This is a genomic window from Streptomyces sp. NPDC086080, from assembly GCF_044540255.1.
GTDB lineage: Bacteria > Actinomycetota > Actinomycetes > Streptomycetales > Streptomycetaceae > Streptomyces.
In genome coordinates this window covers 112,284-154,506 of sequence record NZ_JBITRU010000020.1, presented here as the reverse complement: position 1 = coordinate 154,506, position 42,223 = coordinate 112,284, and the positions used below count along the sequence as shown (strand labels likewise).

Here is a 42,223-nt window from a genome sequence, read left to right as displayed (position 1 = left end):
CCCGCGAGGTCTACCGCGCCCTGACCACCACACCAACGGAACGAATCACCCAAACCGACCTTGCTCCAGTGGCTTGACAAGCATAGGAGCATCCCGGCCCATTGACTCGTCTTTACGCACGGGTAAGTTGACTCCGGAGTAAGTAGGCACGGCAGCCTGCACGAGAGCATCAGCCGCGACCGGGAGCCGCCATGGGTGTACGCAAGGATCTGAAACGGGCGAAACGACGCACCGATCTCGCGGGGCGGGCCGGGGTCGAGACCGTCAGGGACGAGCGGGGCGTCGTGCGTGAGGCCCGCACGGCGGCTCTCGCCGCACGGCAGACCACCGGCAGCACCGCCGACATCCCGTTCACCAACGCGGCCGAGGCACCCGACGCGGTGGTGCTGCGCCGCGAGGAGGCCGGCGTCTGGCGCCCGGTCACGGCGGCGGCCTTCGCCCATGAGGTCACCGCCGTGGCCAAGGGGCTGATCGCCGCCGGGCTGGAACCGGGCGACCGGGTCGCCGTGATGTCCCGCACCCGCTACGAGTGGGCGGTCCTGGACTTCGCGATCTGGTCCGCGGGGGGCCAGAGCGTGCCGGTCTACGCGACCTCCTCGGCACAGCAGGTGGACTGGATCGTCCGTGACTCCGGCGCCCGGCACGTCGTCACGGAGACCGCGGAGAACACCGCCACCGTCAGGACGGGCACCGAGGCCCATCCCGCGCCGCCACGGCTGTGGGAACTGGACGCGGGCGCCCTCACCGAACTCACCGCGCTCGGCGAGGACGTACCGGACGAGGAGGTCACCGAGCGGCGTACCGGCCTGACCCCCGGCACCGTCGCGACCGTCTGCTACACCTCCGGCACCACCGGCCGCCCCAAGGGCTGCGTCCTCACCCACGCCAACCTGTACGCGGAAGCCGCCAACACGGTGGAACTGCTGCACCCCGTCTTCAAGGAGGTCACGGACCAGGCCGCCGCCACCCTGCTGTTCCTCCCGCTCGCCCACATCCTCGGCCGCACCCTGCAGATCTCGTGCCTGATGGCCCGTATCGAGATCGGCCACTGTCCGAGCATCAAGCCGGACGAACTGCGTCCCAGGTTCAGGTCGTTCCGCCCGACGTTCCTGGTGGGCGTCCCCTACCTGTTCGAGAAGATCCACGACACCGGCCGGGCCACCGCCGAGAAGCTGGGCCGCGGTGCCTCCTTCGAGCGGGCCCATCGCGTCGCGGTCCGCTTCGGCGAAGCCCATCTCAACCGTTTCCTCGGCCGCGGCAAGCGTCCCGGCCCCGGCCTGTACGCCGCCTGGGCGCTGTACGACCTGCTGGTCTACCGCCGGGTGCGCAAGGAACTCGGCGGGCGCCTGCGGTACGCCATCAGCGGCGGCTCCCCACTGGAGCGCGACCTCAACCTGTTCTTCTACGCGGCCGGCATCATGATCTACGAGGGCTACGGCCTGACCGAGACCACGGCGGCCGCCACCATCGTCCCGCCGCTCGGCCCCCGCCCCGGCACGGTCGGCCTCCCGGTCCCCGGCACCGCGGTCCGGATCGCCGACGACGGCGAGGTGTGCGTCAGGGGCGGCATCGTCTTCGGGTCGTACCACGACAATCCGGCGGCCACCGGCGAGGTGCTCGACGACGGCTGGTTCAGCACCGGAGACCTCGGCTCCCTCGACGAGGACGGCTATCTGACCATCACCGGGCGCAAGAAGGACATCCTCGTCACCTCCGGCGGGAAGAACGTCTCCCCCGCCGTCCTGGAGGACCGGCTGCGCAGCCGCCCGCCCGTCGGCCAGTGCCTCGTCGTCGGCGACAACCGGCCCTTCGTGGGCGCGCTGATCACCCTCGACCCCGAGACGATCGCCCACTGGCTGTCGGTGCGCAAGCTGCCCGCCGACACCCCGATGTCCGAGGTGATCCGCGATCCACGGATGCGCGCCGATGTGCAAAGGGCCGTGGACTACGCCAACGAGGCCGTCTCCCGCGCGGAGTCGATTCGCGCCTTCACCCTGGTCGAGGGCGAGTTCACCGAGGAGAACGGACTGCTGACCCCCTCCCTCAAGGTCAGACGGCAGGCCGCCCAGCGGGCGTACGAGGCGGAGATCGCGGCGTTGTACTCCTGACGCCGTCGCCCCCTTTGCGTCCCGTCAGCGCAGGTCGAGGCGCATCAGGACGCGGGGGTGGCCGGACAGGACCGATGTCGTGTCGGCGGCGTGGGTGAAGCCGGCCCGCTCGAAGTTCTTCCGGATCCCGGCGTACGCCATGGTCAGGTCGACGCGGGCGTCGCCGTTGTCGAGGGGGTACGCCTCGATCGCGGGGGCGCCGTGGGCGCGGGCGAACTCGACCGCGCCGGTGATGAGGGCGTGCGAGATGCCCTGCTTGCGGTGGCCAGGACGCACCCGGACGCACCACAGGGACCAGACGGGCAGGTCGTCGACGTGCGGGATCTTGCGGTTGCGTGCGAAGGAGGTGTCCGCGCGCGGTGCGACGGCGGCCCAGCCGACCGGCTCCGCACCGTCGTACGCGAGCACGCCGATGGGTGTGCCGGTCCGGCACAGTCCGGCGACGTAGTCGCCCCGGGCCGGACCGCGCAGCTCCTTGTTGAGCCCGGAGGGGACGCGGTGGCTCAGGCACCAGCACACGTTCGCCCCGGGCGACTTGGGACCGAGCACGGCACGGACGTCCTCGAAGACGGAGGCGGGGCGGACTTCGATGGTCATCCGCCCACGATGCCACGCCGCACCGTGCGGCGCCGCCCCGCACGGCGTTCACCGCACGGCGTTCACCGCAGTGACCTGAGGTAGCGGGCCCGTACGCCGAGTTGGACGAGGAGCAGGGCGGGGAAGAGGAACCGCCAGGGGCCCGCGGGCGCCGCCCGGGTCAGTGAGCGGAGGGTCAGCAGGACCCGGCCGTCGCCGTCCCGGTGCACGATGAAGGCCTCCTCCCCGCTCACCGGATGTCCCCAGCAGGTGCCGTAGGCGAAGCCGCACCGGTCCCCGGTCTCCACCACGGCGACCACCTCCACCGGCTCGCGGACGGCGAACCGGCCGAGGCCGGCCGTGATGGTGTACCGCCCGCCCTCCCGCACCCGGACGCCGCCTCCGTCGGCCGGGGCGACGCGGAAGCCGCTGCGGCGTTTGATCCCCCAGGTCAGCACGGCGTCCCTGGCCGCCGCCCAGGTGTCCGCTCCGCGCCCGATCGGCACCGTTGCCTCGTACCGGCGGAACCCGGACGGGGACGGGGGCCAGAGCGGCGTGTCCGGGGAGGTGGCACCGCGGGCGGGGTAGCTCAGGCCGGTGCCGTCACCCATGCGCCGGGCGCTCCAGGAAGGCCGCCAGACCGGCCAGGAGCCGGTCGACGTCCTCGACGTCGGTGTACGGGGCCAGGCCGATCCGAAGCCCGCCGGTGTCCCCGAGGCCGAGGTGGCGCGATGCCTCCAGGGCGTAGAAACTGCCGGACGGCGCGTGGACGCCGCGCTCCGCGAGGAAGCGGTAGGCGTCCTCGGTGCGGTGGCCGTCGAGGGTGACCAGCAGGGTCGGGGTGCGCCGGGCGGCCCGGGAGCGCACGGTGACTCCCCCGAGGGCCGCCAGACCCTTCTCGAGCCGGTCCCGGAGCACGGCCTCGTGTTCCTCGAGCAGTTCGTAGGTCCGGGCGAGCCGTTCCCTGCGGTCGCCACCCGGCTGCCCGGAGAGGCCGGCCAGGAAGTCGACGGCCGCACGGGTGCCCGCGAGGAACTCGTAGGGCAGTGTGCCGAGTTCGAAGCGCTCGGGAACGGCGTCCGTGGAGGGCAGCAGCTTGTCCGGGTGGAGGGTCTCCAGCAGCTCCGGACGGGCGGCCAGGACCCCGTGGTGCGGGCCGAGGAACTTGTAGGGGGAGCAGACGAAGAAGTCCGCGCCGAGCGCCCCGATGTCGACCAGGTCGTGCGCGGTGTAGTGCACGCCGTCGACGTACAGCAGGGCGCCCGCCTCGTGGACGATCCGGGCGATCTCGGCGATCGGGGGGATCGTGCCGATGAGGTTCGAGGCCGCGGTGACGGCGACCAGCCGGGTGCGCCCGGAGAGCTGGTCCCGGATGTCGTCGGCGGTGAGCTCACCGGTGTCCGGGTCGAAGCCGGCGTGGCGGACGGTGGCACCGGCCCGTTCCGCCGCCCGGACCCAGGGGCGGATGTTGGCATCGTGGTCCAGCCGCGTGACGACCACCTCGTCGCCGGGCGACCAGCCGGCGGCGAGGGTGCGGGAGAAGTCGTAGGTGAGCTGGGTGGCGCTGCGGCCGAAGACGATGCCCGCCGGATCGGCGCCGAGCAGGTCGGCCATGGCGCGGCGGGCCTCGGTGACCACGGTGTCGGCGTTGCGCTCGCCGGGCAGGAGTCCTCCGCGGTTCGAGAGGGGTGCGCGGAGCGCGGCGCCGATGGCGTCGATGACGGGCTGCGGCGTCTGCGTACCGCCGGGGCCGTCGAAGTGCGCGGTGCCGGCGGCCAGCGCGGGCACCTGGGCGCGCAGGGCGGTGAGGTCGTAGGTCACGGGGGCTTCCTCTCGATGCGGCCGGTGTGCCGGGGGCGGGTAGGCCGGGTGCCGGTGTGCCGGTGCCGGTCAGGTGGGCGAGCCGTCGGCCGCCGGTTCCCTCGGTGGGTCGGTGAGCTGCTCGCGCAGATAGTTCCAGATGACCGCGATCAGGGCGGCGACGGGTACCGCGAGCAGGCTGCCGACGATGCCGGCCAGGCTGCCGCCCAGGGTGACCGCCAGCAGCACGACGGCCGCGTGCAGTCCGAGACCGCGGCTCTGGATGAGGGGCTGGAACACATTGCCCTCGAGTTGCTGCACCACGATGATGAGGGCCAGTACCAGCAGCGCATTCATCAGCCCGTTGGACACCAGCGCGATCAGCACCGCGACCAGACCGGCGAACAGGGCGCCGATGATGGGCACGAACGCGGACACGAACGTCAGCACCGCCAGCGGGAGCACCAGCGGTACGTCGAGGATCCACAGGCCCAGGCCGATGAGGATCGCGTCGAACAGGCCGACGAGGGCCTGGGACAGCACGAACGAGCCCAGGGTGAGCCAGCACCGCTCGGCCACGACCGGGATGTCGGTGGCGAGCCGGCCGGGGAGCTGGCGGCGCAGCCACGGCAGGAAGCGCGGGCCGTCCTTGAGGAAGAAGAACATCAGGAAGAGCGCCAGTACGGCGGTGACCACTCCGCTGACGACCGTGCTCACGCCGGTGACGGCGGTGGTGGCGATGGCCCCGGCGCTGTCCTGGAGACGGGTGGTCGCGGTGTCGAAGGCCTCCGAGATCTGCGCGTCGTCGATGTTCAACGGCGGCCCGGCGGCCCATTCACGCAGCTTTTCGACGCCTTCGACGACGCCCTCGCCCAGCTTGCCGGACTCCGACGCCACGGGCACCGCGATCAGCGCCACGGTCCCCGCGGCCACCAGCAGGAACAGCACGGTCACCACGGACGCGGCGAGCGCGGGGGCCACCCCGCGCCGGCGCAGGTAGCGGGCCGGCGGCCAGGTCAGCGTGGTGAGGAGCAGGCCGACCACGAGGGGCCAGACCACCGACCACATGCGGCCCAGCGTCCACAGCACCACCGCGGCGGCCACCAGGACCAGCAGCAGCTCACCGGAGATGCGCGCCGAGGTGCGCAGCGCGGCACGGGTCTTCCCCGCGTTCAACGTCGCAGACATGGGGGCACCCTACGGTGCCCCCATGTCGCTGTGATCACCCGGGATCCTGCCCGGGTACCCGCCCGCGTCTCCGTCCGGCCGGCGGCGGGGTCCGGGTCTGCTGGGCCCGGCCGGCGGCCGGTGGGCCGGTGGCCGGTGGGCCGCCCGCCGGGGGTCTCGGGTCTCCGCCGGCACGGGAGGGTCAGTTGAACGGATCGAGGGTGAAGGACGCCTGGCGCGGGTTGCCGTCGTGGACGAGCGATTCGTGGTTGCCCACGTCGTCGAAGGCGAAGCCGTAGGCCTTTCCGTCGGTCATGTGCGCGTGAATGATCCGGGAGTAGTGGTTGGTGACGGGCTCCCGGTAGAAGCCGGCCGCGCTGGAGTCGGGCTGGTGGGGGTTGTCGAGCAGGGTGGTGCGGTGGAATCCCGCACACAGGGTGCGCGAGATCGGTCCGCGCACCTGGTCGTTCGGTGCGTCGAGATGGCGGTGACAGCCGAACACGGACGAGGCGTCGGGCTTCTGGAAGCTGGTGACGACGGCGCCCGAGCCGTTGGTGAAGTGCATGACACCGCCGGAGACCCGGCCGGAGTACCTGATGTCGGGCCGGTCACCGAAGGGCGTGACCGTCAGGGTCGAGCCCGAGTACTTCTGCCAGACCCGGTTGATGTAGTCGTCCATGATCGATGCCGGCAGGGCACCCGTCTCCACTCCGTACAGCGGGGACAGTGCGCGCAGCACCGTGCCGTCGGGCCGGGTCTGGATCAGGTTCGCCCAGCCTCCGGACTGTCCCCTGAGGGCGTTGAAGACTCCGTTGTAGCCGCCGGGCCTGAGTCGGCCGGCGGTCACCGTGCTGCCGTCCGCGCGCTGCACTCCCACCGTGTAGGGCGCGGAGAACATGTCGACCTGGGTGCTGTTGAGCCAGAGGCCGTCATCGTTGAGGGTGTACTCCGACCAGTTGAACAGGATGTTCTGGTTGGGGTCCGTGGGGTTCTGGACGGCCGGCTGCACCAGACCGCCGGTGGTCAGTTTGAAGACCATCTTCTGCCCGTAGGAGAAGTAGATGCGGCCGGAGAACTTCGGAACGCGGATGGTCTTGGTCTGCCCTGCCGCCGGGCCCGGGATCGAGGCGTCGGGTGCGGGTGTGGGCGGGTTGCCGCCGGCGGGCCAGGGGTGGAAGGTGCCGTCGGCGTCGGCCCAGCCCTGCCGGCCGGTCGACAGCTGGGTGCCGAGGTTGTAGAGGTACACCTGCTCGCCGCGACCCGAGTTGTTGGTGATCGTCATGGGGACGGTGTCGGGAACCGCGGCATGAGCGGGGGACGACACTCCGGTGGCGAGCAATGATCCGCCGAGCACCGTGGCAATGCTCAATCCCACGGCCATGACCTGGCGTTTGAGTGTGCGCAGCATGCTCCTTCTCCGTTCAACCGTGGCCGGAACCGTTCTGAGAGCGCTCTCAGCAGAGTCCCGCTTTGGTGTGAACCTGTCAACGGCTGGGTCGGCGGCTGCCGCCCTTCCGACCACAGGACTCTGGTGAAGCGCTTCGACTGGAAGTCGAAGCGATCGAGGTGTTGCCTGATGCCACACCGGGTGTAATTTGTTTGCCCTGATTACTAATACGCCCCCGGAAGCCGGTCACGCCGGTCCCCCCGCGGGAGGATCTGCGCGCGCAAGGGCGTGACAGGCCCTGGAGCTCCTGTCATAGTTGCTGGTCAGAGCCTGACGCTCGTCCCCATGCCGGCCTCTCCCTCCGAGGAAGACCATGAAATTCACCGACGGCTTCTGGCGCGTCCGCGACGGCGTCCAGATCTCGTACGCCACCGAAGTGCGTGACGTGCGCTCCGAATCGAAGCGCTTCACCGGGTACACCTCTGTGAAGAAGGTGACCGACAGGGGCGACACCCTCAACGCACCCCTGATCACGGTCGAGTGCTTCTCCCCCGCCGAGGGCGTCATCGGTGTCCGGGTCACCCATCACGCGGGCAGACACCACCCCGGCCCTGACTTCGCGCTCACCGGCGAGGCGGACGGCGCGGGGACCGTACGCCGGGACGGCACGGTCACGGAGCTGACCAGCGGCCCCCTGACGGTCCGTCTCGGCGGCGCCGGCCCCTTCGGCCTGACGTTCCACGACGCGGAGGGGCGGGAGCTGACCCGCGCCGGCGCCAAGAGCACCGCCTTCGCCACCACCGGCGAGGGAGCACACCATGTGCTGAGCCGGCTGTCGCTCGGCGTCGGCGAGCAGATCTACGGCCTGGGCGAGCGCTTCACCCCGTTCGTCAAGAACGGCCAGACCGTCGACGTCTGGCAGGCCGACGGCGGCACGAGCAGTGAACAGGCCTACAAGAACGTCCCGTTCTATCTGTCCTCGCGCGGCTACGGCCTCTTCGTCAACCATCCCGGCGCCGTCTCCTTCGAGGTCGGCTCCGAGTCCGTCGGGCAGGTCCAGTTCAGCGTCGAGGACCAGTCACTGGAGTACTACGTCGTCGCCGGCCCGACTCCCAAGGAGGTCCTCGGCCGCTACACCGCGCTGACCGGACGTCCGGCCCTGCCCCCCGCCTGGTCCTTCGGCCTGTGGCTCAGCACCTCCTTCACCACGTCCTACGACGAGCGGACGGTGACGTCGTTCGTCGACGGCATGGCCGAGCGGGGCATCCCCCTGTCCGTGTTCCACTTCGACTGCTTCTGGATGCGCGAGTACCAGTGGTGCGACTTCCAGTGGGACCCGGACGTCTTCCCCGACCCTGACGGCATGCTGGCCCGGCTCAAGGAGAAGGGCCTGCGCGTCAGCGCCTGGATCAACCCGTACATCGCCCAGAAGTCCCCGCTGTTCGACGAGGCCGCCGCCCTCGGGCACCTGGTGCGCCGGGCGGGCGGCGACGTGTGGCAGTGGGACCTGTGGCAGGCCGGCATGGGGCTGGTCGACTTCACCAGCCCGGACGCACGCGCCTGGTTCCAGTCGAAGCTCAGACCGCTGCTCGACCAGGGCGTGGACTGTTTCAAGACCGACTTCGGCGAGCGCATCCCCACCGATGTCGTCTGGCACGACGGATCCGACCCGGAGCGCATGCACAACTACTACACGCACTTGTACAACCGGACCGTGTTCGAACTCCTGGAGAAGGAGCGCGGACAGGGCGAGGCCGTGCTCTTCGCCCGGTCCGCGACCGCGGGCGGGCAGCAGTACCCGGTGCACTGGGGCGGCGACTGCTGGTCGTCCTTCGAGGCGATGGCCGAGTCGCTGCGGGGCGGTCTGTCCCTGTCACTGAGCGGGTTCGGCTTCTGGAGCCACGACATCGGCGGTTTCGAGGGCACCCCGAGTCCCGAGGTGTTCACCCGCTGGCTCGCGTTCGGCCTGCTGTCCTCGCACAGCCGGCTGCACGGCTCCACCTCGTACCGGGTGCCGTGGGAGTTCGGCGACGAGGCGGTCGAGGTCGCCCGGCGGTTCACCCGGCTCAAGCACCGCCTGATGCCGTACCTCTACGGCGCCGCCGTCGAGACCCACCGCACGGGCGTCCCGATGATGCGGCCAATGGTGCTGGAGTTCCCGCAGGACCCCGCGTGCCGCCCTCTCGACCGCCAGTACATGCTCGGTCCCGATCTCCTGGTCGCACCGGTGTTCAGTGCGGACGGCCGGGTGGAGGTGTATCTGCCGGAGGGCACCTGGACCCATCTGCTCAGCGGCGAGCGGGTCACCGGGCCGTGCTGGCGCACCGAGCGCCACGGATACGACAGCCTTCCCCTGTACGTCCGTGAGGGCGCCGTGCTGCCGCTTGCGGGGGACGACTCCCGGCCCGACGGGGACTGGCTGGACGCCCCGGTCCTGCTCGCGCATCCGCCGGCCGCGCCCGGCTACACGGCCGAGGTCACCGTGCCGGACACGGCGGGGCTGCCGGCCGCGACGTTCCGGGTCCGGCGGGAGGGTGGCCTCCTGCGGGTCACGGCGACGGGGACCGACCGCCCGTTCACGGTGCGCGTCGCCGGTGGGGCGCAGGCGCACGGCGTGGGCGAGGTGACACTGCCGCTCGGGTGACCGGTCGGGCTCACGGGTGGCTGCCCGGACCGTGGCCGGGGCCCGCGAGGGGGGTCGGTGAGAGGACCGCGGGTTCCTCACCGGCCTCCAGCAGGGTGTCCGCCGCGCCCACGATCAACGGGTCCGGCTTGCCCAGCGCCCCGTGGTCCTTCGCCGGATAGTCGCAGCGGTCGAGGAGGCTGCGCATGGCCTCGAGGCGGCCCCGGCGCTTGTCGTTGTTCTTCACCACGGTCCACGGCGCGTGGGCGGTGTCCGTGGCCCGGAACATCTCGACCTTGGCCTTGGTGTAGTCGTCCCACAGGTCCAGTGAGGCGAGGTCCATCGGGGACAGTTTCCAGCGCCGCAACGGATCGACCTGGCGGATCGCGAAGCGGGTCCGCTGCTCGGCCCGGGACACGGAGAACCAGAACTTCACCAGCATGATGCCGTCGTCGGTCAGCAGCCGTTCGAACATCGGCGTCTGGTGGAGGAACTGGTGGTACTCGTCGTCCGAGCAGAACCCCATGACCCGCTCGACCCCGGCGCGGTTGTACCAGGAGCGGTCGAAGAAGACGATCTCGCCCCGGGCCGGCAGATGGGCCACGTACCGCTGGAAGTACCACTGCCCCGCTTCCCGCTCGGTCGGCTTCTCCAGGGCCACCACGCGGGCGCCACGGGGGTTCAGCCGCTCGATGAACCGCTGGATGGTGCCGCCCTTTCCGGCCGCGTCGCGTCCCTCGCAGATCACCACGATCCGCTGACCGGTGTCCTTCACCCACCGCTGCATCTTCAGCAGTTCGATCTGCAGGATGCGCTTCGTCCGGTCGTACTCCGCCCTGCGCATCCTGCTGTCGTAGGGGTGGTTCTCCCGCCAGGTCTCGATGGGGGTGCCGTCGGCGTCGAGGAGCACGGGGCGTTCCGGACGCCGGTGGTCCACCTCCAGCCCGTGGAGCAGATCGCCGCCGGTCGTACCGGAGGGCGACCCCTCGGCTTCCGTGCCGCTCTCCGGTGTGTCCGAGTGTTCGCCCGTCACTGCGTCTCCCACCTCTTCGATGCCCTAGGGGCAGCGTATGCCTCCCGGGCCCTTTGCGGTGATTCGACCCGGGGTACAAGGAGCCGGTGCGGTGGACGGGACGGAAACGGACGCGACGCTTCGTGCGCGGCGAGGGCGCCGTCCCCGTCCGTCCGGCAAGGGCTCCGGACGGGCGGGTACGGGGTGGCGGGATCAGCCGGTGGGGAAGTTGTCCGGGGTCCTGAGGTGGTCACGGATCCAGACGCCGGCGGGCTTCAGCGACGACGTGCCGGTCCACGGGCCGCCGCTGTCGCAGGTGCCGGTGGTGAAGACGGCGCCGGAGCGGTGGTCGTCGGAGAAGTTCCAGTTGACCCAGCTGATCTTCTTGTCCGCCATCAGGTCGAGGTAGCGCTGGGACATCGTGAAGTCATCGGCTCCCTCCCCCGCGTAGTTCTGGGTGCCGAACTCGGTGACGAACAGGGGGATCCGGTCGGCGGCGCGCGAGAGGGCCGCCAGGTACTCGTCCCGGTGCGAGGCCGCGTAGAAGTGGAAGGTGTACATGATGTTGGAGGCGTCGACCGGGTTGTTCACGACTTCCGACTCGTCCGCGCCCTCGGAGACGCCGAGCGAGGACCAGGCACGGGTGCCGACGAGGACGGGGGCGTCGGAGTCGATCCCGCGGATGACCGGGATGATCTGCTCCGCGTAGCTCTTGATCCGGGACCAGCTCACGTCACTGGGCTCGTTGGCGATCTCGTAGAGGATGTTGTCGCGGCCCTTGTTGCGGCTCGCGATGTCGGTGAAGAACTTCCGGGCGTTGTCCAGGTTCGCCATGGGGTCGCCGGGGTCCAGCATGTGCCAGTCGACGATCACGTACATGCCGCGGTCGCTCGCCTGCCGGATCAGGGAGTCCGCCAGGCGGGTGAAGTGCGCGGGATCGGTCTCGTAGCCTCCCTCCTGCACATAGGTGGAGACACGCAGGACGTCGGCCTTCCAGTCCTTGGCCAGGGCGTCGAGCGATCCGTCGGTCAGGCACTGGGGGTACCACTGCGTGCCGTGGGTGCTCATGCCGCGCAGCTGGACCGGATGGCCGTGCTCGTTGCAGAGCCTGGTGCCGCAGACCTCGAGCCGGCCGTTGAGGTCCACGGGAGTGCCTGCCCGGGGCGGGTCGGTGGGCGGGTCGGTCGGTGTGCTGCCGCCGCCCGCGCACGGCAGGCCGTTGACGGTGCAGTTGAGGGGCAGTCCGGTGCCCGTGGCGTTGAAGCCGAAGCTCTGCCGGCCGCCGGGGGCGACGGTGGCGTTCCAGGAGGCGTTGGTGAAGCGGTAGTGCTGACCCTGCCGGGTCCGGGTGGCGGACCAGTGGCCGGCGACGGTCGTCCCGGCGGGCAGGTCGAACTCGATCGTCCAGCCGTCGGCCGGGGCGTCGCCGTCGTTGGTGATCGATACGTCGGCGCCGTACCCGGTGTCCCACGCGGTGGTGCGGGTGATCTGTGCCGTGACGCGGGCGTCCGCCGCCGCCGGTCCGGCGGTGACGGCGTCCGCGCCGGTGGGGGCCGGTGCGGCGGGTGCCGCGGTGGCGGTGGTCAGGGCGAGGAGGAGGGCACTGGCGAGTGCCGCGGCGGCCGCGGCGGGGCGTAGCTGGAAACGTGCCGGTGTCATGGGGGCTCCGTCCAGGACTGGATGGTTAGGAAAGTTTCCTAACGAGAAGGAACCAGAGCCGGCCTTGGATTGCAAGGTGCACGACAAGCTCGCTCGGTCCGCCCGGCCGAACGGCCTGGTCAGCGGAGCAGCAACTGGACGAGCGCGACGGTGCCGATGACGACGATGAGGGAGCGCAGCACCACGGGACTGAATCTGCGGCCCGTCGCCGCCCCGAGCTGGCCGCCCAGGGCGGAACCGACCGCGATCAGGCCGACCGCCGTCCAGTCGAAGTCGGCGACGAACAGGAAGAAGGTCGCGGCGACCGTGTTGACGATGGCGACGAGCACGTTCTTGACGGCGTTGAGACGCTGCAGGGGCTCGTCGAGGAGCAGACCCATCAGGGACATGTAGATGATGCCCTGCGCGGCGGCGAAGTAGCCGCCGTAGACGCTGGCCAGGGTCAGGCCGGTGAACAGGGGCCATCCGCCGTCGCGCCGGGCGGGCCGTTCCTGGTGCCGGCGTCGGCCGCGCACCTTCTTGCCGATCACCGGCTGGAGCGCGACCAGGACGAGGGCGAGCCCGACCAGGGTCGGCACGATGGTCTCGAACGCCTCGGCGGGCAGGGCCAGCAGCAGCGTGGCCCCCGCGATGCCGCCCAGCGCCGAGCCGATGCCGAGCCGTCGGACACGGCGGCCCTGACCGGAGAGCTCCCGCCGGTAGCCGATGGCTCCGCTGATGGCGCCGGGAACCAGTCCGAGGGCGTTGGAGACCGTGGCGGTGAGGGGTGACAGGCCGGTGGCGAGCAGGACGGGGAAGGTGACCAGGGTCCCCGATCCCACGACCGCGTTGATGGCACCGGCGCCGACGCCCGCCGCGAAGACACCGAGCATCTCCACCGGGGTCACGCCGCGGCCCCGGTCGCGTCATGGCCGGCCCGGGATGTCCTGGGCAGGCCGGAGCCCGAGGGAGTGTTCATGGCCCGGCCCCGGGGCCCGGCAGGCGGATCGTGCCGGAAACGCGGGGTCCGGCAGGCCCTCCCGCACTGCCCGGACGGCGTGGGAGGGGCCCAGCGGCGTCGTGGCCGGCCGCCGGCTGTCCGCACGCCCGGCTCCGCTCCTGCGGCGAGGGACCCCCCTCGCGTCGACGCCCTCCGCGTTGCGTCTGCACGCGCCGGGCCCCGCTCGGCGGCGCTTGCGGGAGCCATCGGTTTCCTCCGTCCTGATCCGCCGGACAGGTCCTGGCCCGCGGGCCCGCGGCGGTCGCCGAGGGCCCGCGGGCGGCTCGCCCGGATCCCGTGCCTCAGACCTGCCGGCCGGTGGGGTGGCCCAGCAGTTCCGACGCCGTCTCGAGCGGGGAGAGCTCGCGCGCGGGCGGCTCGGTCTCGGGGTGGGCGTGGCAGGTGAAGCCGAGGCGGGTCATCGCCCGGACGACTTCGCCGCTGGTGAAGTCGCGGCGGTCCTGCCGGGTGACGACCTGTCCCACCTGCTTGACGGGGTAACGGCGGCGCCCGATGGTCACGGACTCACCCGTGACCGCTTCCGGTGTGATGCCCTTCATCGACTCCAGGACTCCGGCCTTGGTCAGGTCGAACGGGTATCGGGCGATGACACAGCGCATGTTGCCTCACAGGGGAGAAGGGAGACGGGCCGACCGGGTGGGTGAGCGGCCCACGGGGACTGAAACGGTTCGGGAGCGCCATGACGACATGGCGAGGGCCGCGGGCGCGGCCCTACCGCCATGTCGTCATGTCGCCTTCTCGTCATGTCGTCACGGAAGGTGCGGTGCAGTGCGGGTCTAGGCGGCGCGGTCCGCGGCCGGCTTCCTCGGCGCCCTGCGGCGCGACGCCTCACCGGTGGGCCGCCCCTGGGCGGCCGCGCTCTGGGAGGTCCGGCCCTGTGCCGAACGGCTCTGTGCGGCGCGCTCGCCGGTGGTACGCCCGCCGCCCTGGGCGGTCCGGCCCTCGGCGCTGCGGGACTGCCCGTCGCGCCCCTGCCCTGCGCGGCCCTGGGCGCTTCGGCTCCGACGTCCGCGCGACGCCGAGGCACGGCGGGGCCGCTGCTCCACGGCCGGCGCCGCGATGACGACCGGCACGCCGGAGGGCGTCTGCGCACCCGTGATACGGCTCAGCTCCTCATCACCCGACCGCACCTGGGTGGTGCGCGGGGTGATGCCCGCCTGCACCATCAGCCGGCTCATGTCGCGCCGCTGGTCGCGCGTCACGAGGGTGATGACGCTGCCGGACTCGCCGGCGCGGGCGGTGCGTCCGCCCCGGTGCAGATAATCCTTGGGGTCGCTGGGCGGATCGACGTTGACGACCAGATCGAGGTTGTCCACGTGGATGCCCCGCGCCGCGACGTTCGTCGCCACCAGCACGGTCACCCGTCCGTCCTTGAACTGGGTGAGGGTCCGGGTGCGCTGGGGCTGGGACTTGCCGCCGTGCAGGGCGGCGGCGCGCACACCGCTGTTCAGGAGGTGCTTGGTGAGCTTGTCCACCGCGTGCTTGGTGTCCAGGAACATGATCACCCGGCCGTCCCGTGCCGCGATCTCGGTCGTGGTCCGGCGCTTGTCCGTGTCCTCGACGTGGAGCACGTGGTGTTCCATCGTGGTGACCGCGCCCGCGGACGGGTCGACGGAGTGGACCACCGGGTCGGTCAGGTAGCGCCGTACCAGCTGGTCGACGTTGCGGTCGAGGGTGGCGGAGAAGAGCATCCGCTGGCCGTCGGCCCGTACCTGGTCGAGCAGCCTGGTGACCTGCGGCAGGAAGCCCATGTCGGCCATCTGGTCCGCCTCGTCGAGGACGGTGATGTCGACATCGTCCAGCAGGCAGTCACCGCGGTCGATGAGGTCCTTGAGCCGCCCGGGCGTCGCGACGACGACCTCCGCGCCGGCCCGGAGGGCGGAGGCCTGCTTGCCGATCGACAGACCGCCGACCACGGTGGCCAGGCGCAGCCGCACGGAACGGGCGTACGGGGTGAGCGCGTCGGTGACCTGCCCGGCCAGCTCTCGGGTGGGCACGAGCACCATGGCCAGTGGCCGGCGGGGCTCGGCACGACGGCCGGTCGTGCGGGCCAGCAGCGCCAGCCCGAAGGCGAGGGTCTTGCCGGAACCGGTGCGGCCACGTCCGAGCACATCACGGCCGGCCAGGGAGTTCGGCAGCGTGGCCGCCTGGATGGGGAACGGGACCGTCACGCCTTCGTGGCCGAGGGTGGCCAGGATCTCTCCCGGCAGGGCGAGCTCGGCGAAGGACTCCACCGCGGGAAGCGCGGGGGTGGTGGTCACCGGAAGGGCGAACTCCCCGGTCGCCGGGGTCCGTCGGCCGCCGGAGCCCTTGGAACCCCGCTGTGCGCCGACGCGTCCGGCCGCGGCGCCTGTGCGGCGGCCGCCCTTGGCGAATCCCTGACCGCCGGAGCGAGAGCCGGCCGTTCGATTGTTCGCGCGAACCTGTGTCAAGTGGAACCTTCCCTGATGTGGCACGTATCAAGGAATGTCCGCCGCAGTGAAACAACGCAGGGAATTGCAAGAACGAGCCGGATCGAAGTGGTCACGTCGGCTGTTCCGCCCGGTCCATGAGACGAGACCCCTGAAAAGCAGCGAACCGGAGCCCGCACCTTCTGGTGCCGACCCCAGCTGCGACGTAGACGTCAGTATGGCGCAGGGGCGGTCTTTCCGGCCTGCGACTTTTTCGTTTACCACGACTACAACTGAGATCGACAGTAGCACGGAGCGTTCGGGCCCGTACAGCAGGCCCCGTGCCGGCCGCGCTGCCGGGACGGGGCCCGTGGCGGGGCGCCGGCACCGGGCTCGGTTCCTCCCGCGAGGACCGCCCTGCGCGGCAGCCGGTGCGGCTCGGGGCTCAGGCGTGACCGGGTGCCGCCGTGCTCGCGCGGTGCACCAGCCGGGTCGGGACGAGCGTCGTACCCCGCTCGGGGCCCTCCTGGCGCATCTTGCGCAGGACCGCCTGGACGCAGAGCCGCCCCACCTCGGCGAAGTCCTGGTGGACGGTGGTCAGCGGAGGCAGGAAGGAGGACGCCTCGGGGATGTCGTCGAAGCCGATGACGCTGACGTCCTGCGGAACGCGGCGCCCGCGCTCGTGCAGGGCGCGCAACAGGCCCAGCGCCATCTGGTCGTTGGCGGCGAAGACGGCGGTGCAGTCCGGCCGGGCGGCGAGTTCGAGACCGGCCCGGTAGCCCGAGTCCGCCGACCAGTCGCCCCGCACCAGGGGCGGCGGTACCCGCCCGTCCTCGGTGAGGGCGGCACGCCACGCATCCGTGCGGCGCTGGGCGGCGAAGGAGCCCTCGGGGCCGCCCAGATGCCACACCGTGCGGTGGCCGAGGCCGAGCAGATGCCGCACCGCGGCGCGGGTGCCGCCGTGCTGGTCGGTGTCGACGACCGTGTAGTGGCCGCCGGCGTCGGAGTCGACCACGACGACCTGGACGTGCGGAGGCAGAGTGACGGTCGCCGCGTCCAGGAGATGGACCTCCATGATGACGATCACGGCGTCGACCGCGAGTTCCTCCAGCCGGGAGAACGCGCCGCGCACCTCGTCCTGCGTGGGCACGGCGACCGGCAGCAGGGTCACCGCGTAGCCCTCCTGCGCGGCGGAGGTGGCGATCGCCTCCAGCGTGCGCACATTGCCGGTGGTGGAGAGGGTGAAGGTGATGACGCCGATGGTGCGGAACTCGCCCCGTTTGAGGGCGCGGGCGGCACTGTTGGGGCGGTAGCCGAGCTCCTTCATCGCGGCCAGCACCTGGCGCCGGGTCTGCTCGGTCACCCCGGCGTAGCCGTTGGACACGCGGGAGACGGTCTGCGCCGAGACTCCCGCGAGGCGGGCCACGTCCGCCATGGACGCCGTGGCGTGGGCGCGCGCCCGGCCCCGCCGGGCCGGCGCGCCGTCGGCGGTGTGCGGCACGTCCCCGGGCACCTCGGCGGCCGGGCCGTTCGCCGGTGTTCTGCCAACCGTGTCCACTCGGTGTCAGCCGCCTTCCCGTCGCTTCTCGTCACGGTTTCCCCAGGGGACCCTTGACCGTCGTCCTCGGGGCAGTGTAGACATTCGACCACTGGATGTTTACGTAAACATGACAGCTCGACCACCTCCCCGCGGCGCTCGATGTTTGCGCAACCATCCTGTACGGGGGCCTGCCCCGGCTCCGTGCCGGGGCAGCCGCCGGTTCCGGGATGCCGACGAACGAGGACGACATGACGACGCTGCGCCCGCCGCGGCAGGGCGGCGCGGACGTCCCGTGCCGCCCGACGCCCTTCTGGGAAGGACCGCCATGATCTCCACCCTCCTGTCCCGCTCCGGCGAGGCGGACGGTGACGTCGTCCCCCGTCTCGTCTACGGCGCCGACTACAACCCCGAGCAGTGGCCCCGCACCGTGTGGGAGGAGGACGTCCGGCTGATGCGCGAGGCCGGCGTGAACCTCGTGTCCGTGGGGATCTTCTCCTGGGCCCGGCTGCAACCGGCCGAGGACACCTGGGACTTCGTCTGGCTCGACGAGGTGATGGACCTGCTGCACGGGGGCGGCATCGGCGTCGACCTGGCGACCGCGACGGCCTCCCCGCCGCCCTGGCTCACCACCGCCCACCCCGAGATCCTCCCGGTCACGGCCACCGGCGAGACCCTCTGGCCGGGGGCGCGACAGCACTGGCGGCCCACCTCCCCCGTCTTCCGCCGGTACGCGCTGCGGCTGGTGCGGGAGCTGGCGGCCCGCTACGCCGGCCATCCGGCTCTCGTCGCCTGGCACGTCAGTAACGAGCTGGGCTGCCACAACGTCTACGACTACTCCGACGACGCGGCCCGCGCCTTCCGGGACTGGCTGCGCGCCCGCTACTCGACGGTGGCGGCGCTCAACACCGCCTGGGGCACCGCCTTCTGGTCGCAGCGGTACTCCGACTGGGAGCAGATCCTCCCGCCGCGGCTGGCCGCCTCCCACCCCAACCCCACCCAGCAGCTGGACTTCAAGCGGTTCTCCTCGGACGCGCTGAAGGACCATCTGCGCGCCGAGCGGCGGATCCTGCGGGAGCTCACCCCGGACATTCCCGTCACCACCAACTTCATGGTGATGGGCAGCACCAAGGCGATGAACTACCCCGACTGGGCCGGCGAGATCGACTTCGTCTCCAACGACCACTACGTCCACCCCGGCCCGCAGGACCGCGACGAGCTGTCCTTCTCCGCCAACCTCACCAGCGGCATCTCCGGCGGGCGGCCCTGGTTCCTGATGGAGCACTCCACCAGCGCCGTCAACTGGCAGCCCGTCAACGTCGCCAAGCGCCCCGGTGACCTGGCGCGCGACTCCCTGCTGCATGTCGCCCACGGCGCCGACGCGGTCTGCTTCTTCCAGTGGCGGCAGTCGGCGGCGGGCGCCGAGAAGTACCACTCGGCGATGGTCCCGCACGCCGGCGCGGACAGCGACCTGTTCCGCGCGGTGACCGGGCTCGGCGCCACCCTGAAGGCGCTCGCACCGGTCGCCGGGACCGAGCGGGAGCCCGCCCGGGTCGGCATCCTCTACGACTGGGAGTCGTGGTGGGCGAGCGAGCAGGACTCCCACCCCACTTCCCTGCTCGACTACCGGCAGGAGGCCCTCGACTGGTACTCGGCACTCCTCGCCCTGGGCATCCGCGCCGACCTCCTCACCACCCGGTCCGCTCCGCACCGCCACCAGGTGCTCATCGCACCCGTGCTGCACATGGTCCCCGCCGACCTGGCGAAGACCCTCACCCGGTACGCCGAACAGGGCGGCCATCTGATCACCACGTACTTCTCGGGCGTCGTCGACGAGCACGACCATGTGTGGCTCGGCGGCTATCCGGGCGCGCTGCGGGACCTGCTGGGCATCCGCATCGAGGAGTTCGGCCCGCTGCTCCCCGGCGACAGCGTGGAGCTCGACGACGGCACGACCGGTGTCGTGTGGACCGACCGGATCACCGTGACCGGCGCGGAGACCGAGGTCCTGGCCCACTACCGCACCGGCGAACAGTCCGGCAGGCCCGCCGTCACCCGGCGGCCCGCGGGCGCGGGCTCCGCGGCGTACGTCTCCACCCGCCTCGGTGTCGAAGGACTCACCTCGCTGCTGCCACGGCTGCTGGAGCCGGCCGGGGTGGAGAGCGAACTGCCCGCCGAGGTACGGGGGTCGGTCGAGGCGGTCGTACGCCGGGGCGCGGGCGGCCGGTTCCTGTTCCTGGTGAACCGGACCGACACCTCCGTCACGGTGCGGGGCCTCGACGGAGAGGTACTGACCGGCAGCACCGACGCCGACGGCGCCGTCGTCCTCGGGCCCCGCGCCGTCGCCGTACTACGGCAGCCGTCCTGACACCCCCACGACTCCCCGGGACGGCGGCCCGTCCTCGGCGCCGGTGCGGATCGAGGACGACGTGGAGGTCGGGGCCGGCGCGGTGATCCTGCCCGGGGTGACCGCCGGGCGGGTCTCGGCCGTCGGCGCGGGCAGCATGGTGACGGCCGGTGTACCGCCGATGACGGTCCTCGCCGGATCCCCGGCCCGCGTGCTGCGGCCGGTCACCGACGCGGACCGGGAGTGGGCCTGCCGACCGCCCCGTACCGCGCGGAGCCGAACGCGTCCCGGCGCCGCTCACCGGGGCCCGGGTTCCGCGCCGATGGTCACCACACGGGCCCAGTCGGGCGGGTTGTCCGGTACGTAGTCGGGGTCGTTCTCGTCCGGTGAGGCGTGCTCCCGGGGGAACAGACCCACCACGGTCCGGCAGGGTGGCCGTCGGTCGGGCCAGGGGGTCTGTCCGTCGGTGAGGACGACGACGACGTCCGGCCGGGGCCGGGAGGCGAGGGCCCGGGCGAAGCCGGTCCGCAGATCGGTGCCGCCGCCCCCTGTCAGCGGTATTCCCTCGGCGCGGCACAGCCGGTGCACCGGACCGGCCGCCGCGTCGCAGGGCACCACGGAGACCGTGTCGCGGCGGCCGCCCACGGCCCGGGAGAGCGCGGCGACCTCCAGCAGTGCGCTGCCCAGCTCGGTGTCGCTGACCGAGCCCGAGGTGTCGATGACGACCGACACCCGGGGCGGAGTCCTCCGCAGGCCCGGCAGGACGGCGCCGGGCACGCCCGCCGACCGCCGGGCCGGCCTGCCGTAGCTGTAATCGTCCCCCGCGCCGGAGCCGGAGACCGCCGAACGGAGCGCCGCGCCCAGCAGTTCCCGCCAGGGCTGCGGTGGATGGAACGCCTCCTCCGCCCATCGCCGCCACCCCTTAGGCGCGTTGCCCGGCCGGGCGGTGATGCCCCGCGCCACGCGGAAGCGGACGGCGTCGCGTTCCTGCTCGCTGAGCCCGTGCGCGCCGTCCGGGCCGAGGTCCCACTCCCGTTCGAGTCCGTCGGCGCCGCTGCCGCAGTCCAGCCAGACCATGCCCTGGGTGTACGGGCCCAGTGTGAAGCGGCGCAGGTAGTCCTCCATCAGTTCCCCGGAGGACAGCCCGAGGGTGGCCGGCAGCACCACGTCCTCGGGTCGCGCCAGCCCGTCGCCGTAGATGTCGTCGTTGATCTCGCAGTCGGCGGCGATGTTGATCCGCAGCCGCTCACCGGGCCCGTGCAGTCCCCGTTCGCGGGCCACCCGGTCGCCGCGTCCGTGGTGGTCCCGGAGCAGGTGCGACACCTCGTGCACCCAGACGCCGGCCAGTTGCTCGACCGGTGTGGCGTCCACGAACGCCGGCGAGACGTAGCAGCGCCAGTGCCGGTCGACGGCCATGGTCGGCACGCGCCGTGACTCGACGGGATGCAGCGCGAACAGCGCCGTGGCGAGGTAGGGCCGGGCGCGGGCGGCCTGCAGCCGCGCGGCGAGCAGTTTACCGAGGTCGAGCGCGGGTGCCGGTGTGCGCGGCGGGTGCGTGCTCATCGGCCCGCCGTCGCACCGGCCGTGACGCGGGCCGCGGCCCGGTCCGCGCGCCGGGACAGGGAGACGGCGGACGTGAGCCGTTCGATCGTCTCCGGGACGTCCCAGTCCTCCCGGCGCAGTGCGGCGAGCGTGGTCGCGGGGACGACGACCAGGTCGGGCGCCCCGGTGTCGAGCGCGCGGGCGAGGAGCGCCCAGGCGGCGTCCCAGCGGGACTTCTCCGGGCGGGCGCGCACGGCGGCCACCACCGCGTCGAGCACGGCCTGCCGCAGATCGCCCCGCTCGGGCAGGTCGGCGCCCGCCGGGTCGGCGAGCAGCGTCTCGGGGTCGGGGAGGTCCAGCCGGTCGAGGCTCGCCAGGAGTTCCAGGCCGGGTCCGTCGCCGACGGTGCCGCGGACCAGCAGGGAGAGGACGTCGCGGGAGGAGCCTGCCGCGGTCGCGAAGGCGATCAGGGTCAGGGTCATGTCCCAGCTGCGCGGGGAGGGCCAGGGGCCGCCCCGGCGGGTCTCGCTGCCCGGCAGCCGGTGCACGAGCGGGGGCCGGGCGGTGAGGAACGCGCACACCGCGCGCCGGGCGAAGCGCACCGCTTCGGGGAGCTTCCCCGGATCGAGCCGGGGCAGGGTCGCCCGGGGCCAGGTGCCGCCGAGTCCGCGGACGACGACCTCGTGATCGTGGGTCCAGTTCAGGTGCACGAACCGGTTGGCCAGCGGCGGACTGAGTTCCCAGCCGTCGGCCGCCGAGGCCCGCGGGTTGGCGGCGGCCACGATCCGTACACCGGGCGGCAGCCGCAGAGCGCCGATCCGGCGCTCCAGCACGAGCCGCAGCAGGGCGGCTTGGACGGCGGGCGGCGCGGTGGACAGTTCGTCGAGGAACAGCAGGCCCCGGCCCGCCCGGACCAGGCGCACGGCCCAGTCCGGCGGGGCCATGGGGACGCCCTGTTCGGCGGGGTCGTCGCCGACGACGGGCAGCCCGGAGAAGTCGGACGGCTCGTGGACGCTGGCGATCACCGTGGTCAGGGGCAGGTCCAGGGAGGCGGCCAGCTGGTTCAGGGCGGCTGTCTTGCCGATCCCCGGCTCGCCCCACAGCAGTACGGGCAGGTCCGCGGCGACGGCCAGGGTCAGGGCCTCCAGCTGGACGTCGGGGCGGGGTTCGGTGGAGGTGTCGCGCAGCAGGGTGAGCAGGTCGGCGGCGACGTCGAGCCGGGAGCCGGGTGCGGCAAGGGCGGAGGAAGGCATGGGTGATCACCTGTGTGTGAGTGGTGGACGGGGAGAAGGTTCCCCGGGACGTCAGGCGTGCGTCGCGTGGCGCGGGTGGGAGCGATGGTCGTGGGGACGGGGACGGGCGGGGTGGAGCCACTCGGGTGCGGGTGCGCTCAGACCCGTCCGGTAGAGCCCGTAGGTGATCCGCCGCAGCGCCGCCGCCTCGAGTTCGTCCCGCAGGGGCCCGCTGCGCAGGCGCGCGCCGGGTCCCAGCAGGTTCTCGACGACGGCGAGCGCCCCGGCGACGTCACCGTGGTCGAGACGTTCGCGTACGCCCGTGAGGCAGTCCGGTCGCCGGTGGGCCCGGTCGATCGCGCGCAGGCAGGGCAGCGGTGTGCCGGTCAGTTCGGCCAGCAGTTCCTCCCGCCGGATCTCGTCCGCGGAGTGGTCCAGGGGGACGAGTACGCCGTCGGCCAGTCCGATCCGGTGCCGTGCTCCGCGGCACTCCACGATGTGGGGCGGTGTCGGGCCGGGTGGCGGGGGCGGGCCGGCCGCCGTACGGCCCGGTGCGAGGGCGGCGGCGACCAGGGGATGCAGCCGGCCCGCGTCGATCGCCCCGGCGCGCAGGAGTTCGAGGTCGGGGAGGACATGGGTGGCCGCGTCGGGCAGGACGGGTAGTGCGGAGGCGGGGCCGGCGGTGCCCGCGGGGCCGATCCACGCGGGGGCCGGACCGGGTCCGTCGTCGTCGCCGTCGTCGGGGAGGGTCAGGACGAGCCGTCGGCCCGCCCCGAGCCGTACGGCGACGGCGCCGGACGTGCGTCCGGCGTCGCGGAGCACGATCCGGGCCTCGTCCGGCCAGCGGTCGACGGCGCAGTGGTGTCCGGGTGGGAGCGGTCCGGCCGCCGCCGAGTGCGTCGTCGCCGGGCCGTCACCGGTGGAGTGGCGGGCCCCGGACCGGTACCCGAGTTCTTCCGTGCGGCGGGCGTCCCACAGGTGACGGTGCAGGTCGAGGCGGAAGCGCGGGCCGGGGCGCGGATGCGGGTGCTGCCGGTCACCCTCGCGAAGCCGTACCCCGTCCCACAGGGTCAGGCTCATGCGCTGGCCGCCGTCCGCCCACGCGGGCGGGGTCCGGACCACCAGGTGCACCGGGCCGGGTCCGCCGGGCCCCGCCGTGGCGTAGCGGGCCAGGGTGACCGTCAGGCCGGGGCGCAGCAGCCCGTCGGGGGCGATCCTCGGCATGTGCCAGCGCAGCAGGTCGGGTGCCAAGTGGCGTAGGTCCGCGCGGACTTGTGTCACGAGTTCCCGGCCGTGGGTGCGGGCCAGGGGACGCAGGCGCAGGTCGACGTCGATTCCCGCGGCGGCGCAGGCCCCGGCCCAGTCGCCGAGGTGCCGACGGGCGGTCGCGGTCTCGATCATGGAGGGCGGCACGGCGTACTCACGCACGCGCAGCCAGAAGGAAAGGCGGGAGTCCTCGTCCGCGGTGAGTGTGCTCATCAGCACTCACCTTGCGTGGACGAGACCCCCAATCCGAGGAGGGAGTGAGTCATCATCGCGGTGAGCATAGCCCGCAGTTCACGCCGTGTCAGGTGTCTTTCCCGATCGGCTCCGGTCACTGTCGGCAACGGCGGCCGGGGAGGCGGTCGGTGCGAGGCCGTGAGCGGCAACCGGGGCGCGGCCGGTCCGCGGGGGAACCGGTCGTCAGGGGCGCCGGGGCGGACTCGCCGCCCAAGAGCCCGTCGCGCGGTGGCTCGTGACCGCCCCTGTTCGCCTGATCGCGGGAGGGGACCTGCGACAGGGCGGCAGAGGCGCTGTCGTCCCGTCAGAAGGCGGACCGTGCCCCCCGGGGCACGGTGTGCGGCGCGCGAGGCGGCTGACACGGCAGGCACGTGTGCGGTGCGGGCGGGGGTGCCCACGTCCCGCCCTTCCTCCCTGGCCCGCCGATCCGATTGCCCGGCCCGCGTACCTCCTGAGGCGATGTCAGGGGCCATGACGACCGGGTCCGGCATCCGCGGCGGATTCAGAACAACTCGCCCTGCTCGGCGAGGTCGGTCCGGCGCGGGACGCGGGGCGGGCCGGGGCGCCGTGCCGCAGGCTCCTCACCGAACAGTGGTTCCGTGCCGCACTCGTCGGGCTCGGCCGGCACCACGACGGGGCCCGTGCCGACGTTGAGGAACAGCGGGGCGTCCCGGTCGAAGTCCCCGGGCGTCATGTCCGTCCAGTCGCGTTCCCGACGCTCACTCACCGGCGCTCCGCTCCCCGTTCACCGGGCCAGGTTAGCGGCCGTACGACGGCCGGCGGACGGGGCTCCGCTCAGGGCCGCCCGGCCGGGAGACGTAGGTCACACCGCGTGGCCGTCACACACCAGCGGGCCGGTCCGTCAGTGCGGTGCGAACCGGAAAACCGACCAAGGAGATCTCATGAACCCGCGTCTCGACTTCTTCGGCAACGCCCTCGCCGCCAAGGTGATGCGGCACATCAACTCGGCGGGCAGGGCCGTGACGGACTCGGGGCTGCCGCACACCACCCAGGAACTGGTGAAGATCCGTGCCAGCCAGATCAACGGCTGCGGTTTCTGCACCGACATGCACACCAAGGACGCCGCCGCGGCCGGGGAGACCCCGGTCCGGCTGCATCTGGTCGCCGCCTGGCGTGAGGCCACGGTCTTCACCGAGGCCGAGCGTGCCGCTCTGGAGCTGACCGAGCAGGGCACCCGGATCGCCGACGCGGCCGGCGGGGTGAGTGACGAGGTCTGGGCGAACGCGGCCAAGCACTACGACGAGGACCAGCTCGTCGCCCTCGTCTCCCTCATCGCCGTCATCAACGCCTACAACCGCGTCAACGTCATCAACCAGCAGCCCGCGGGCGACTACCGGCCCGGCCAGTTCGGCTGACCCGGCGGCCGGCCGGCCATCGGCTCGTGAGGGGAGGGCGCGCCGCCGAGCGTGCGCGCCCTCCTCAGGTGTCCCCCCGGGTCAGGACTCCGTGCGCTTCGGCAGACGCCAGTCGGGGCGTACGAAGTGGCAGGTGTAGCCGTCCGGGTAGCGCTGCAGGTAGTCCTGGTGCTCGGGCTCGGCCTCCCAGAAGGGACCGGCCGGCGCGACCTCGGTCACCACCTTGCCCGGCCACAGCCCGGAGGCGTCGACATCGGCGATCGTGTCCTCGGCGACACGCTTCTGCTCGTCGTCGAGGTAGAAGATGGCCGAGCGGTAGCTCGTCCCGATGTCGTTTCCCTGCTGGTTCTTGGTGGTCGGGTCGTGGATCTGGAAGAAGTACTCCAGGATCGTGCGGTAGTCCGTGACGGCGGGGTCGTACGTGATCTCGATCGATTCGGCGTGGGTGCCGTGGTTGCGGTAGGTGGCGTGGGGCACGTCACCGCCGCTGTATCCCACCCGGGTGGTCAGCACGCCCGGGAATGTGCGGATCAGTTCCTCCATGCCCCAGAAGCAGCCGCCCGCGAGCAGTGCCCTCTCCTCGGTCCTCGTCATGTCGTCCGCCCTTCTCCCAGGTGTCCTGCGGCGTACCTCGGTGAGAACCCCGCCGCGAACCCCATTGTTCCGGCCGCCCCGGCACCCCCGTACGGCGGGCCCGCCCCACCCCCTACTCTGCCCGCATGCTGATCAACACGCGGGCCTGGGTGGAGCGGGAACTGGCGGCGGGTGAGCGCGTCGAGGGTGTGTCGGTCCTGCGAGGGGGCTGGACGTCACAGATGCGCCGGCTTGATCTGCGCGGGCCCCGCGGGCGACGGTCCCTGGTGCTGCGATCGTTCGTCACACCCTTCTTCGTACGCCACGCGGAGGGGCTGCTGAGCCGTGAGGCGGCCGTGCTGTCCCTGCTCCGGGAGACGGATGTGCCCGCCGCCGCGCTCGTCGCGGTGGACGCGACGGCACGGCACTGCGACCACCCGTCCCTGCTGATGTCCCTGCTGCCCGGGGCGGTACGGGTGGACGACGAGGGCGCCGACGAACGTGCCGCGCTGCTCGCGGGGCAGTTGGCGCGCATTCACCGGTTGCGGGTGACCGCGCGGACCCGGCCCCGCGTCTACCAGGCGTGGACCTCCGCCGAGCGGGTGCGCCCGCCCGGGGACACCCGGCGGCTGGAGCTCTGGCGGCATGCCGTCGACGTCATCCGCCGGGAGCCGCCGGCGTACCGGGGCTGCTTCCTGCACCGGGACTTCCATCCCGGCAACGTGCTCTTCACCGAGGAAAACGCCGGACCACGGATCAGCGGGGTCGTCGACTGGGTGGAGACCTCCTGGGGCCCGGCCGATCTGGACGTGGCCCACTGCGCGACCGCCCTCACCCTGCTGCACGGGGTCGGCACGGGGATGCGTTTCGCCGACCTGTACACCGCCGCGGGCGGGACCCTGGCCGAGGACCCGGGCGCTCATCTCCACTGGCGGCTGCTCGATGCCCTGGCCCACGCGCCCGACGCGGAGAAGCTCGCCGTCCCCTGGCGGGAGCTGGGCCGGACCGATCTGACGCCGGGCGTGCTGGCGCACCGGCTGGAGGGGTACGTGGAGGCCCTCCTCGAACGCTACGGGTGAGGCCTCCCGACACGCCGCTCGCACCGCCCCGGACGGCAGCCGGTGCCATCGGGCAACCTTCCGTCCCGCCTCGACGCCCGGCCGCGTACCGCTCGCTCGTCCGCGACGGTCCTCCCCGTCCGGGTGAGCGTTCAGGCGAGGAGGGAGATACGGGCGGTAATGCTCTTCCCGGCCGCTTCCTGGCGCACGTCCAGTGCCTGGGCGACGGCCATCACGATCTCCAGTCCGTGCTGGCCCACCCGGCCGGGATCGGCGTTCCTGGCGACGGGCGCGTCGGGGTTGCCGTCGTGGACGATCACCTCGAGGGCATCGCCGGCGAGCCGCAGGTCCAGTTCGACGGGGCCCGGCGCGTACTTGCGGGCGTTGGTGACCAGCTCGCTCACGACGAGCTGGGTGATCTCCACCACGCGCGTCGACACCTGCAGGCCGTCCTCCGCCCGGGCCCGGGTCAGGAACGCGGCCGCGAGCCGGCGGGCCTCGGCTATCCAGGCACCGTCCCCGTCCAGGGCGTAGGAAGCCCGCAGCCCGGGTGCCCCTGGCACGGTTTCCCCTTCGTCGAAAGGAACTGGTTCCATCCGGTCCGCCTTTACTCACCGATCACACCGCGCGACTACCCGCATCGCTCCCCCGCACGCCACAGAAGTGTGACAGGTACCTCGGACATCTCAGCCCGCCAGGTGCCGCTCCATCCAGTCGGCGGCACTCCGGTGGAACAGCCGACGGTTGTCGGCGCGGAGGAAGTCGTGCCCCTCGTGGCGCAGCAGGAGGAGTTCGGCCTCCAGTCCGCGCTCCCTGGCCGCCCGGACGAACTGCTCGGACTCGCCCGGGGGCACGTTGGTGTCGTGCTCGCCGTGCACCGCCAGGACCGGGGCCCGCAGAGCGTCGATGCGGCTCATCGGCGACAGTGTGTGCAGGAGTTCCCGGTCGTGTTCCGGGTGCCCGTACTTGTGGGCGGCGGACTGCGCGAGCCAGGGCTCGGTCCCGGCGAAGAAGCTGGCGAAGTCCGACATGCCGCAGACCGCCACGCCCGTGCGGAACAGGTCCGGGTGCCACACCAGGGACGCCATCACCAGATAGCCGCCGTACGAGCGGCCCATCACGGCCATCCGCCGGGGGTCCGCCAGGCCCTGGACGATCGCGTGCGCCGCGCAGTCGGCGACATCGTTGATGGCGTCGAAGCGCCCCGCGCCCAGGTCGGCGTCCACGAACGAGCGGCCGTACCCGGACGAGCCGCGGACATCGGGCGCGAACACGTCCAGTCCTCTGCCGAGCAGTTCGAGGTAGAGCGGTTCGAGCACGGGGCGTTCCTGTTCCTCCGGACCGCCGTGCAGATGCAGGACGCACGGTGCCGGTTCGCCGGGCGAGCGGCCCGGGGCACGGTAGTACCAGCCACCCAGGGTGAGCCCGTCGCGGGCCACCGGACTCATGGGCATCGGTCGCACGGGCGTACGGCCTGCCGGGACGGCGTCCTCGTCGCGCGAGGACCACGGGGTGCGCAGGGGCAGTCCGTGCGGCAGCCACCACACTCCGGGATGGCGCCGGGACCCGGACAGCGCGACAACGGTGATGTCGGGGTCGGCGGTGGGCGCGATGCGCGTGACCACCTCGTGAGGCAGCTCGACGGTCCGTGCGGCACCGGCCGAGGCGGGGGGTGGCGGCGGGGCGGTCTCCGGCCCGTCGTCGGGCGGTGGGGCCGCGGTGAGCCCGGCGACCTCCAGTTCGCTCACCCCGCGCACGTTCCACGCCAGCACGGCGCGCCGCCCGTCCCGGCCCAGGGCGAGCAGTTCCAGGCCGCAGTCGGGCCGCTGGGCGGCCACCGTGGTACCGAGCAGATGTCCCCGGGGATCGAGCCGGGCGGCCACGAGAGCGGCATGCTCCCGGCCGCCGTCGCTGCGCAGCCACACCGTGCCGGCGTCCGGGGAGAAGCCGCCGACCCACGGATCTCCGTCGGCGACCGGCAGCGCGCAGGTCACCACCCGGTCGCCGGTGCGGACGACGAGGGCCTCGCGGCGCCCTCGGGGGCCCCGGTACACGAGGGCGAGCCGGCCGTCCCGGCTGAGGTCGCACACCCGCTGGTTGGCCGCGCCGCGTTCACTCGCCAGCAGGACGGGAGCGGCCACGCCCTCCGGGTCGACGAGATACGCGGACAGGGCCCGCGGCTGCGGCTCCTCGGCGAAGACCGTCCGGTCGCCGCCGACGGCCTCCGGGGGCCCGATGCGCGGTCCGCCCGGTTCCAGCAGCACTGCACGGCCGTCGCGGGCCCGGGGGGCCGCTGGGGAGGCGCCCGGCGGCCCAGGCGTCGCCGGGGCCGGCCCCGGGCGTGCGGCGAAGGGCGGGGCGGAGTCCGTGACGGTCACCGCGACCGCGGAGCCGTCGTGCTGCCAGCAGCCGAGGCGTGCGGAGGTGCCCGGTTCACCGCCGGCCAGCAGGTGCCGTCCGGTGCCGTCGGGGCGTACGCACAGGACGCGGGTGAGTTCGCCACCGTCAGGTGCGGCGGTGTAGGCGATCCAGCGTCCGTCCGGGGACCAGGACACCTCCGTGACCGGATCGGGGTCGGCGTCGAGCCGGCGTACCTCCTCGCCGATCACCGGGGCGGTCCACAGCTGCGGCACCCCGGCCCGGTCACAGATGAAGGCGACGGTCCGGCCGCCGGGGTCCACGGAGGGGTACCAGCAGCCGTGAACGGCCGGGGGCGGTATGTCGTACGGCGTCGCCGTGTCCGCCAGCCGTACCCGCTCCGGTGCGGGATGCGCCCGCGTGGCGGCGTCGGTGCGTGTCTCCATGGCCGTCAACGGATCCCGTGCGTCTGCAGCCAGGTCTCCAGCAGGGCCGTCTGCCACAGGGCGTTCGCCCCCCGCCTGGTGCGGTGCGCGTCGGGCGCGGCGAGCAGTTCGGTGACGTAGTCCTCGCGGAAGACGCCGCGGGCCCTGGCCTCGGGGGCGGTGAGGGTCTCGCGGACCCGCTGGAGGACGGGTCCGGCCATGTGCCTGATCGCCGGGACGGGGAAGTAGCCCTTGGGCCGGTCGACGACCTGACGCGGCAGGACCCGGCGTCCGGCGGCCTTGAGGACGCCCTTTCCGCCGTCCGCGAGCTTCAGCTCGGGCGGGCAGGCGGCGGCCAGTTCGACCAATTCGTGGTCGAGGAACGGCACTCTGGCCTCGAGGCCCCAGTCCATCGTCATGTTGTCGACCCGTTTGACCGGATCGTCGGTCATCATCACGAGCGTGTCCAGACGGAGATCGGCGTCGAGCGCCGTCTCGGCGCCCTCGGCCGCCATGTGCGCGCGGACGAACTCGGCGGAGGTGTCCCGGTCGGGCAGCAGGCCGGGCCGGAGCACGGCCGCGAGGTCGGCGTGCGAGCGGTCGAAGTACGTCTCGATGTACGCCTCCGCGGCATCCCGGCGCGGCACATCCGCCGTCCGCGGATACCAGTCGTAGCCGGCGAACACCTCGTCGGCACCCTGGCCGCTCTGCACCACCTTGACCTCCTTGGCCACCTGCTCCGACAGCAGGTGGAAGGCCACCACGTCATGGCTCATCATCGGCTCGCTCATCGCGCGGACCGCCCCGTCCAGGGCACCTGCGACCCGGTCGGAGGGGACCATCAGCTGGTGGTGGCGGGTGTCGAAATGCCGGGCCACGAGGTCGGAGTAGTGGAACTCGTCGCCCTCCTCGTCGCCCTCGGACTCGAAACCGACGCTGAAGGTCGCCAGGTCCTCCTGGCCCTCGTCGGCCAGCAGCGCGACGATCAGGCTCGAGTCCAGGCCACCCGAGAGCAGCACTCCCACCGGCACATCGGCGACCATGCGACGGCGTACGGCGGTGCGCAGGGCGTCCAGTACGGCGTCGGTCCAGTCATCGGCACCGAGGCCGGCGTACTCGGGCCGGCGGGTGTGGACGGGGTGCCAGTAGCGGTGATCCTCGTGGCTGCCGTCGGGCCGGACGACCCGCACCGTGGCCGGGGGCAGCTTGCGTACGCCGTTGAGGACCGTGTGGGGCGCGGCGACGGTCGCATGCCAGCTGAAGTACTGGTGCAGGGCGACGGGGTCGAGCGAGGTGTCGACACCACCGGCCGCGAGCAGCGCGGGCAGGGAGGAGGCGAACCTGAGGCGTTCGGTCGTGGCGGAGAGGTAGAGCGGCTTGATGCCGAGCCGGTCGCGGGCCAGGACCACGCGCCCGGTGTCCTGCTCGACGATCACGAAGGCGAACATGCCGTGGAAATGCGTGACGCAGTCGGTGCCCCACTGCTGATACGCCTTGAGCACCACCTCGGTGTCGGACCGCGAGTGGAAGCGGTGGCCGAGGGCGTGCAGCTCGTCGCGCAACTCGCGGTAGTTGTAGACGCAGCCGTTGAAGACACCGGCGAGGCGGGCGCGGGGGTCGGTCATGGGCTGGGCACCGCTGTCCGACAGGTCGATGATCTTCAGTCGGCGGTGGCCCAGGGCCACCGGCCCCTGGGACCAGAGGCCACGGCCGTCGGGACCGCGCGGCGCGAGCCGTTCGGTCATGCGTTCCACCGCCGCGATGTCCGGCCACCCGCCGTCGAACCGTATCTCCCCGCTGAGCCCGCACATCAGCGGGTCCTCCCCTCACTCGGGGCCGGGACCCGGTCGGGGCCCGCGGCCCGGTCGGGGCCCGCGGCCCGGTCGGGGCCCGCGGCCCGGTCGGGGCCCGCGGCCCGGTCACCCTCCCGTACCGGGCCCCCCGCACGGGCCCGGACCCGGCCACGTCCCGCCCTCCGGTCGGCGCCGCGGCCCAGGGCCCGTTCCCCGCCATGGCCACAGCCGTCCGAGGCCAGGCTCTCGGCCACACGGCCTTCCCCCTCCCGGGCCACGCCGAGGTCCGGATCCAGGGCCTCGGCGACGCAATCCGGAATCCCGTCGACGCCCCCGCCCGGGACCCGGCTGTCAACGCGGCCCGGAACCCGGCCTCGGCCGCAGCCTCCCGAGGCCCGAGCCCCGCCCAGGTCCAGGACCACGCCGCCGCCGGGGCCGCCCTGGCCGACACCGCGGTCCATGAACCGACCCCGGCCACGGTCCGGCTCCTCCCGGGCCACGCCGAGGTCCTGGGACGGGGCCCGGTCACCGTTCGGGACTCCGTGAACACCGTGGCCCAAGGCCCGGCCCCGGCCCCAGCCACGGCCCGGGGCCGGGGCCGGAACCTCGCCGAGGCTGGGGTCCGGAACCTCGCCGCCCCCGACGCCCTGGTCTACGTCGCAGGCCGAGGACCTGACCAGGCCACCGTCCGGTCCCTCCCCGCCGCGGTACGGGGTCGTGGCCGGGGCCGGGGGCCGGTTCTGTTGCCGGGGCGCGGAGGGGTACGTGCTGGGCATGACTGTCTGACACTCTCCTCGGTCAGAGGGCTACGGGTGCGCATGAAGGGGCGTGCCCGGGGGGCCTGGGGAGGCCCGTTCCGATCAGCCGGGCGTGCCCGGGGTCGTGGCCGTGCGCACGTAGGCCGGGGCTCGGCCGGTGCCGCGCGGGCGGGCCGGACGCCGGTCACGGCGGCGCGCGGCGCAGGGCGCGAGCGGGTCGCCGCGGGTCTCGGCGACCAGCATGTCGACACCGGCGAGCAGGTCCTCGTCCCGGGCCGCCCGCCGCAGCCTGTGCGCCGCGCTGCCGGCCGCGAGGGCCTCTTCGAGAAGTGTGCGCACCGTGGCGAAGTCACCGGACGCCTCCAAGGCCGGGCGCAGCAGGCGCAGCATCCTGCGCAGCACCACGGGGGCCGGAGCGCCGCGGCGGGTCTCCGGGTCGACCAGCGGGCCTTCCAGGCCCGAACGCGCCGCGCGCCAGGTGGCGGCGCGCAGCCACTCGTGGTGCCCGTCGCACCCGTGGTCCGCCCCGCGTTCCAGACGCTCGCGGGCGTGGCGCACGAGCGCCCGGAACAGTCCGGCGACCAGCGCCACCGTCTCGGTGCGGGGGCAGGCGTCGCAGACGCGCAGTTCCAGCGTGCGCTGGTGGTCCGAGGGCCGGAGGTCGTGGTAGAGCATCCCGGTGTCGGTGATGACGCCCGAGCCGATCAGCTCGGCCACGGCGGCGTCGTACTCGGCGGCGCTCCGGTAGCAGCCGACGGGTCCCGCGGTCGGCCACCGCTGCCACAGCATGGTGCGCCAGCTGGCGTATCCGGTGTCGGAGCCGAGCCAGAACGGCGAACTGGCCGACAGGGCCAGCAGCGGCGGCAGCCAGGGCGACACCAGGCACATGGCCCGTACCGCGGTGTCCCGGTCGGGTACGTCGACATGGATCTGGGCGCTGCAGATCAGCTGCTCGTCGGCCACCCGGCGGTAGTCCTCGGCCATGCGCCGGAACCGGGGGTCCGGGGTGACGTCGTGGGCGGTGACACGGGCCAGCGGAACGGTGCCCGCGGCCACGACGGCCAGACCGGAGGAGGAGGCGACCGCGTCCAGCCGGCGCCTCGCGGCGGACAGGTCCGCGAAGAGCGCGTCCAGTGTGTCGTGAACCCCGCTGTTGCTCTCCACGGCCGACTGCTGCAGCTCACGGCTGAAGCCTGATCCGCCGAGCCGGCCGAGCAGCGTGCCGGCCCGTGGCACGAGCCGGCCGCTCTCCACGTCCAGGACGTGAAACTCTTCCTCTGCTCCGATGCGCATCGTCACCGCTGGTCCCCTTGCGCTAGTCCGGTGCCGTCCCCGCGTGGGCCCCTGCGGACACCGGCGGTGGATTCGGCGCGTTCCGGGTGCCCAGATCGAGGAGTACGCAATCGGACCGCGGCCCGCACCGCCTCGGGGACGGCCGTTCCTCCCGGGCCGCCGGGTGCGCGCGCCGGGGCGGGACGGGCCGACTCGGGGCATGCCGCCGGGAGATGGCGCCGAGTTGATTACAGTGGGCCCGCCCGTATTTGGCGATTCACGGACAGTGAGGTACTCGAGAACCATGCCGACCGAAACGTTTGAGTTCCAGGTAGAGGCCCGTCAGCTGCTCCAGCTGATGATCCACTCGGTCTACTCGAACAAGGACGTCTTCCTTCGTGAACTCGTCTCCAACGCCTCCGACGCGCTCGACAAGCTGCGTCTGGCCGCGCTGCGGGACGACACGCTCGACGCCGACGTCTCCGATCTGCACATCGAGCTCGAGATCGACCGGGACGCCCGCACGCTCACCGTGCGGGACAACGGCGTCGGGATGTCCTACGACGAGGTGGGGCAGCTCATCGGCACCATCGCCAACTCCGGCACCGCCGAGTTCCTGCGGGAGCTGAAGGAGGCGCAGGACGCGGCCGGGGCGGAGGGCCTGATCGGGCAGTTCGGCATCGGCTTCTACTCGGGGTTCATGGTCGCGGACGAGGTCACCCTGCTCACCCGGCGTGCGGGAGAGCGGCAGGGCACGCGCTGGTGCTCGCGCGGCGAGGGCACCTACACGCTGGAGGCGGTCGACGACGCTCCGCAGGGCACGTCCGTCACGCTGCACCTCAAGCCGGCCGACCCCGACAACCAGCTGCACGACTACACCTCGGTGTGGAAGATCAAGGAGATCATCAAGCGTTACTCGGACTTCATCACCTGGCCGGTGCGGCTGGTCGGTGAGAAGAGCGAGGACGGCGAGGCGGCCGGGCCCGAGACGCTGAACTCGATGAAGGCACTGTGGGCGCGTTCGCGCGAGGAGGTGTCCGAGGAGGAGTACCACGAGCTGTACAAGCACATCGGGCACGACTGGCGTGAACCGCTGGAGACCATCCAGCTGCAGGCCGAGGGGACCTTCGAGTACCAGGCCCTGCTGTTCGTCCCCTCGCACGCCCCGCACGACCTGTTCAACCAGAACTTCCGGCACGGGCTGCAGCTGTATGTGAAGCGCGTCTTCATCATGGACGACTGCGAGGCGCTGCTGCCGCCGTATCTGCGGTTCGTCAAGGGTGTGGTCGACGCGCAGGACCTCTCGCTGAACGTGTCGCGCGAGATCCTCCAGCAGGACCGTCACATCCGGATGATGCAGCGCCGCCTGACGAAGAAGGTGCTGGCGTCGGTCAAGAGCATGATGACCGGTGACGCCGAGCGGTACGCCACGTTCTGGCGGGAGTTCGGCGCCGTGCTCAAGGAGGGCCTCGTCACCGACCCCGACAACCGCGACGCCGTCCTCGCGGTGACGTCGTTCGCGAGCACGCACGGGGACGACACGCCGGTCACGCTCAAGCAGTACGTGGAGCGGATGCCGGACGGACAGGAGGACATCTACTACATCACCGGCGAGTCCCGGGAGAGCATCGACAGCTCCCCGCACATGGAGGCGTTCCGGGAGCGGGGCATCGAGGTGCTGCTGCTCACCGACCCGGTCGACGAGGTGTGGACCGACGCCGTCGGCGAGTACGAGGGCAAGCGGCTGCGGTCGGTCGCCAAGGGCGAGGTCGACCTTCCCGCCCGGGAGGACGACAGGGACGAGGGCGAGCGGGAGAAGCAGGCCGAAGCGTACGCGGCACTGCTCGGCTGGATGCGGGAGCGGCTGGAGGAGGACATCAAGGAAGTGCGTCTGTCGACGCGGTTGACGGTGTCCCCCGCCTGTCTCGTCGCCGACGCGAACGACCTCTCTCCGGCGCTGGAGAACATGTACCGGGCCATGGGCCAGGAGGTGCCGCGCACCCGCCGCATCCTCGAACTCAACGCGGATCACGCCCTGGTGAAGGGGCTGAACGAGGCGTACGGGGAGCGCGAGGACCGCTCGGACCTCACCGAGACGGCCGAACTGCTCTACTCGCTCGCCGTGTTGGCGGAGGGCGGCCGGCCGAAGGACCCGGCACGGTTCGTGCGGCAGATGGCGGACCGGCTGGAGCGCACTCTGTGAGCGGTCCGTCCGCGACGCGCCCCTGAGCCGACGGCGCGCCCGCCCGCCCCCGGACGCGGGCGGGCGCGGTGGGCTCCGGCCTCCGGGCGGCCGTCCGGAGGCGCCGGCCGCGGCGGGTGAGGCCCCAGGGCTTGAGGACCGAGATCACGGTCATGAAGACGTAGGCGCTCAGGGAGACGACCGGCCCCATGAGGACGTCGCCGCCGTCGGGCAGTGGGCCTCCGGCGGCGACGGCCTCGGCGGCCGTGTTCACGCCCGGCCGCAGGGCGAAGGCCGTGGCGGTGGTCGTGACCAGGGTCAGCCAGAACTTGGTCCACACCCATTGGTGCCTCGCCAGCCCCCAGGGCGTGCCCAGGGACAGGACGAGACCGGTGGCGAGGGTCAGGAGGGCGATCGGCAGCAGGAGCCGGTCGGCGAAGAGCTTCATGGCCCGGACGGACGCCTCCAGCATGGCCGCCGACCCGGTGGTGTTCGCGGTGACACCGAGCGCGAGCAGCCCGACCGTGAGTCCGAGCCAGCCGGCGGAGGCGATGACGTGGACAACGAGATGGGCCCGGCGTGCGGGGCGGCTGAGTTTCTTCACCCGGCCCACGGTGCCGGGTCCGGACGGCACGGGCGTCCGACGGCGGGAGTAACCGCGCCTACCGACGTCGGCGTACGCCGTGGGGGCGGCCGTGCTCCCCTGCCACGGAGGCTCCGCCGGCACCCAGGCCCTCTCACGCCGTATGTTCGCTTCTCGGGCGGCTGTGCGGCGTGCCGGAGCCGGGCACATGTGTTGGTCCGCTGATCCCCTTCGCCCTTCTCGGTTTCGGCGCCCTCGGGGCGGCCATGCCCGCGCGGGCCCCCCGGCCGCTCGCTGCCGAGGAACAGTGCGCCGGAGTGGGTGACATGCCACCGGGACGAAGGCCGGGGCGCAGGTACCGGCCGCGAGGGCTCCCGCTCCACGCGGCCGGGGAACACGCCCGGTCCGCGCGCTCCGGAGGCGCTGTACCGCCCGATGTGCGTGGCCGTCGGGTTCGGTGGAGTCTGGGGGTCATGCGGAGCAAGGGCGTGGGGGTCGGCGGGAACGGCGGGGGCGGCGAGGTGGAAGCGGTCCTCGACGAGCTCTACGCGCTGCCCCCGTCCGAGTTCGTGGCCCGGCGTGAGGAGTGCGCGGCGGCCGCCAGGACCGAGAAACGGACCGACGACGCCCGGCGTATCCATGCCGCCCGCCGCCCCACCCTCGCGGCCTGGGCGGCGAACCTGCTCCGGCGCTCCCGGCCCGAGGAGGCCGGGCGGTTCCTGGAACTGGGACGGGCGCTGCGCGAGGCCCACGCCACGCTGGACCCGAGCGGCCTCAAGGAGTTGTCGGCCCAGCGGCGGCGTATCGTCTCCGAGCTGACCCGGCAGGCGACCTGGCTGGCCCGGGAGGCGGGGCACCCGTTGTCGGACGCGGTTCAGCGGGACGTCGAGACGACCCTGCGCGCCGTGCTCGCCGATCCGGAGGCGGCGGACCTGTGGGCCGCGGGCCGGGTGGAGAGCACGCTCACCCCGCCGTCGGGGTTCCCCTCGGAGGCGGCCGGCGTGAAGGCACCGGCGCGGACGGCACCCCGCACTCCCCCGGCCACGGCCACGGCCCGCAGGGCGGACCGGCTCGCGGAGCAGCGCGCGAAGCGGCTCGCCCGGGCGCGGGAGGCGGCCGGGGCGGCGGAGGAGCGGCTGCGTGGCCGGCGTACGGAGCAGGCGGAAACCGACGCCTCGCTGCGGCGGGCGCGCGAGGACCACCGGGCGGCCGAGGAGCGGGTGTCCGCCCTGGAGGAGCGGGTCCGGGAGGCCCGCGCCGGCCTGGAGCGGGCGGAGCGCGCGCTGCGGGAGGCGGAGAAGCGGGACCGGACCGCCTCGGATGCCCTGGCCAAGGCCCGGCGGGAAGCGGACGACGCCACACGCGAGGCCGAACGCGCGGAGCGGGACGCGCGCTGAACGCGGCGCCCGCGGGGCCGGTCGCCAAGCGTTCCTGACGGTACGCCACCTCAAATGAGCCCTGCATTGGCATAGACCTGACACCGCGGGCTCGCTAAGCTCTGCCCCACCGTTGAGAGCGCTCTCACACTGCGGTTGTTCCACCCCCACCTTGCTGGAACGACGAAGGGCAACCTTCCATGAGACGCACCGGACTCACCCATGCCGGCGTGGCCGCCCTGCTGATGCTCGGCAGCTGGACAGCGGCCGGCACCCTGCCCGCCTCGGCACAGGACGCCCCCGGCTCCCCCGCTGCCCGTACCGCCGACTCCGCCCCCGGCTCCCCCGCTGCCCGTACCGCCGACTCCGCCCCCGCCTCCACCGCCCTGCTGGACGCCATGCAGCGGGACTTCGGCCTGACCCGCGCCGAGGCGGAGGACCGGCTGGCCGCCGAACGCGAGGCCACGGCTCTCGCTCCCCGCGCGCGGAAGACCGCGGGACCGGCCTACGGCGGGGCCTGGTTCGACGCCGGGAACGAGAAGCTGACCGTCGCCGTCACCCCGGACGCCGACGCCTCCACGGTCCGGGCCCTGCGCGCGTCCGGCGCCGCCGTCCGCACCGTCGAGCACAGCGCGAAGCAGCTCGACGCGGCGAAGTCCCGCATCGACCGCCTCGACGCGCCCTCGGGCGTCAGCAGTTGGTCCGTGGACCCGAGCGCCAACACGGTGGTCGTGAACGTCGTCGGCGACCGGCGGGCCGACAACGATGTCCGCACCTTCGTCACCACGGCCCGCGCAGCCGGTCCGGTCACCGTGCGGACCGTACGGGCGCAGGCCGAGACCTTCGCCGCCGGGACGGTGGGCGGCGACCCGTACTACACCGGCAACGTCCGCTGCTCCATAGGCTTCTCGGTGCACGGCGGCTTCGTCACCGCCGGGCACTGCGGCGGGGCCGGTCAGCAGGTCAGGGGCTGGGACGGTTCCTACATCGGCAACTTCCAGGGCTCCTCGTTCCCGGGCGACGACTACGCCTGGGTGAACGTGGGCAGCGGCTGGTGGACGGTCCCGGTGGTGCTCGGCTGGGGCACGGTGTCCGACCAGTTGGTGCGCGGCTCGAACGAGGCGCCGGTCGGGGCCTCGATCTGCCGCTCCGGCTCCACGACCCACTGGCACTGCGGCAGGGTGCTGGCGAAGAACGAGACCGTCAACTACAGCCAGGGCGCGGTACATCAGATGACGAAGACGAGCGTGTGCGCCCAAGGCGGCGACTCGGGCGGCTCGTTCATCAGCGGCGACCAGGCCCAGGGCGTCACCTCCGGCGGCTGGGGCGATTGCTCGAGCGGCGGCGAGACCTGGTTCCAGCCGGTCAACGAGATCCTCAACCGCTACGGGCTGACGCTGCACACGGCCTGACCCTCCGACAGCCCCCGGGCGGGCCCCGCCGAACCGTCGGCGGGGCCCGCTCCCGCGTGCGCCCGGTCCGGCGAGCCGTCAGGACACCGCAAAAGTTACCGTGCCGTAACTTACCCATGGGTTACTTGCGGTAAGTGAGCGCTGTTAGTTTCACGTTTCACCTTCTGAAGCAGTGCGAGGAGTGAGCCGTGAGCCGTATCAGCACCGCGCTGACCACCGTCGTCGCCACGACGGTCTGTGTATGCGTGTCCGCGTCACCCGCCGCCGCGAGCGACCCCGTGGTCTCGCGGGGCGTCACCATTCCGGCCTTCTACACCCCGCCGGCCGAACTGCCCCAGGGCAACGGCGTGCTGGTCCGCCACGAGCCACTGCGTCTGGGGCTGAACCTGCCGGGTCTGGACGGCCGCTCCCTCCCCGGCACGGCGACCCGTCTGATGTACACCTCCACCGACTCGGGCGGACAGCCGATGGCCGTCACCGGCGCCTACATCGAGCCCTCCGCCACCTGGCAGGGCGGCGGCCCCCGCCCGCTCGTGGTGCTCGGATCCGGAACCATGGGCCAGGGCGACCAGTGCGCGCCCTCGCTGGCCCTGCAGAACCCCCTGACGCTGAACGGACAGACCGTCTCGTTCGGGTACGAGACCCTGGCGGTCTACCGGCTGCTCGCCACCGGCGCCGCCGTCGTCGTCACCGACTACGCGGGCCTCGGCACCACCGACCGACTGCACACCTACGTCAGTCGCGTCGACGAGGGACACGCCATGCTGGACGCCGCCCGCGCCGCGCGTTCCGTACCGGGCGCGTCGATCAGCGCCGCCTCCCGCGTGGGCATGTACGGCTACAGTCAGGGCGGCGGCGCCAGCGCCTCCGCGGCCGAGCTCCAGAGAACCTACGCGCCCGACGTACGGCTCGTCGGCACCTACAGCGGGGCGCCGCCCGCCGATCTGACGGAGGTCATGAAGGGCATCGACGGCAGCGCGCTGGCCGGCGCACTGGCCTGGTCGATCAACGGCTTCGCCCAGTCCGAGCCCGAACTGCGCAGGGTGGTCGCCGAGCACATCAACGCCGCGGGACGCGAGGCACTGGAGGACATCTCCACCGCCTGCGTCGGGGACGCGATCCTCGGATACGGCTTCACCAAGAGCACCAAGTGGACCGCGAGCGGAAAGCCGCTCGCCGAGATCATGGCCGGGGAGCCCGGCGCCCAGGCCGTCCTCGACAAGCAGCGCATCGGCACGATGAGGCCCACCGGGCCGGTTCGCGTGGTCACGGGTGTCCAGGACGACATCGTCCCGCACGAGCAGGCGCGCCGACTGGCCGTGGACTGGTGCAAGAAGGGCGGCGACGTCACCTACAAGGCCGTCCATCTGCCCAACCTCGGTGACAAGCTCCTCACCAACCATCTCGCGCCGCTCCTCACCGACCAGGGGGACGCGGTGGAGTGGCTGACCGACCGGCTGGAGGGCAAGACCACGCGCTCCAACTGCTGGAGCATGCCGATCCAGCCCTGAGCCGCCGGGCAACGGGACGAGCCCCGCCCCGGGAATCCCGGGGCGGGGCTCGCACAAGGAGCGCCGGGCAGGCCTTGCACCTGCATCTCCCCACAGGAAGTGGGGCGTCTTTCCTTGGACCACCAACGCACGGTCCGATGAGGGGAGTTCCCCTCGTTCTGACCTGAGACAACCGTAGCGGTGATCGCTCCGGTTGTCACATCGGTCACCTGAACGCACCGGTGCGCGCTCCCTCGAAGTTCTTCCCGACCTGCGCCTTCTCCACCGCGCTCGGGTACGCGTTCGTGCACGAGGTTCCGGCGCTCGCGCCCGACATCAGCCTGGAACAGGGGCCGGGCTTGCGGTCCGGCAGGCCCAGCAGGTGGCCGAGTTCGTGGGCCGTGACACGGACGGCCGCCTGGCCCTGGTCGATGGCCCGGCGCCCGATGTGCACGGTGCCCCGCCCCAGGGAGTCGGGAAGGGAGCGCGGCCAGCCGTCGTCCGCCACGATCCGGATGTCGGCCCCCTCCCCGGTCCCGGCCGGGCGCAGCTCGACCGCGTCGACGCTCTCGTTCCAGATCGCCGCGCCGCGGTCGACCGCGGCCGCGAACCTCCGCGGCGGCTCTCGCGTCATAGGTGAGCACCCGGTCGGCCACCAAGGGCTGAGCGGTGTCGACGGACGGACCGGCCTCGGCGGCTCCGGTCAGGGCCGGGAAGGACAGCACGAGAGCCGCGGCCAGGCCGCCGGTCAGCGTACGGACGGGCCTGTCGACCTCCTCGGGATTCAGAAGCGGTACCGCTGAATTCCATGGAAGGGATCGGTTGGACTTCCGGATCACCCGGAGGCACCGTGGACAAGGATCAACACCGTCCCACGCCCCACCCCCGCTCGCATCACCGGAGACCACCCGATGAACCACATCGCCCGTCCCGAGCGCTACGACGGCACCATGCGCTACCGGCGCACCGGCCGCTCGGGCCTCGACCTCCCCCTGCTGTCCCTGGGCTACTGGCACAACTTCGGCGACGACCGGTCCTTCGAGACGCAGCGGGAGATCGCCCTGCGCGCCTTCGATCTGGGCATCACCCATCACGACCTGGCGAACAACTACGGTCCGCCCTACGGCTCCGCCGAGATCAACTTCGGCCGGCTGATGCGGCAGGACCTCGCGCCGTACCGGGACGAGTTGGTGGTCTCCACCAAGGCGGGCTGGGACATGTGGCCCGGCCCGTACGGCCAGGGCGGCGGCTCCCGCAAGTACCTGCTGGCCTCACTCGACCAGTCGCTGCAGCGCATGGGGCTGGAGTACGTCGACATCTTCTACTCACACCGCCTCGACACCACCACGCCCCTCGAGGAGACCATGGGCGCCCTGGACACGGCCGTCCGCCAGGGCAAGGCGCTCTATGTCGGCATCTCCTCCTACGACGCCCGGCGCACCCGTGAGGCCGTGGCGATCCTCCGTGGCCTCGGCACTCCGCTGCTGATCCACCAGCCGTCGTACAACATGCTGAACCGCTGGATCGAGACGGACGGCCTGCTGGATGTGGCGCAGGAGGAGGGCTTCGGGATCATCGGGTTCACGGCGCTCGCCCAGGGGCTGCTGACCGGGCGCTACCTGAACGGTGTACCGGAGGGCTCCCGGGCGGCGGCGGGCACGTCGTTCGACTCCGCTTGGCTGACCGA

At 72.6% G+C, this 42,223-nt stretch carries 31 protein-coding genes and 2 pseudogenes (1 of these 33 running past the window's edge); 10 read left to right on the top strand and 23 right to left on the bottom strand.

The genetic code is table 11. The features are described 5' to 3' along the window. Positions 1-191: 191 nt before the first annotated feature. Positions 192-2,108 (top strand): AMP-dependent synthetase/ligase, encoded by a 1,917-nt coding sequence (locus ACIF9R_RS23665; RefSeq protein WP_399983408.1) that lies wholly within the window; start codon positions 192-194, stop codon positions 2,106-2,108. Positions 2,109-2,132: 24 nt separating this feature from the next. Here the strand turns inward: ACIF9R_RS23665 and ACIF9R_RS23660 are convergent, their stop codons facing one another. The 5 genes from ACIF9R_RS23660 to ACIF9R_RS23640 form a co-directional block, all read right to left on the bottom strand. After that, complete coding sequence (locus ACIF9R_RS23660) at positions 2,133-2,705, bottom strand: GNAT family N-acetyltransferase (RefSeq protein ID WP_399983405.1); 573 nt, start codon at positions 2,703-2,705, stop codon at positions 2,133-2,135. A 62-nt stretch (positions 2,706-2,767) separates the two neighbouring features. Beyond that, the gene (locus ACIF9R_RS23655) at positions 2,768-3,295 is read right to left on the bottom strand and encodes a DUF1990 family protein (protein ID WP_399983403.1); all 528 of its coding nucleotides are present in this window, start codon (positions 3,293-3,295) and stop codon (positions 2,768-2,770) included. Beyond that, entirely contained in the window at positions 3,288-4,505 is a 1,218-nt protein-coding gene (locus tag ACIF9R_RS23650) for a cysteine desulfurase-like protein (RefSeq protein ID WP_399983400.1), read from the bottom strand. Before ACIF9R_RS23650 ends, ACIF9R_RS23655 begins: the two co-directional genes overlap by 8 nt. A gap of 69 nt (positions 4,506-4,574) precedes the next feature. Then, complete coding sequence (locus ACIF9R_RS23645; protein WP_399983397.1) at positions 4,575-5,672, bottom strand: AI-2E family transporter; 1,098 nt, start codon at positions 5,670-5,672, stop codon at positions 4,575-4,577. Positions 5,673-5,853: 181 nt separating this feature from the next. Next, positions 5,854-7,059, bottom strand: coding sequence for a glycoside hydrolase family 64 protein (locus tag ACIF9R_RS23640; protein ID WP_399983395.1), 1,206 nt, complete (start codon positions 7,057-7,059; stop codon positions 5,854-5,856). 352 nt (positions 7,060-7,411) lie between these two features. Here ACIF9R_RS23640 and yicI point away from each other — a divergent pair, with 352 nt between their 5' ends. Then, positions 7,412-9,682 (top strand): alpha-xylosidase, encoded by a 2,271-nt coding sequence (gene yicI / locus ACIF9R_RS23635; RefSeq protein ID WP_399983393.1) that lies wholly within the window; start codon positions 7,412-7,414, stop codon positions 9,680-9,682. Positions 9,683-9,692: 10 nt separating this feature from the next. Here the strand turns inward: yicI and ppk2 are convergent, their stop codons facing one another. From ppk2 to ACIF9R_RS23605, 6 genes are all read right to left on the bottom strand, one after another. Further along, positions 9,693-10,694, bottom strand: a complete 1,002-nt coding sequence (gene ppk2, locus ACIF9R_RS23630) for a polyphosphate kinase 2 (RefSeq protein ID WP_399983391.1) — start codon at positions 10,692-10,694, stop codon at positions 9,693-9,695. 192 nt (positions 10,695-10,886) lie between these two features. After that, positions 10,887-12,332: a cellulase family glycosylhydrolase gene (locus tag ACIF9R_RS23625; RefSeq protein ID WP_399983389.1), complete on the bottom strand. Its 1,446-nt coding sequence runs from the start codon at positions 12,330-12,332 to the stop codon at positions 10,887-10,889. Positions 12,333-12,451: 119 nt separating this feature from the next. Continuing rightward, positions 12,452-13,204, bottom strand: coding sequence for a sulfite exporter TauE/SafE family protein (locus ACIF9R_RS23620; protein WP_399983428.1), 753 nt, complete (start codon positions 13,202-13,204; stop codon positions 12,452-12,454). Between the two features lie 409 nt (positions 13,205-13,613). Further along, the gene (locus ACIF9R_RS23615) at positions 13,614-13,931 is read right to left on the bottom strand and encodes an SCO5918 family protein (RefSeq protein ID WP_399983387.1); all 318 of its coding nucleotides are present in this window, start codon (positions 13,929-13,931) and stop codon (positions 13,614-13,616) included. Between the two features lie 177 nt (positions 13,932-14,108). Beyond that, on the bottom strand, positions 14,109-15,764 hold the full coding sequence (locus tag ACIF9R_RS23610) for a DEAD/DEAH box helicase (RefSeq protein WP_399983384.1): 1,656 nt from the start codon (positions 15,762-15,764) through the stop codon (positions 14,109-14,111). A 403-nt stretch (positions 15,765-16,167) separates the two neighbouring features. Then, entirely contained in the window at positions 16,168-17,157 is a 990-nt protein-coding gene (locus tag ACIF9R_RS23605; RefSeq protein ID WP_399983425.1) for a LacI family DNA-binding transcriptional regulator, read from the bottom strand. 430 nt (positions 17,158-17,587) lie between these two features. Between ACIF9R_RS23605 and ACIF9R_RS23600 the strand changes: the two genes are divergently transcribed. Beyond that, the gene (locus tag ACIF9R_RS23600; RefSeq protein ID WP_399983382.1) at positions 17,588-19,627 is read left to right on the top strand and encodes a beta-galactosidase; all 2,040 of its coding nucleotides are present in this window, start codon (positions 17,588-17,590) and stop codon (positions 19,625-19,627) included. Here ACIF9R_RS23600 and ACIF9R_RS23595 read toward each other — a convergent pair. From ACIF9R_RS23595 to ACIF9R_RS23575, 5 genes are all read right to left on the bottom strand, one after another. Then, a complete protein-coding gene (locus ACIF9R_RS23595) occupies positions 19,610-19,834 on the bottom strand; it encodes a hypothetical protein (protein WP_399983380.1) in 225 nt (74 codons plus the stop codon). The two genes, ACIF9R_RS23600 and ACIF9R_RS23595, sit on opposite strands and share 18 nt — an antisense overlap. A 69-nt stretch (positions 19,835-19,903) precedes the next feature. Next, complete coding sequence (locus tag ACIF9R_RS23590) at positions 19,904-21,169, bottom strand: VWA-like domain-containing protein (protein ID WP_399983378.1); 1,266 nt, start codon at positions 21,167-21,169, stop codon at positions 19,904-19,906. Beyond that, positions 21,166-22,401, bottom strand: coding sequence for an AAA family ATPase (locus ACIF9R_RS23585; protein ID WP_399983375.1), 1,236 nt, complete (start codon positions 22,399-22,401; stop codon positions 21,166-21,168). Before ACIF9R_RS23585 ends, ACIF9R_RS23590 begins: the two co-directional genes overlap by 4 nt. A 51-nt stretch (positions 22,402-22,452) precedes the next feature. Then, positions 22,453-23,859, bottom strand: coding sequence for a hypothetical protein (locus ACIF9R_RS23580; RefSeq protein WP_399983372.1), 1,407 nt, complete (start codon positions 23,857-23,859; stop codon positions 22,453-22,455). Between the two features lie 523 nt (positions 23,860-24,382). After that, on the bottom strand, positions 24,383-24,607 hold the full coding sequence (locus ACIF9R_RS23575; protein WP_399983370.1) for a hypothetical protein: 225 nt from the start codon (positions 24,605-24,607) through the stop codon (positions 24,383-24,385). A gap of 175 nt (positions 24,608-24,782) precedes the next feature. Between ACIF9R_RS23575 and ACIF9R_RS23570 the strand changes: the two genes are divergently transcribed. Continuing rightward, positions 24,783-25,256 (top strand): carboxymuconolactone decarboxylase family protein, encoded by a 474-nt coding sequence (locus ACIF9R_RS23570; RefSeq protein ID WP_399983367.1) that lies wholly within the window; start codon positions 24,783-24,785, stop codon positions 25,254-25,256. Positions 25,257-25,337: 81 nt separating this feature from the next. Here ACIF9R_RS23570 and msrA read toward each other — a convergent pair whose 3' ends face one another. Continuing rightward, a complete protein-coding gene (gene msrA, locus ACIF9R_RS23565) occupies positions 25,338-25,850 on the bottom strand; it encodes a peptide-methionine (S)-S-oxide reductase MsrA (RefSeq protein WP_399983364.1) in 513 nt (170 codons plus the stop codon). Positions 25,851-25,975: 125 nt separating this feature from the next. On the opposite strand from msrA, the gene ACIF9R_RS23560 reads away from it, so the two are divergent. Beyond that, a complete protein-coding gene (locus ACIF9R_RS23560) occupies positions 25,976-26,908 on the top strand; it encodes a phosphotransferase family protein (RefSeq protein WP_399983361.1) in 933 nt (310 codons plus the stop codon). Positions 26,909-27,039: 131 nt separating this feature from the next. Here ACIF9R_RS23560 and ACIF9R_RS23555 read toward each other — a convergent pair whose 3' ends face one another. The 4 genes from ACIF9R_RS23555 to ACIF9R_RS23540 form a co-directional block, all read right to left on the bottom strand. Further along, on the bottom strand, positions 27,040-27,483 hold the full coding sequence (locus ACIF9R_RS23555; protein ID WP_399983359.1) for an ATP-binding protein: 444 nt from the start codon (positions 27,481-27,483) through the stop codon (positions 27,040-27,042). A 90-nt stretch (positions 27,484-27,573) separates the two neighbouring features. Further along, complete coding sequence (locus ACIF9R_RS23550; RefSeq protein WP_399983356.1) at positions 27,574-29,691, bottom strand: S9 family peptidase; 2,118 nt, start codon at positions 29,689-29,691, stop codon at positions 27,574-27,576. Between the two features lie 5 nt (positions 29,692-29,696). Next, complete coding sequence (locus ACIF9R_RS23545) at positions 29,697-31,481, bottom strand: N-acetylglutaminylglutamine amidotransferase (RefSeq protein ID WP_399983353.1); 1,785 nt, start codon at positions 31,479-31,481, stop codon at positions 29,697-29,699. Positions 31,482-32,323: 842 nt separating this feature from the next. Next, positions 32,324-33,514, bottom strand: a complete 1,191-nt coding sequence (locus tag ACIF9R_RS23540) for a glutamate--cysteine ligase (RefSeq protein ID WP_399983422.1) — start codon at positions 33,512-33,514, stop codon at positions 32,324-32,326. A gap of 283 nt (positions 33,515-33,797) precedes the next feature. Between ACIF9R_RS23540 and htpG the strand changes: the two genes are divergently transcribed. After that, positions 33,798-35,696 carry a molecular chaperone HtpG gene (gene htpG, locus ACIF9R_RS23535; RefSeq protein WP_399983350.1) on the top strand — a complete coding sequence of 633 codons (1,899 nt, stop codon included), beginning with the start codon at positions 33,798-33,800 and terminating at the stop codon, positions 35,694-35,696. 61 nt (positions 35,697-35,757) lie between these two features. Here the strand turns inward: htpG and ACIF9R_RS23530 are convergent. Next, positions 35,758-36,288: pseudogene (locus ACIF9R_RS23530) on the bottom strand (DUF2269 domain-containing protein); the annotation flags it as partial. 443 nt (positions 36,289-36,731) lie between these two features. Between ACIF9R_RS23530 and ACIF9R_RS23525 the strand changes: the two are divergent. The 3 genes from ACIF9R_RS23525 to ACIF9R_RS23515 all read left to right on the top strand — a co-directional run bounded on the left by ACIF9R_RS23525 (position 36,732) and on the right by ACIF9R_RS23515 (position 40,557). Then, the gene (locus ACIF9R_RS23525; protein ID WP_399983347.1) at positions 36,732-37,655 is read left to right on the top strand and encodes a hypothetical protein; all 924 of its coding nucleotides are present in this window, start codon (positions 36,732-36,734) and stop codon (positions 37,653-37,655) included. A gap of 179 nt (positions 37,656-37,834) precedes the next feature. Further along, positions 37,835-39,046: an alpha-lytic protease prodomain-containing protein gene (locus tag ACIF9R_RS23520; protein WP_399983345.1), complete on the top strand. Its 1,212-nt coding sequence runs from the start codon at positions 37,835-37,837 to the stop codon at positions 39,044-39,046. A 188-nt stretch (positions 39,047-39,234) separates the two neighbouring features. Further along, positions 39,235-40,557 carry a lipase family protein gene (locus ACIF9R_RS23515; RefSeq protein ID WP_399983342.1) on the top strand — a complete coding sequence of 441 codons (1,323 nt, stop codon included), beginning with the start codon at positions 39,235-39,237 and terminating at the stop codon, positions 40,555-40,557. Between the two features lie 205 nt (positions 40,558-40,762). Here ACIF9R_RS23515 and ACIF9R_RS23510 read toward each other — a convergent pair. Continuing rightward, positions 40,763-41,324, bottom strand: a pseudogene (locus ACIF9R_RS23510) (snapalysin family zinc-dependent metalloprotease). Between the two features lie 123 nt (positions 41,325-41,447). On the opposite strand from ACIF9R_RS23510, the gene mgrA reads away from it, so the two are divergent. Beyond that, a protein-coding gene (gene mgrA, locus ACIF9R_RS23505) for an L-glyceraldehyde 3-phosphate reductase (protein ID WP_399983340.1) crosses the window boundary here: on the top strand, positions 41,448-42,223 show its 5' portion. 268 nt of this gene lie beyond the right edge of the window; 776 of the gene's 1,044 nt are visible here — the first part of the coding sequence; the start codon lies at positions 41,448-41,450; the stop codon falls past the right edge of the window.

Coding starts and splice junctions, on each gene's coding strand:
- htpG (WP_399983350.1), top strand. CDS start 33,798: ATGCCGACCGAAACGTTTGAGTTCCAGGTAGAGGCCCGTCAGCTGCTC.
- ACIF9R_RS23645 (WP_399983397.1), bottom strand. CDS start 5,672: ATGTCTGCGACGTTGAACGCGGGGAAGACCCGTGCCGCGCTGCGCACC.
- ACIF9R_RS23625 (WP_399983389.1), bottom strand. CDS start 12,332: ATGACACCGGCACGTTTCCAGCTACGCCCCGCCGCGGCCGCCGCGGCA.
- ACIF9R_RS23540 (WP_399983422.1), bottom strand. CDS start 33,514: ATGCGCATCGGAGCAGAGGAAGAGTTTCACGTCCTGGACGTGGAGAGC.
- ACIF9R_RS23545 (WP_399983353.1), bottom strand. CDS start 31,481: ATGTGCGGGCTCAGCGGGGAGATACGGTTCGACGGCGGGTGGCCGGAC.
- ACIF9R_RS23655 (WP_399983403.1), bottom strand. CDS start 3,295: ATGGGTGACGGCACCGGCCTGAGCTACCCCGCCCGCGGTGCCACCTCC.
- ACIF9R_RS23525 (WP_399983347.1), top strand. CDS start 36,732: ATGCGGAGCAAGGGCGTGGGGGTCGGCGGGAACGGCGGGGGCGGCGAG.
- ACIF9R_RS23520 (WP_399983345.1), top strand. CDS start 37,835: ATGAGACGCACCGGACTCACCCATGCCGGCGTGGCCGCCCTGCTGATG.
- yicI (WP_399983393.1), top strand. CDS start 7,412: ATGAAATTCACCGACGGCTTCTGGCGCGTCCGCGACGGCGTCCAGATC.
- ACIF9R_RS23640 (WP_399983395.1), bottom strand. CDS start 7,059: ATGCTGCGCACACTCAAACGCCAGGTCATGGCCGTGGGATTGAGCATT.
- ACIF9R_RS23605 (WP_399983425.1), bottom strand. CDS start 17,157: ATGGCGGACGTGGCCCGCCTCGCGGGAGTCTCGGCGCAGACCGTCTCC.
- ACIF9R_RS23600 (WP_399983382.1), top strand. CDS start 17,588: ATGATCTCCACCCTCCTGTCCCGCTCCGGCGAGGCGGACGGTGACGTC.
- ACIF9R_RS23660 (WP_399983405.1), bottom strand. CDS start 2,705: ATGACCATCGAAGTCCGCCCCGCCTCCGTCTTCGAGGACGTCCGTGCC.
- ACIF9R_RS23585 (WP_399983375.1), bottom strand. CDS start 22,401: ATGCCTTCCTCCGCCCTTGCCGCACCCGGCTCCCGGCTCGACGTCGCC.
- ACIF9R_RS23550 (WP_399983356.1), bottom strand. CDS start 29,691: ATGGAGACACGCACCGACGCCGCCACGCGGGCGCATCCCGCACCGGAG.
- ACIF9R_RS23620 (WP_399983428.1), bottom strand. CDS start 13,204: ATGCTCGGTGTCTTCGCGGCGGGCGTCGGCGCCGGTGCCATCAACGCG.
- ACIF9R_RS23580 (WP_399983372.1), bottom strand. CDS start 23,859: ATGAGCACACTCACCGCGGACGAGGACTCCCGCCTTTCCTTCTGGCTG.
- ACIF9R_RS23555 (WP_399983359.1), bottom strand. CDS start 27,483: ATGGAACCAGTTCCTTTCGACGAAGGGGAAACCGTGCCAGGGGCACCC.
- ACIF9R_RS23615 (WP_399983387.1), bottom strand. CDS start 13,931: ATGCGCTGTGTCATCGCCCGATACCCGTTCGACCTGACCAAGGCCGGA.
- ACIF9R_RS23560 (WP_399983361.1), top strand. CDS start 25,976: ATGCTGATCAACACGCGGGCCTGGGTGGAGCGGGAACTGGCGGCGGGT.
- msrA (WP_399983364.1), bottom strand. CDS start 25,850: ATGACGAGGACCGAGGAGAGGGCACTGCTCGCGGGCGGCTGCTTCTGG.
- ACIF9R_RS23570 (WP_399983367.1), top strand. CDS start 24,783: ATGAACCCGCGTCTCGACTTCTTCGGCAACGCCCTCGCCGCCAAGGTG.
- ACIF9R_RS23665 (WP_399983408.1), top strand. CDS start 192: ATGGGTGTACGCAAGGATCTGAAACGGGCGAAACGACGCACCGATCTC.
- ACIF9R_RS23590 (WP_399983378.1), bottom strand. CDS start 21,169: ATGAGCACGCACCCGCCGCGCACACCGGCACCCGCGCTCGACCTCGGT.